This is a genomic window from Fictibacillus solisalsi (genome assembly GCF_900103485.1).
Lineage (GTDB): Bacteria > Bacillota > Bacilli > Bacillales > Fictibacillaceae > Fictibacillus_C > Fictibacillus_C solisalsi.
This window is the reverse complement of the sequence record NZ_FNHW01000004.1, coordinates 57,672-115,342: the sequence shown is the minus strand read 5'-3', so window position 1 is coordinate 115,342 and position 57,671 is coordinate 57,672. Positions and strand designations below refer to the sequence as shown.

Below are 57,671 nucleotides of genomic sequence, written 5' to 3'. Positions count from 1 at the left end.
CTCCTATCCCATCCTGCTTGAAAATGATGTGAATGCATCAACAGTGGCAGAGTTCCGCAGCCTGGAGGCGTCTGATGAAATGCCGGATGATTTGATACATATCTCTTTTGGAGAAGGGATTGGTGCCGGGCTGATTCTGAATAAGAAACTTCATAGAGGGTTTAATTCAAGAGCGGGTGAGCTTGAGTATCTATGCTTTGATGAGGATTTTAAAAAGACGCCTGCCTCAGTGGGCTGGCTCGAGGGCAAGCTTGGTCTTAGTGCGATTGTAAAAAAGTTTGATCTGAGCAATCCGCAAGAAAGTAAAGCATGCCAGGAATATCTGGCCAAAAAGATCGCACTGGTGGTTACCAATATTATCAGTGTTCTGGATGTGGACCGCATTATTATCAGCGGCAAAACGATGGCTTTGTTTTCGGAGGGTCTCCTGCCAAGGATCAGAGAGTATGTCGGCCATTATATGGATTGGGATCCGACGATTTCGTTCAGCGCTGCCGAGCACATGTCCGCTCTGGGAGCGGGAATTTTATTGCTGCAGCGTGAAATGGGAAAGGTTATTTCTGCGGAAAAAGCGGTCGGAGGTGAAAAACATGCTTAAAATTTTTGAAAAAGAAGAACAGGTTGCAGAGGCTATCGCCGATGCAATGGCAGCAGGTCTGAAAGAAGAGGCTCTTCCATTATTTTGTTTGGCTTCTGGAAGCACACCACAGAAAAGCTACCAAAGGTTTGCGGTACAGGCAAAAGACACGGACGATATCAAGAAACTCCGGATCGTGAGTCTTGATGAATGGGTGGGCATTGAAAAACACTCGACGGGAAGCTGTTACCAAATGCTGCAAAGGGATCTATTTTCTCCGGCCGGCATTAAGCCTTCCCAAATCCTTTTTTATGATGGGAAGAGTTCTGCATTGCAGCAGGAATGTGAAAAAATCGATGCGTATATTGAGCAGCATCTCATAACATTCAGCTTAATGGGGGTAGGAATGAACGGACATATCGGTCTAAACGAACCAGGAACACCAGTTCTAGACCATAGCAGTGTCGTCGACCTTTCGAGTGAAACAAAAGCAACCGCACAGAAGTATTTTGACAAGCCGCAAGCCTTGTCAAAGGGAATCACTCTGGGATTAAAGCAGATCATCCATAGCAAAAAAGTCATCGTAGCCATTACCGGCGAGCACAAGGCTGATATTGTGAAAGAGATCTTTAATCATTCAGAAGCCAGGCTGCCGGCCCAGGAATTGCTTCACCATGATCATATTGATTTTTACCTGGATACGAAGGCGGCAAAGCACATTATGCAAAAAGTTGAGGGATAAAAACATGAATGAGAGTGTGATCGGCGTTGATGTCGGCGGTACGAATATACGTGTAGGTCTGGTCGAAAACGGTCTGTCTCTAACCAGGAAAGAAACCGCTCTGACAACTGAATATAAAGAACCTGATAAAATCTTCAAATCGATTTTAGACATGATCAAAAAAATAGATCCGGATCATACAGCCAAAAAGATCGGCATCGGCCTTCCGGTCCCCTGGCCGGATGAGGCAGAAAAGATTGTGGATGCGACCAATATTCCTGGGCTGGAAGAAGTGAGTGTGGATACCCTTCGTTCTTATTTTCCGGGTTATCAGGTTTTCATTGATAACGATGTGAATGTGGTTGCGCTGCTAGAGGCTCATTACGGCGCGGCAAAAGGGCGCAAAAATGCGATTTATATCACGGTCAGTACCGGTGTGGGCAGTGGAATCATCATTGATAACAAAGTTCTCAGGGGCTCTCACGGATATGCCGGTGAAATTGGCAGTATGATTGTTTCCGGACATAAAAAAAACCATCCGAGCCTGTACGACGGCTCACTGGAGTCATTATGCAGCGGTCTGGCTCTCGAAGAAGAAAGCAAAGTCCTATATGGTGAAGGTGCCACTTCTGCCCTGCTTTTTGAGCACTATCAAACGAATGATGAAGAAGCGAAAAAGGTTATCGATTTATGGGTTGAGCACTTTTCAAATGCTATTGCTTCCCTTATGCAAACGATCGATCCGGACATCTTTGTTTTAGGAGGAGCAGTGATCCATCATAATCCGTGGCTGGTCGAAAAGGTCGCGGAATGCACCCGGAAAAAGGTTTTCAAAAACCTGAGAGAAAAGATTAACATCGTCATCAACCAATTCAGCACTGACGCAGGAGTCATTGGGGCCGGCTATCTGGCCATCCATCAATCAGAAGGAGAGATATAAAATGAAAATCGCTTTAATTGGAGCGGGAAGTGTGTCGTTCGCACTTGGCGCGCTAAACGATATTGTTTTATCCGAAAAGCTGAAAAAGATGGACCACCTGGAAGTCGCTTTAATGGATATTGAGCAAGAGAATGTAAACCGAACCTATCACTATGCGTCAGAGATGTTTTCATCGTTCTCCCATCCGGGTGAGTTGTCCAGAACCACCGATCTTGAAGAGGCATTAATTCATGCTGATTTTGTTATCGTTGCCATAGAAGTGAACCGATACTTTTATTGGTCTCAGGATTTTCACATCCCGCGCCGTTATGGAAGCAAGCAGATCTATGGGGAAAATGGCGGTCCCGGCTCCATGTTCCATACCTTAAGAAACCTGGGACCGATGCTGCATATTGCCAAAACGATGGAAAAAATATGCCCGGAAGCTTGGTTTATCAATTACACGAACCCGGAAGCGAAATTGGTGGAGGCCATCTCCAAATTAACGTCCATTAAAGTTGTCGGGCTTTGTCATGGACTTGATATGGGAATTGATCAGCTGGCAAGCTTCCTGGACATCCCGGCAAGCTCTATCGGTGTGGAGGGCGGAGGGCTGAACCACTTCGGCTTTTTTACAAAAATATGGGACAAGGAAACAGGGGAAGACCTTTATCCTTTATTCCATGAAAAAGAAAAGAGGGCGAATCGTATGGCTCATTTTGATCATTATGCGTTATCAAGAACGATGTACCGTACGTATGGATATTATCCTTATCCGGGAACGAACCATTGCGGCGAATATGTTTCGTATGCTGAAGACTTTTACGCAGGTTTGCCTCTTCAATTCCGCTATGATCCGATTCGGGAAAAGCCATGGCAGTACGGTTCTGAAGTACCGGAATTTGTGTATTGTGCCAGTGGGAACTCCCTGGATAAAGGGTTGTTTGACGACACGACCACGCAGGAAGATTGGGCAGAACAGGCTTACACGTTTGATAAAAATAAGGTTAGTAAGAGTAATGAATATGCCATTCCAATTATTGAAGCCATCTTTTTTGATGAAAAAATCCAAATCAATGCGGCGAACATGCCCAATAAAGGAGCCATTAAAGGACTTCCGGAAGACATGGTGGTTGAGACTCAGGCCATCGTGAATGGAAATGGGATCTCGCTCAAGCCGATGGAGATTGAACTGCCGACGGCCATACTCGGAACCATCAATATTCAGGGATGCATTCATAAACTGTTGCTGGAAGCTTATGTGGAACAATCGAAAACCAAACTGCTGCAGGCCATTTTGCTGGATCCTCAGGCGCCTTCTTATTATCAGGCATGTGCCATGATCGATGAAATGTGCGGATTGCAGAAAGAGATGTTGCCAGAATTAGAGTGGAAATAAAAAAGATACCTACCCCTGGGGTATCTTTTTTCAGTACAACGATTTCGTTATTGATATGGCACTGCTCGGAAATGAGATGCTCGCTCCATAATGGTATGAAACTGCTCTTCCTGCCAATGGGCACATTGGAATGTCATATTTCCCCGGAAATAGTCGATTAATGCGCCGTTTCGAAAGGTTTTAATGGATAACTGCCCTTTTCCTTCATAGTAAAACTGGTTGCTTTTTGCATTCAAAGTGTAATTCAGCATACATTTCTCCAATGGATGGGTCCTGTTTAAATTATATTAAACATGAAGTCCGCGGATAAAGATATTCCGTTAAAATATCGGGCATATCGGGGGGCGATACACCAAAACGCTGATCAGGTTTCCATTTTTTGAGGAATGGAGGAAGATATAGACGGGGTAAAGTTGGCTTATAATGATAGTAGCGAAATTCCTCAATGCCTGTTAATGTATGTTAAGATAACAGTGATAATCAAGACCTTGTCTGTCACGGTGACAGTTCAATATAGAATGTGAAAAGAGGGTAACAACATGATGAAGGAATCCATTTATGGATTAACATTCGAACAGCTTTCTGCCTGGCTGCTTGAGCGCGGGATTAAGCCATTTCATGCGGCTCAGGTGTGGGATCAGTTATATCGAAAACGCGTGACTTCATTTACGGAAATGTCGGGTGTAAAAGAAGAATGTGTGAAGCTTTTGTCCGAACGTTTTTCGTTTCAGACGATGCAGCAGCACGTTAAACAGGAATCAGAAGACGGAACAGTCAAGTTCCTGTTTAAATTGCAGGACGGCAATTTGATTGAAACCGTGCTGATGAAGCATAAATACGGATTGTCGGTTTGCGTTACCACCCAGGTTGGCTGCAACATTGGCTGCAGCTTCTGCGCAAGCGGATTGCTGAAGAAAAGCAGAGACCTCTCCAGCGGGGAGATCGTGGAGCAGATTATGAATGTCCAGCTGCACCTTGATGAGCGGAATAAGGACGAAAGAGTAAGCCATATTGTGGTCATGGGGATTGGTGAGCCCTTTGATAACTTTGAAAATATGATCGATTTTATAAACGTGGTAATCCATCCTAAAGGACTTGCGATCGGTTCACGCCGCATTACGGTATCTACCAGCGGATTGGCGGAAAAAATCCGCGAGTTTGCCGATACGGGCCTTAATGTGAACCTTGCATTATCGCTGCATGCTCCCAACAATGAGCTGCGCACACGGATCATGAAGATTAACAAGGCGATTCCGCTCGAACCGTTAATGGAAGCTGTCGATTATTATATTACAACCACCAATCGGAGGATTACGATCGAGTACATTCTGCTGCGGGATGTGAATGACCACCAGAAAGAAGCAGAAGAACTTGCCGATCTGTTCCAGGATAAGAAACAGAAGGTGTATGTGAACTTGATTCCTTACAACCCGGTAGATGAGCATGGCCAATACCAGCGAAGCGAACAGGCCTCGGTTCTGGCGTTTTACGATACGCTGAAAAAGCGTAGCATCAACTGTAAAATCCGCCAGGAACACGGCACGGATATCGATGCAGCGTGCGGCCAGCTGAGAAGCAAGCAGATCAAGAAGGAAAAAGCACAATAAGGGTTTTAAAGGCTGAACGTAGTGTCAGTCTTTTTTGAACATGGCACAATCTACAACAGGTTAACGGTTTAAGGGGAAAGGGTATAATAACATCAAGTATTTACTTATCCTCTGAATACGTTTAAAGGAGAAATCGTATGATTCCCAGAACAATAGAAGAACTAGAAGAAGTTCGCAAAGAGTGTAAAGCATTGGTGAACAAGCGGGCATCTGCTTCGGCTGCTGTTTCAATCGTTCCCATTCCAGGTATGGACGTCGGGGCTGATATCACCATCATGATGGAGCTGCTGCCTACAATTAATGAAAAATTTGGCCTGGCACCAAATCAAATTGAAAAACTGGATGCCACCCTGAAGGGAAAAGTTATTGTGGTCCTTACCTCTATGGGAAGCGAGTTTGCCGGGAAGGTGATCACGAAGAAAATGATCGGCCTCCTGTTAAAGAAGGCAGGGAAGAAGATTGCCGTCAAGCAGGTATCGAAGTTTGTACCTTTGGTGGGACAGGCGGTCGCGGCCGGTATTAGCTTTGGAGCGATGAAATACCTTGGAAACTCTCACGTGGAGGAATGCTATCAAGCCTGCAAAAAGATGATTGAAGAACAGCAGGTACCCGTCGGTTAACAAAAAACACCCCTTATACACCGGACGTATAAATCCAACGTATAGGGGGTGTTTTATTTATTTTTCAACTTGGCCAGACGGAAGACCGGAGATATAACCGACACCGCCAGTTTCCTGAATGCCGATTCCTTTTTTCATGGCTTCTTCAAGCTTCGTCTTATCTACTGCTGTAATCTGTTTTCCTTCCAGATCCTCTCCAGGATGCTGGAAGTTGCTGAGAACATAGCACGAGTTCTTCACGTGGTCCACTGCACGTAAGCCGGTGGCTTCTGCTCCAACAGGTACAGATAAGATTCTTGATAGTTTCTTTGTTTTCACATTGTAGGCCCAAACAAAGTTATTCGTATGGTGTGCGCTGTCTTCACCAATGAACAAGGTGTTCATGTCGTCAGAAAAGCTCAAGTTGTCAGGGTTGGCTACTTTATTTGGATTCGCTGTATTTCCATAGGCATCCGCTTTAGGATAATCGTCACCGACCAACAGGCCATTCATGCTCGAAGGCACATACTTGCTGTCAATGTGTCCTTTTTTATGATCTTTTTCACCAGGATTCAAATCCAGTTCAAAGGTAACACCTGAGTCAATGACCGGAAGCTGGATATCATCCTGAACCCCGTCGATTTCTTCTTTTTTCATACTGTTGTTTTCATAGGAGATGGCAATATAGGCTTTGTTGTCCGCTTTATTTACTGCGATGCCTTCCATCTTGTTGAATTCGGAGGTTGCCCCAAGCAGTGCACCATATCGGCGGGATTCCAGGAATGCAGCTGCTTTTTCCATGCCCGGCTTCACTTTCAGGTACTCCACTTTTTTACTTGCTGCGGTTTTCACGGCTTTAAAGCCGGGTGCAGGCTTGTCTGATGTTTCAAAGATATCGCTGAACTTGGTGCCTTTGTCGATGATTCTCTTTACTTCTTTATCCGTAGAGTACCCCAGCTTAATCCACTGCAGATCTCCTGCTCCCCCGTTGGCCGTTGAAGTCTGCTTGAATTTTGCCGCATAAAGTGTGCCTGCAGAGAAGTCACGCTTTTTATCAGCAACATACATAAACATCATGGTATTGCCGCCGTCATCTCCGAAAAGTGCGGTTTTTTGGTCTGGAAGCACCTGCATGATCTCATGAGAGAACCGGCCTGTACTATAATGCTTTACAACCGATGCCTTACCATTTGGATGTACGGAAATCTCAGGAATCCATCCGTAAAAATAAGGATTGGCTTTGGAGGCATCACCAAAATACTGTTTGGCAAAGTTGGTGACGTCACGGTATGAAGAGGAAGCTGGATCTTCAAATGCTCTTGCATCCGGTTCATATTCTTCAGATCCGAGATGAGTTCCCCATTCTGTTGTTGATCCATTACATGGTGTCCATAGTCCGTTTACATTAGAGAAATCAATCTTTTTTGCATGATTTACGGTAAGCTTGCCGGTCTTCTTATCCCGGTCTACTTGTGTCAATGTCATGGACGCAGGAAGGCCGCTAATCTCATTTCCGGAATTGTCCATTGAATCATACTCATAGTGAGAGATGACATAGTCTTTTCCAGCAATGGTGATGAAGCTGTTGGAATCGGGTGCATCTGAAATGTAATAAGACGGCTTGTCCGGTACGCTGTGGTCAATGATTGGGTTACCTCTTGCGTCTATTGGAGTGCCGGCTGGTATCTTTTCGCCTTTGTTGTCTACAATTTTATCCTTTGATAAGAAGAGCTGGTTGTAGTCTAGAGGCATTTCTTTCACTTTACCATTTTTATAAGTAATTTTTACTTTAGCGTCTGTGTAGGTTTTGACCATGTTTTCGATGGTGCTGGGGGCTTTCATTGATGTAAATTCGATGTTCTTGATTTGATTGTTTTGCTTATGATGGTTGTGCTCAGCGAATACAGGAATGGCGCTTGAAGCCATAATGGCTAATGATAATCCGACTGTGATGCCTTTTTTCATGGTTCATCCTCCCTAACGAGTGTGATTCGTCCTCATTAAACCACTTTACTGTTAAGGAGGTATGAAGAAAAAGGGGATTAGTGTTGGTGTTTCGTAAAGAAATCATGACAATGCTAATACATTTAATTCTGATTGCCCGCTGCAATGGGTGTTTTGTAGCCTATGGCATGAAATTCTGAAATTTTGGGTTCTGACTGCTTGGCTACCAGACCCTCTTTTCCTTTCTCGCACACGGCTTGAACGTTACTGATCCTGATTTGATGGATTCCAGGTCCGATATGAAGAGCGGTAGGCGCTGAATCCTGAATGGTTACGTTTCGGATTTCAACGGCATCTGCACCATGGCTGCTGCCAAATACTTTGACATCCTCCCCTGCGGTTTTAAAATGCTTGATGTCCAGTCCGTTTAATATAATATTCCGCGAACGGTACTGAACAGCAATGACAGGCTCTCCGCGGTAATCATAATCGGGATCACCAATGACGGCGAAGTGATTGATCACCACGTTTCTGTAAGCGGAGATGACCATTGCCCTCGGTGTGGACTCCTTATACAAAGGTGTTCTTATGGGAGCCACCGCTACAATATAACTTGCTTTTATATTATAGGCGGTCATCGATACTGGATCCGTTTCGATGTGATGGCCGATATGCCTGAAGTTATACGAGCGGTTGTCATGAATGGACAGGTGCCCGATAATCTGTGTGTTGCTCGCCGCTGCAGAATTATGGTGGGCTTTGATTTCCACACCGCCAAAGCAGCGGGTTGTTGAATTGTTGACGAGGGTGACGTTTCTGGAACCGTCATCGACCTCGATCCCGTTAGAATTTGAAAATCCTTCTTTGTGCGCCCGCCCGCTCGGATCACACATATGGCAATTTGAAATTAAAATATTATCGCTGTGATGGGTCGTAATTCCATCATCCCCGAAGCCATACCCATTCAACTGGTCGAGCCAAATGTACCGGCTGCTTCTTCTGGCCCTTGTGCCGTCCCCAAAATACGTGTAAACCGCAGATGAAACATCAAAACAATGCAGACCGGGATTGATTCCTTCCACATCCTTCACCCAGCCATATGTGACGTGGGCGAAGGTGAGGCAGCTCGATTGATTGTTTCCGGATGCTGTCCGTTTATTGGGACCTAAACGTTCGACGTTCCAATCCAGACTCATGCCCTGAACAAAAACATGGTGGTTGCCTCTCCAACGGCCAGAATTGGTGAGCAGCTGCCGGCTTCGGGGTGCACGGTCGTGAAGCTTGATTACGGTTGTTCCTTTACCGGATCCAATCAGCATCGTCCATGAAGGAAGCCGGATGCCCTTTGTCACAAACACGCCTTCAGGCACAATAACTTTTACCTTTCCATGGCCGATTGCTTTTTTGAACGCTTCGGTATCATCAGTCACTCCATCGCCCGCCGCGCCAAACTCTTTGACATTTACCTCCCGGGTGATTTCGTTTTGAAGTCTGCTAAACTCCCGGTCAAGCTCTTTTTTCCATGAAGGAAAGATCGAGTCCTGCTTATCGGTCTCCACCTGTGGCATGTCTTCCAAATGTTTGTGCCATGACGTCGACAGAAGGATCCGCGGAAAGCTGTGCAGCAATTTTTTAAACGAGAATAACGAGGAATGCAGCACGGCAGGCAACGGGTTCAGCTCCTGGAAAAGAGCGTCTGTTTCACTGATTAAGTTTTTCATGTCCTGTTTTTGGCTGAAATAGGACGCAATCAGCTCCTTATTTTTCAGTGGATCATGTTTCTTGTCTAATGTCAGCATGCATTCTTCACCTCAGCTCGGAAACGTATTATATTTACTGTACCTCCTATTCCCGTTTTTTCCTCCAAATGAATCACCATTCCTTGTAAAGGCATAAGAAAACCCCTTCAGAAGAAGGGGATGTCAATGCTCTGTTAAGCTGCCCAGCGAAACCTGCTGTTCGCTTTCAGGCTGTCCAAGTGGATAGATGCGGGCGGTTTCTCCTTGTTCGTCTACATGCTGGATATATACTGGCACACCATCCAAGGTCACGTTTGCCATAACAGGAGAAGACGCAATTTCTTGTGCGCGTTGCTTGTTCATTTATAAAAAACCTCCTTTTTCACCCTTACTATGGACGAGGAGGAGGTTTTTTATACGAGATGAATTTATTGCGCCAAGAAGATGAGCTGATATAAAAACAGCACGGCAAACACGTATACAAGTGGATGTACTTCCCGGATTTTTCCTTTGGCAAATTTCATGATCGGGTAAGAGATGAAACCAAGGGCAATTCCGTTGGCGATACTGGATGTCAGCGGCATGCTGACGATGACGAGAAATGCCGGGAAGGCTTCATCGAAGTCATTCCAATCAATTTCCGATATACTTTTAATCATAAAGCTGCCGACAATGATTAAGCTTGGTGCGGTAATGGCAGGAACGGCAGAAACAGCGCTGACGAGCGGTCCGAAAAACGCGGCGATCAAAAACAGGATAACAACGGTTACTCCGGTTAAGCCTGTTTTTCCTCCAGTACCGACTCCGGCCGAAGATTCCACCGTTGCTGCTGTCGGACTGGTTCCGAACATGGCACCAACCGCTGTTCCGATTGAATCTGAAAAGAAGGCACTGCCTGCACGGTCGAGTTTGCCGTTCTTCAGCAATCCTGCCTGGCGTACGATACCGAGAAGGGCTCCGGTTGTATCAAAAAGCATAACAAGAAGGAATGAAAACACAACGCTGTACAATCCGTAATGGATGACATCGGCCACCGATTGAATGGGATTGTAGACAAGCACACCTTCAGGAAGGTGCGGCACAGAAAGAAATCCTTTATCAAAGCTTAACCGGCCGGTGAAAAAGGCGATGATGCCTGTAATGATCATGCCGATAAAAAGGGCACCCTGCACGTTGAGTGTCATTAATGTAATGGTGATAACGATTCCGATCAATGTCAGCGCCACTTTCGGCGAGCTGAAATCTCCAAGGGTTACGAGATTGGTCGGGTGATCGGCGACAATGCCGGACAGGCGCAGTCCGATAAAGGTGATGAACAAGCCGATTCCGGCTGCAATGGCATGTTTTAAATTGGACGGTATCGCATTGATCAGCTTGGCTCGAAATGACGTCAGGGAAAGAATCAGAAAAATAATACCTGTGATAAAAACTGCCGAAAATCCAACGGCATATGAAATGTTATGGCTGCTGATGACCGAGTAGGCAAAATAAGCGTTTAACCCCATGGATGGACCAATGATAATCGGATAGTTTGCGAAAAATGCCATGCACAGCGTTCCTACGACCGTAGCGATAATGGTAGCGGTAAAGCCTTGTTCGAACGGCACGCCCGCATCTTTTAATATCATTGGATTAACAACAATAATATAGGCCAAGGTTAAAAAGGTGGTAATACCCGCCAGGAATTCCGTTCGTATGGTGGTATTCCGCTCCTTAAGTTTAAACATACTGACACTCCTAACTTCAATTTCTCTCTATTCAAAAAGGTGCCACTAACTAATAGACTTCTCCATTACGGGCTCAAGGTAAACCTAAAAAATTACTTTATCACAAAAAAGAGGCAAATGGAGGGAGGAAGTTTTTCCAAGAAAACATTCAGAAACTTCTGAGCGGGGTATTTCTTTAAAATAGAAGGTGTTACTCTAAAATTGTCAAATATTATTAGGTAGAGGAGTGTCGGAATCTATTCAAATCGTTCGAAGTTCTATATAGTAGAACTTCAGCCACTTTTATTTCAGACTCTCTTCTTTAACAGCATACATATTTTAAGCGTATGGCTGAGTAATACCTTGTGCCACCAGGTAGTTTTAGATAAAATATTAGGAGGAATAGATACTATGCAATATCATTTTTTAGTAGGTAATGACAACGGAAACAGCGAGCATGATATTTACATTGATGGGCGTTTATTTCAACAGCCGAATGTTAACTGCGCAGTGGATCAACTGCCTTGGAGCGAAGAGCAGGCTCCTGAAACAATCGTACGCAACCTTCAGGATAACCTGATCGTAACGATTGATTCCCCTGCTGCACGTGCGGGTATGTACTATGTGGGCAAGTTTGCGCTTGAGAGCGGCGAGCTGATTGAAAACATCCAGGTGGGTGTGGACTACAAATACGAGATTGACCTTCCAGTCGTCAACACGCTTGCCCAGATTGCGGCCGTAGCGGTTCAAAAAGGATTTGCGGAAGAAAAGAAGCTGCCTGCATCCATCGATGTATCGGCCGATATGGCGACTGCGCTTCCGATTACCCAGCATTCCGACGAATCTGCAGCAAAATTTGAAAAGCGCTTCATGAATGGACCGCACCACGTAACGGTTCATGTGGGTAAACAGCGTGTGGCAGTAAAAGTAGAATTTGAGTTTGTTAAAGTTATTCCTGAAGCAACTCCAGTAACCTTCTCTCTACAAAAGGATGCAGATGGCAACTGGAGAAAAGGTGATATCTTTGATGCTTTTATTGAAGAAAATGATCTGCCGAAGAACTTTAATGGAAGCTTCTTTAAAAACAAACGAATCCTTCACACTGATATTGGCGACGGTTCTACGGAGTATCCGATTACAGAAGGAAATAAATTTTTGCGCCAGTTCGTGCACGGTACCAACCACGGTGCAGGGTATGCGATTGAGGAGGCACTCAGCGAGTTTAACCGCCTGATCCACCTTCCAGACAGCCCGCGTCAATTTTTCAGTGACGTGATCAAAAACCCGAACCACAAATATCATGCGCGTGCGATGAACACGTTGAAAAGACCGCTTGAAGGACAAGCGCGCCAGATCATCAACAATATCCGCAAGCAATTGACAAAGGCTAGAAACGAAATCGATTTGATCTGCGTATATGGCGGTGGAAGCATTCTTATGCAGCCGATCCTTGCTCCGATGCTGAAGGAACTTTGTGAAGAGCGCGAAATCCAGCTTCTTTACATCCCTGCAAAATATGCAGTGACAATGAATGCGAACGGATTGGATGCGTTTGTACGCGGTAAGATCTACGGTGCGATCAAAGACCGTGCGAAACAGCCGGTTTAAGTTTTCATTTTAAATGGTAAGGGGGTGTAATGATGAAGAAACAAAAAAAGCCAGGCGATAATATTTCATTGAAGACGAAAAAAAATGAAGCCCCCGCCATTATTGACTGGATTAACTCACAAACGAATTTGATGGATTCCATCCGCTACCTCGTTGAAAATGAAATAAAAGCCAACGGTGTTCGAAATCTGCAGCAGCATGTTCCTGCTGACCGGGGCTTTACCTTCGGGGATGAAGGCCAAGGTGTGGTGCAGGAAGATCCGAAGCATTCACCAGAGTATGATGATGTCATCGATGAAGAAGAAATCGACGAGGACGATATCGAGTCCTGGACATAAGAAGAATTGGAATGTTGAAAGCCGGCTTTGGAGATATGCTCCTGAGCCGGCTTTTTTTGTTGTGGGTTTACCGATCCTTGCTCGAAAAACCACAGAACTCGCCCGCAAACCCGACAAACTTGGCTAAAATACTCCTCGAACACATCCTCATCACCCTTCAAATCCACACCCCTCTCCCCCGTTCACTATGAAAATACGCCTCAAGTCTTAGCAGAAATATAGCTGCAGTACATTATAGGAAAATACGGCAGAAGGTAAGCTAGAGTTAAGAAAGGAGGAAACAACAAATGAAAAAATTTGGTTTGTTTTTACTCGGAGGCATTGCGGCGGTTATCCTGCTGGCGAACCTCGGGCCGATGATCGGCCTTGCGATCGGGCTGGTCATTCTATACTTTTCCGTCAAAGGATTTATGAAGGCGGAAACGACATCCAAGAAAGTAATCTGGGCCGTAATCGGCATAATTGCAGCATGCTCCGCTATATCCAATGTTCCGGCATTGCTAGGGCTCGCAGCAGCTTATGTACTATATGTGGTGTATAAGAACTGGAGCGGGAAAAAACAGGACTCGAACGATGACAGTGACCCATTTGTAAACTTTGAAAAACAATGGGCAGAAATGAACAGAAACTAACAAAAGGAGAGAAGAATAAATGAGCACATTATTTACAAGAATCAAAAATTCTATTGCAGCGGACTTTCATGAAATGCTGGATCAAAAGGAACAGAAAAACCCGATTGCCCTGCTTAACCAATATTTACGGCAGTGCGAGCAGGAAACGGACCGGGTCAGAAAGCTGGTGGAACGCCAATATACGCTGACTGAGGAATTTACAAAAGAACATCGGGAAGCAAAGGCACACGCGGAAAAACGAAAGCGGCAGGCGGATTTGGCACTCCAAGCCGGTGAAAGCGAGCTGCATGAATTTGCAGTGGCTGAACAGCAGCAATACGAGGAGCGTGCAGCCCGGCTGAGTGAATCAAGAGAAGAAGCGACACGCGAGCTTCAAAATTTGGAGCAAAAGTTTGAGCAAATGAAGCATAAATTAAAGGATATGTACGTGAAACGCATGGAATTGATGGGCCGGGAAAATATTGCCCGGGCAAACAGGGGCATGAACAAGGTGCTTGATGCCAGTGCAGGCGCTAAACCGGGGCTGCGTTTCGATGAAATGGAACGTTATCTAGAGCGGCTTGAGCATCAGGTCAATTCCGACTACCACCGCAACACGATCGATGAGCGCTTTGCCCAGCTTGAAAAACAATGGGAAAATAAAGAAAAACCTACAATTTCCTAAGGTAAAAATGATATTCTAAAAGGCGTAGAGCTCTGCGCCTTTTAGAAATACGCAGGAGCCGGGGACAGAGCGAGAAGGGGGTGCACCATGTTTAGCGGTAAAAAAACAGATCTAATCAGCTGGCTACTTTTGATCGGCCTATTTCTTCTTATTCTTGAACTTATTTTTCGCGGAGGCGAACTGATTTTCATTTTTGCCGTTATGGCAGGCTGCATCTATGTTGGCGGAAAAAGAAGGACTCGGACATTCGGGAAGCTTCTCTATTGGGGCGGATGGTTTGGAGCAGCTGTTACATTGCTGAATATGATGGCGTTCAAATTTGTGCTGGTTGCTATTCTCATTTATCTGCTTATTCAGGTGTACCAGAACAAAAAGCGGCCGGCATGGATTAAGCCGGAAATCAAAGAGCCGGATTCCAGGCTGTCCGAGTCACTCTTTAAAAAAAAGAATTTGTTTAAAAACATTGTGTACGGACCCCAGCAAACCCCTGACCAGGTGTATGAATGGGAAGACATTAATATTCAATGCGGAATCGGTGACACGGTCATTGACCTAAGCAATACCGTCCTCCCTGAGGGTGAGTCAGTGATCACGATTCGAAATATTGTCGGCAATATCAAAATTTTCGTTCCATATGAAGTGGCGGTCAGCGTCGACCACTCGGTGCTGGCAGGCAACGCGACCATTTTTGATATTCATGAACCAAAAGTGTTTAATCAGCTTTTCTCCTACCATACGGATAACTATTATGAAGCGTCTCAGCGGATTAAGATCATCACAACATTGGCGGTTGGGGATTTAGAGGTGAAGCGGACATGAGTATGTTAATGCGCAGTGTCGTCATGTCCCTTGCCATCGCTTTTGTGGTTATGTTAGTGATCTTCATTACTGTGTTTATGGCGTTTCCCCTGCCTGATGTCTCGTATTTATGGGAACAGCATCTGTTCAGCCTGCCGTTTATAGTGGTTGTTCCTGCCCTGAGCCTTGTTATTGGCGGTTTTTTTGGTTTGTTTCAGGGCATCATTGCACGCAGGCAGCTGAAGCAGGTGGAGGAAGGGCTGCGGGAAATTGAGAACGGAAGACCCATTTATCTTCCGGTAGTTTCCGAGGGTACAGAGGTGGATGCACTCTGGAAGCGAATGAAAAATGTTCAGCGCCATGCTGCCGAGCAGGCAAGAGCATCCCAGAAGCTGGCGAATGAGAAGGCGGAGGACCAGGAAAAAGTCATTCAGGAAATGATTTCCAGAGAGCGGCACCGTTTGGCACGGGAACTGCATGATTCCGTCAGCCAGCAGCTCTTTGCCGCCTCCATGCTGATGTCCGCCATCAATGAATCCAAAGATCCTGGTGCTCCCGAGAACCGTCAGCTCAATTTGGTGGAGCAGATGATTCATCAATCCCAGCTGGAGATGAGAGCCTTATTGCTCCATCTGCGCCCTGCGGCTTTGAAGGGAAAGTCGTTGCAGGAAGGTATTAAAGAGCTGCTCGATGAACTAACCCAAAAAGTACCGATTGACATTCATGAAAAAATTGAAGACATGCGGTTGGATAAAGGTGTGGAAGACCATCTTTTCCGAATTTTGCAGGAGTCGGTTTCCAATACACTAAGGCATGCAAAAGCTACCTCGCTGGAGATTTTGCTGATCGAGCGGGAAGGTCTCATTATTTTACGAGTCTCCGACAATGGCGTTGGGTTTGCACTTGATGAATTTAAAGCAGGCTCGTACGGTTTGCAAAATATGCAGGAACGGGCGCTGGAAATTGGCGGTACATTAAAAGTGGTGAGTCTGCCCGACAAAGGGACCCGGCTGGAAGTTAAAGTACCCGTAATCTCGATGGAGGAGGATCAAAATGATTAAAGTATTGTTTGCAGATGATCATGAAATGGTGAGGATCGGTGTTTCTTCCTATCTTTCTGCCCAGCAGGACCTGACCGTTGTCGGTGAGGCGGAAAATGGAAAAAAGGCCGTTGAGCTGGCTCTCGAGCTGCGTCCGGATGTGATCTTGATGGATCTTGTCATGAATGAAATGGATGGCATCGAAGCAACCAAAAAGATTATCGAACAATGGCCGGAAGCCAAAATCATTATTGTCACCAGTTTTCTGGATGATGAAAAAGTGTATCCCGCCATAGAAGCCGGTGCGGTAAGCTATATGCTGAAAACTTCCAAAGCCAGCGAGATTGCGGATGCTGTTCGGAATACATATTACGGCCAATCCGTTCTGGAACCCGAAGTGACAGGCAAAATGATGAACCGCATGCGGCAAAGAAACCAGCAGCATCCCCATGAGGAGCTGACGAGCCGTGAATTGGAGGTGCTTCTTCTCATGACCGAAGGGAAATCCAACCAGGAAATTGCCGATACCCTCTTCATCGCCCAGAAAACCGTTAAAGTCCACGTAAGCAACATCTTAAGCAAACTCGATGTACAGGACCGCACCCAGGCTGTCATCTATGCTTTTAAGCATAATCTTGTGAAATAAGGATATGCGTAACAGGTGAAACTCATAGCCATTGCGCCGAGGGGCACAGCGCACGCCCCGTGGAAAACGATCATCCTGGAACGGAAATCAACTACCCCACAAGCAACATAGGATTACAAGAATTCACCGCCAGCATAACCTTCATGCCGGCGGTTTTTTTGCGTTCACCGATAAAACCTTGAGAAACAGGGAATAAAATAGTAGACAGAGAAGTGTGAATTTTGTCCGCATGATGTAAACAAAACCGAAATATGATAATATAATTTAAGAACGAGATACTTATCATCACTGGCTAAATTCTGAATAAAAGTGTCTTTACCACGTGTACATTTGTTCAGACTCACATAACAATTTTTTTATCCATGAAAGGAGAGTAATGTATGTCAAGTCATGTACTGGACCAATTTTTACAGGAAAACCTTGGAGATCTAAAAGAAAAAGGGCTTTATAACGTGATTGATCCGCTTCAAAGTGCGAACGGACCGGTCATCAAGGTTGGCGGAAACGAATTGATTAACCTCTCTTCCAACAACTATCTTGGATTGGCGACAGATGAGCGCCTGAAGAACGCTGCCAAAGAGGCCATTGACGAATATGGTGTAGGTGCAGGGGCAGTGCGTACCATCAATGGTACGATGGAGCTTCATTTGAAGCTTGAAGAGAAGCTGGCTGAATTCAAACATACGGAAGCCGCAATCGCTTATCAGTCCGGTTTCAACTGCAACATGGCTGCAATCTCTGCTGTCATGGATAAAAATGACGCAATCCTTTCTGATGAACTAAACCATGCTTCCATTATCGACGGTTGCCGTTTATCAAAAGCAAAGATTATCCGGGTCAACCATTCCGACATGGACGATCTTCGTGCGAAAGCGAAAGAAGCCAAGGAATCCGGCTTATATAACAAAATCATGGTCATTACGGACGGTGTTTTCTCCATGGACGGAGATATTGCCAAGCTGCCTGAAATCGTTGAAATTGCAGAAGAATTTGACCTGATTACGTATGTGGATGATGCCCACGGTTCTGGCGTGCTTGGCAATGGCGCAGGAACGGTGAAGCACTTTGGGCTGTCTGACCGAGTAGATTTCCAAATTGGTACACTTTCAAAGGCAATAGGTGTGGTCGGCGGATATGTAGCCGGCAAGAAGGATTTGATCGACTGGCTCAAAGTCAGAAGCCGTCCATTCCTATTCTCCACCTCCCTTACTCCGGGAGATGTGGCCGCTTGTACAAAAGCCATTGAAATCCTGACTTCCAGCACAGAACTGCAGGAACGCCTTTGGGAAAACAGCAAATACTTAAAACAGGGTCTTGAAAAGCTCGGTTTTGATATTGGAAACAGCGAAACACCTATTACACCGGTCATCGTTGGGGATGAAGTGAAGACGCAGGAGTTCAGTAAAAAACTGAACGAAGAAGGCGTATATGCCAAATCCATTGTTTTTCCTACCGTACCAAGAGGGACTGGCCGAGTAAGAAATATGCCTACTGCGGCCCATACGAAGGAAATGCTCGACCAAGCTCTTGCCATTTACGAAAAAGTCGGCAAGCAGATGGGGATTATCTCCTGATCGCACAGCCGGCTTAGATTTGGAGGAATGATGATGAAGAAGATTCTGATTACAGGGGCGCTTGGCCAAATCGGTTCAGAGCTGGTCATGCATGCCCGTAAAATATATGGAAATGACAATGTTATTGCAACGGATATCCGTAAAACCGACAGCGCGGTCGTCCATTCGGGACCATTTGAAGTGCTTGACGTTACCGATCCGCAAGCAATGGCAAGCATTACGAAAAAACATCAGGCGGATACCATTATCCACCTAGCAGCCCTGCTGTCTGCCACTGCAGAAGCAAAACCTCTGCTCGCATGGAACCTGAATATGGGTGGGCTGGTGAATGCGTTGGAAGTGGCCAAAGAAATGAACTGCCAGTTCTTCACGCCAAGTTCCATTGGCGCTTTTGGCCCGTCTACACCGAAGGACCAGACACCGCAGGATACGATTCAGCGTCCAACCACAATGTACGGTGTCAATAAAGTAGCTGGCGAGCTGCTCTGTGATTATTATTATCACAAGTTTGGACTGGATACACGGGGTCTGCGTTTCCCAGGATTGATTTCATATGTAACACCTCCTGGAGGTGGAACAACTGATTATGCGGTCGAAATTTATTACGAAGCGGTACGCAAAGGAAGCTATACCTCTTTTATTGATGCAGAAACCTACATGGATATGATGTATATGCCGGATGCCTTGAATGCGATCATCAACCTCATGGAAGCAGACCCTTCTAAGCTGATGCACCGCAATTCGTTTAATGTGTCGGCCATGAGCGTCGAACCGGAACAAATCGCAGCATCGATTAAAAAGCAGATGCCTTCCTTTACGATGGATTATGAGGTGGATCCAATCAGACAGGCGATTGCCGAGAGCTGGCCGAACCATATCGATTCATCTGCTGCTGCCAATGAATGGGGCTTTAAAACAGACTATAATTTAGATAAAATGACAGCAGATATGCTGTCAAAGCTTACTGATAAGCTGAACAACAAAGTGGCAAATTAAAATAATAAAGAAAAAGGAAGCCTGAACTGGCTTCCTTTTTTGAACGGAAAGGAGTACATAAATGGCTGATTTTAACTCCATGAAGCTGAACCCCCGGCTTTTAGAATCATTGAAGAACCAGGGGATTTACGAGCCGACGCCGGTTCAGGATCAGGTAATCCCCCTCCTGTTGGAGGGAACGGATGTGATCGCCAAGTCACAGACCGGAACAGGAAAAACCATGGCATTTGCACTGCCGGTTCTGCAGCGGATTGATCCGGAAGTCAAAAATGTACAAGCATTGATTGTGGCACCAACAAGAGAACTGGCCATCCAAGTGGCGGAGGAAGTAAAAAAATTAAGTGAACCAATGGGCATCGACGTTTTATCCGTATATGGAGGACAGGATGTCGTAGCGCAAATCCATAAGCTTGGCGGAAGCGTTCAAATCATCATTGCTACACCCGGCCGCCTTCTGGACCATGTCAGGAGGGAAACCGTGGATTTATCGCAAACCTCCATGCTTGTTCTCGATGAAGCCGACCAGATGCTTCATATCGGATTCCTTGAGGATGTGGAAGAAATTATCCGGCAGACATCGAAAGAGCGCCAAACGATGCTCTTTTCCGCTACGATGCCCCCTGAGATTGTAAAACTCGCAGAAACTTATTTAAAAAAACCGAAAGAGATTTCCATACGAAAAAAGGAAATCACTGTAAAAGAAATCAGACAGCGGGTAATAGAAACTACAGACCGGTCCAGGCAGGATGACTTAAAAAAACTGATTCGGATGCACCGTCCATATTTGGCGATCATTTTTTGCCGCACGAAACGAAGGGTCAGCAAATTATTTGAAGCCTTGCGGGAAGCAGGGTTGGAAGCGGATGAACTGCACGGCGATCTTTCACAGGCCAAGCGGGAAGCGGCAATGCAGCGTTTCAGGCAGGGAGAGACCCGTTTTCTTATTGCAACCGATGTGGCGGCACGGGGACTGGACGTCGAGGGCGTTACTCATGTGATCAACTATGATATCCCCCATGATACTGAAAGCTACATCCACCGGATCGGACGTACAGGGCGTGCCGGAAGCAAGGGACTGGCAATTACCCTGGTCGCCCCAAAAGATAAAAAATATCTGGAACTGATCGAAAAAGGAATCCGGCAGTCGATCCAAAAGCAAGTGCTGGAAAAGCCGGAACGAAAGAAGGATAAGTCATCCGAAGAAAAAAAGGGAAGCCAAAACCCCCGCAGATTATCAAAAAATAAACATCCGCGCAGATAATAATCCATTGGATGGATATAGGATTGAAAATGGACAAAAATAAGAATGTGAATGGCAAAACTTAAGTGTTGAAATTATTTTTTAGAAGTGGTTTAATATGAAACGCAGAGGGAAATAACAAGGTTAGAACTTAAAAGAGTCGCCGCAGACGGCGGCTTTTTCTTTTCTTGCGTATGGAAATAATTCGGAAATGGAAGCGTAAGAAGGAAATCCCAGAAATATGAACATTCTTTGAAAAATATGTGATGAAGTCGTGAAATTTAGTTGAAGAACTTATGACAGTTTATAAAAGGGTATCTATTTTTGGTGGAAATTTGGTATTATGTGAACAAAAGCACAATGTTAGTTATTTTGCAGTGAGAATTCTCACAACGATGTTGAAAGGAAGGAAGGTGGGCCTAGTGTTTAAGCGGTTTAAACCGTTTTTTGCGTTGGGACTTTTGCTGTCCGTTTTCTTTTTGGGCGGATGCAGTAATTATATAGTTCTTGATCCTAAAGGGCCTGTTGCTGCGCAACAGAAGGATCTTATTCTTTACTCTATTGGCTTTATGGCACTTATTTGTGTAGTGGTATATGTCTTATTCACATTCATCGTTATTAAATACCGCGACAGAAAGAACGATGATAACTATGAACCGGATCAGCATGGAAGCAAAAAGCTTGAAACGATCTGGACAGTTATCCCTATTTTGATTATCATCGCCCTGGCCATTCCGACGGTTAAGTCGATTTATGATGTCGAGAAGGTGCCGGTCTCTGCTTCAGGCCAGAAGAAGGAACCTCTTGTTATTACAGCTACAGCAGTAAACTGGAAATGGATCTTCTCCTATCCGGAGCAGGGCATTGAAACGGTCAACTACATTAATATTCCTAAAGACCGTCCGGTTCAGTTTAAATTGACCTCTGCAGATTCAATGTCTTCATTCTGGGTTCCAGAACTTGGAGGACAAAAATATGCCATGGCCGGCATGGAAACGAAATTATACTTACAAGCCGACCATACCGGAACATTCTCCGGCAGAAACTCAAACTTTAATGGTGAAGGATTTGCTCACCAGATTTTTGATGTGCATTCCGTTACTCAAAGCGAGTTCGACAAATGGGCGAAGGATACAAAAAGCAAGGCGCCTAAGTTGACCAAAAAGCAATATGATCAATTAATGGTTCAAGGTGAAGCAAAGAAAATGACATTCTCGTCAACACATTTAAAATGGGTAGATCATGCTAAAGAAGCAGACTATGCAGTGAAGACTCGTGAGCGTTTAGGCGAGGTTCCGCAAAATCCGCATGGATCCAAACAGAAAGATGCGAACAAGCCGGAATCTGACTCTCATGGGGAATCTCATTCCCATTAATAGAGGAGGCACTAAATTATGAAATGGGATGAATTTTTTGTTACGGGGGACCCGCTGATTTATGGTGCGGACGTCTCTATCGTTTTAACAGTTATCGGAATCCTATTCTACTTAACATATTTTAAAAAATGGAAGTGGCTATGGACGGAATGGCTCACTACCGTTGACCATAAGAAGCTGGGAATTATGTACATCGCTTCCGCAGTACTCATGCTGTTCCGCGGCGGAGTCGATGCTTTGCTCATGCGTGTACAGCTTGCTACACCGGATTCCAAGTTTTTGGATTCACAGCACTATAACGAAATCTTTACAACACACGGTACCATCATGATCATCTTCATGGCGATGCCGTTCTTGATTGGACTTATCAACGTCGTTATTCCGCTTCAAATCGGAGCACGTGATGTAGCATTCCCCTATCTGAATGCTGTCAGCTTCTGGACATTCTTTATCGGTGCAATGCTGTTCAACATCTCCTTCGTTATCGGGGGATCACCATCTGCCGGCTGGACAAGCTATATGCCGCTTGCCGGTAATGAATTAAGTCCCGGGCCGGGTCAGAACTACTACTTGCTCGGACTGCAGATTGCCGGGATTGGTACCCTGTTAACGGGTATTAACTTCCTTGTGACGATTCTCAAAATGCGTGCGCCTGGTATGACATTGTTCAGAATGCCTGTATTCACCTGGTCTGCATTGATCACTATGATTATCATCGTGTTTGCGTTCCCTATCCTTACAGTGGCGCTTGCACTTATGACATTTGACCGTTTATTCGGTGCCCATTTCTTTACCCTTCAAGGGGCTGGAATGGATATGCTATGGGCGAACCTTTTCTGGTTATGGGGCCATCCGGAAGTATACATTGTTGTTCTTCCTGCTTTTGGTATGTTCTCGGAAATTATCAGTGCGTTCTCCCGCAAAACGATTTTTGGTTACAAAGCAATGATTTGGGCAATGGTTATTATCGCAGGTTACAGCTTCTTGGTTTGGGTTCACCACTTCTTTACCATGGGTCAAGGAGAGCTTGTTAACTCAGTATTCTCCATCACAACAATGATCATCGGTATTCCAACCGGTATCAAGATCTTCAACTGGCTGTTTACGATGTACAAAGGTAAGATTTCCTTTACGACACCAATGCTTTGGTCACTTGGCTTTATCGTGAACTTTGTCATTGGTGGGGTTACAGGGGTTATGCTTGCGATGGCTGCAGCAGACTACCAGTACCATAACACGTACTTCCTGGTTGCCCACTTCCACTATGTATTGATCGCGGGTACCGTATTCTCATGTTTTGCAGGACTTATTTTCTGGTATCCGAAAATGTTTGGCTACAAGCTGAACGAGCGTATTGGAAAATGGGTATTCTGGGTATTTAACATTGGCTTTAACGTATGTTTCATCCCGCAGTTCATTCTTGGTCTTGATGGAATGCCGCGCCGTGTTTACACATACAGCGCTGCATCAGGCTGGGGTAACATGAACATGCTCTCCACTGTTGGTGGATTCTTGATGGGTATCGCGTTCTTGATTCTTGTTTACAACTTCTACTACAGCTTCCGTTATTCGGAGCGAGAAAATACAGGCGATTCTTGGGGTCTTGGACGTACGCTTGAATGGGCAACCACTTCTGCCGTACCGCCGCATTATAACTTTGCGGTAACTCCAACAGTAGATTCCTTTGATCCGTTGATTAAAATGAAACGTAATAATGTAAATCTTAAACCGAAGATTGAGGACATCAAAAAGATCCACATGCCGGACAATTCAGGAGTTCCATTCTTTATGGCTTCCTTCTTCTTTGTCGCAGGTTTCGGTTTAGTATTTGAATGGTATTGGATGGGTATTGTTGGTTTGATCGGTGTGTTTATTACCTTGATCATCCGCTCATTCGATAAAAACGAAGGATACTATGTAAGTGAAGAAGAAATAAAAGAAACGGAACGGTTAACCGTTTAAAGGAGGCGTGAACAATGGCACATGCAGAAGTACACGATCATAACACGCCTTTAGAATATCAGTCAGAGACCGGGCGCCTGAACATCCTCGGTTTCTGGGTTTTCCTTGGGGCGGAGATCGCGTTGTTTTCAACGCTGTTTGCAACGTACCTGGTTTTAATGTACAGAACAGGTGACGGGCCAACCCCACATGAGCTTTTTGAATTAAAAGGTGTGTTGATTGAAACTTTCCTTCTACTGACAAGTAGTTTCACGTGCGGTATCGCAATTCACGAAATGCGACGCCGCAATCGAAAGGGTTTATTTATTTGGATGATCATCACATTGGCCTTGGGTGCAGGATTCCTTGGCTATGAGATCTACGAGTTTGTAACATATGTGCATGAGGGCGCTGCTATTGGTACGAGCGCATTCTGGTCCGGTTTCTTCGTTATTGTAGGAACACACGGACTGCACGTAACAATGGGTATCGCTTGGATTACCTTAATCTTGATACAGGTGGCAAGACGGGGACTAACACCTCAAACGTCTGCTAAAGTCTTTATTTCAAGTCTTTACTGGCACTTCCTTGACGTGGTGTGGATCTTTATCTTTACCGCCGTGTATTTAACAGGGATGGTGTTGCATAATGGCTAATCCACAAGATTCACTTTCCAGAGAGCATGGAGGAATTCCATGGAAACACGTGATTGGATATATCTTGTCCATTATTCTTACAGCACTCGCTCTTTGGGTGACGTTTGAAACCGGATTTTCCACCCGCACCATATTGATTATCATTTTTATCTTTGCCTTTTTACAAGCAGCGCTTCAGCTTCTCATGTTCATGCATATGACAGAGAGCTCCGAGAAGAAGAGCAAGCTTACAGGCAATACACAGACAGGAAACATCTTGTTTGCGGCTTTCGTTGCGATTGTTATCGTCGCTGGTTCTGTATGGGTAATGGGTGCAGGACACGGGAAGCATGATCATCACAAGATGGACAGCAAAATGGAAGATATGAAAATGGACGGCGACATGAAAATGGAGCATAAATAAGAACACAGAAAAGCACCTTGCAGATTCTGCAAGGTGCTTTTTTTATATGGTTTTATTTAGACTCACGGTACAATCTGCGTCGTTCACGCTCACGGCGGATAAACGGAATCGCATAAAGTTTGAAGGCCGCTACATGGGCGAACACGACGTTTGCAACGAATACAATATTAAATATCAGATGTGCTAGAGGATTTAAATCTCCCATAACGTACAGTCCTACATACAGCCACATGATCGCAATAAATGGAATCTGCCATAAGGCCAGTTTTCTATGATCATGCCATAGGAATAACGGAGTAGCGGTAGCAACGAAAAGATAGACAACATAAACATCCATTATAATCAACTCCTTAAAATTGTGACAGCGTTTCCAATTGTGACGAAGTTAGGTCTGTTTTGTGAACAATTTGTTACAGTTAGTATACCACATTTGCAAAAATTTACTACAGAAAAACAAAAAATTGGGACAAAATTTCTATATTCTCCTAATTCGATGTGAATCGCCTGGGACAATGGAGGGATGATGAGCATACTCTATAATTGAAAACATCAAATTTCAACACGTAAAAGAGCATGGCGCTTTCACGCCATGCTTTTTCTCTTCTTAGTTATCGGATTTGTCCGTCGCCTGTCATACAATACTTGGTGGTGGTCAATGCAGGTAAGCCCATGGGTCCGCGTGCATGGAGCTTTTGGGTCGAAATACCGATTTCGGCCCCAAACCCGAGTGTAGATCCGTCAGTGAAGCGTGTGGACGCGTTATGGTACACAGCTGCTGCATCAACGCGGTTCATGAAATTTGCTGCTTCACGGGCATCTTCTGTAACGATGGCTTCAGAGTGTTTTGTTCCAAAGCGGTCAATATGTTCTATTGCTTCATCTGTGGCGTCTACGGTTTTAATTGCAATGGAAAGGCTGAGAAATTCCTCTGCCCAGTCTTGTTGAGTAGCAGGAACGGCTTCTGAGAAGCAGGAAACAATGTGTTCATCGCCATGGACCGTAATGCCTTGTCTCTTCAATGCCAGTTCGAGTTCCTGCTGATTTGCGGCCAGCCATTTACGGTGAACGATCAGTGTCTCTGCTGCATTGCATACTGCAGGACGGTCGGTTTTGGCGTTAATCAGGATATTAAGAGCTTTGTTGACATCTGCTGTTTCATCGAAATAAATATGACAGTTTCCCACTCCAGTTTCCAAAACGGGTACGGTGGCTTCGTTCACTACGGTATTAATGAGTGAACCGCCTCCCCGCGGGATAAGAACATCGATATGTTCCTTCATTGTAAACAGTTCACCGGAAGCCTTTCTGTCGGTGGTTGCAATAAGCTGGGCGGCGTCCGCGGGAATCTTTGTTTTTGCCAGTGCCTGTTGGATGACGCGGATGATCGCTTTATTGGAATTTAGAGCGCTTGAGCCGCCTTTTAATACGATAGCGTTTCCTGACTTGAGGGCCAGTCCTGTGGCATCCACCGTGACGTTGGGACGAGCTTCATATATCATGCCGATCACGCCCAGTGGAACACGCTTTTGTTCGACTTTCATACCGTTATCAAGGGTCCATTGACTTACAATTTCTCCGATTGGATCGTTTTGTCCCGCAACCTGTCTCAGTCCTTCTGCAAAGTCGGCAATTCGTTTTTCTGAAAGGGAAAGACGGTCCATAAAGGCTTGGGTAAAGTCCTTTTCCCTTCCGTTTTGAAGATCTTTTTCGTTTTCTTTTAAAATGAAGGCAGCCTGCAATTCCAGCTCGTCTGCCAAAATATGCAGTGCTTCGTTCTTTTCCTGCTCAGAAAGGCCTGCCAGTGTTTTGGACGCAATTTGCGCGGCCTTTGCTTGTTCTTTTACTTTTATATGGGTTACTTCTTTTTCTAAAGTACTCATCAAACGCCTCCTTATGATAATAGCGGTACAGCTAATCTGGTGTGGCATACAAGATCAGCATTGTTAATGGCCTCCTGAGGACCAAAATCAATGATATCTGCAATTTCTTCCTTCGTATGTCCTTTAATCTTAATTAAGTCCTTGGAAGAGTAATTACTGACGCCAAGCCCAATCTGAATGCCGTCGATATCTTTGATGCGCACCACTGCACCTTTTTTAAAATAACCTTCCACATATTCAATTCCTGTAGGGTACAAACTTTTATGCTCCGTAATCTCCGCTTTTGCTTCGTCTGACACCACGATTTCACCTTCTGGACCTGAATGAAATGCGATCCATTGTCTTCGAACGTCAAGGTTTTCACTGTCATCCTGCGGTGTGAAATATGTCCCTCTTGCTGTTTCCTGTACCGCATTATAAATAATGTTGGGTTTTGCAGCATCTCCGAGGAACGATGGAATACCAGAGGCCATTGCAATTTTTACAGCATCAATTTTTGAACGCATGCCGCCCGTTCCTACTTCACTTGCGGAATCGCCGGCAGATGCTTCGATTTCTGGTGTGATTTCATAAACCTCTTCCAATAAACGGGCATCCGGATTGTTTCTTGGATCTTCCGTATACAGACCATCGATATCTGATAAGATCAGAAGCTGGTCGGCATTGACCAGGCCTGACACTTTGGCGGAAAGTGTATCGTTATCCCCGAATTTCAGGCGTTCAACCGTAATCGTGTCATTTTCATTAATGATCGGCACGATGCCGCGGTCCAATAAAACATTTATGGTGTTCCTTGCGTTGTTGTATCGTTTTTTATCGGAAAAATCACTTCGCGTAATCAGGATTTGAGAAGCGGTATATCCGTGAGAAATAAATCTTTCCGAATAAGCTTCCATTAATAGTCCCTGTCCGATTGAAGCAGCAGCTTGTTTTTCCGGAAGTGATGTCGGCCGTGAAAGACAACCGAGCTTTCGGTATCCGGCAGCCACTGCACCTGAAGAAACGAGCACTACCTCATGTCCGTCATCTTTTAGCATGACAATTTCGTCCACCAGGCGTTCCAGTTTTCTTCGGCTGATTTCGCCATGGCGGCTGGTTAAGGAACTTGATCCGATTTTTACGACAATGCGTTTATTTTTAATAGTAGAAAGACTCAAAACGTTCACTCCTCGTATCTTCTTTTTCCGGTTCAATAAGCAACGGTTACGAGTATAACGAAGCTTGAAAATCGATACAACCGCTCAGGCCGAGATAGTGTGAATGATGTCCATAAAGGGAGGAATATAGAGGATACCGGATTTAATTACACCATGGGATGTGAGAGGACGTGAAGGAGGATAAGGAGATGGATTATGAAAGGATAACAATCGGGCAAAATGAAAAAATGTGGGTATTTTCGAAAGTTTCAAGCAAGCATAACCATTGCTATGAAAGGGTTTTCATCCTTTTTTTAAAATCCAAGCACCATTCATGAAAATAAAAAAAGAAACTGTCCCGAAAGACAGCTTCTTTTCGTGAATTTATTTTCCTGACGGTATAACCCGTTTGATAAAAAAGGAGAGAATCAGGGCAACAAAAGCAATGCCCGTTGCGACGATAAAGGCATCATTAATTCCATCGATTGCTGCCTGCTTTGCGGCTGTGCCATAGATCACCTGAACCCCCAATGAATTTCCTGCGGTTGAAGGCAGTCCGGCCACCTGGGCAAGTCCCTGTCCCAAAGCACTGATTTTCTCTGAAACGATGGGATTGGAGGTGGTGACGACATTTGCGTAATCAGCCGTATGGAATTCCTGACGGTTGGAAAAGATCGTCACCAGGAAGGCTGTGCCGAGTGAACCTGCAACCTGTCTCATAGTGTTGGATGTTGCTGTACCATGGCTGTTTAAGTGCCGCGGCAACTGGTTCATACCTGCGGTCATTACGGTCATCATCAAAAACGACATACCAAACATTCGCGACACATACATGAACAAAATATGTCCATAGGTGGTGTCGGTCGAAAGATGGCTGAATTCCCATGTGGTGATTACCGTGATGGTCAACCCGATGATGGCCAGCGGGCGCGCACCGATCCGGTCAAACAACGCTCCGGATATCGGAGACATAATCCCCATAATAATGGCTCCCGGCAATAATAGCAATCCGGACTCCAGTGGGGTAAATCCACGGATGTTCTGCAGATAAATCGGCAGAAGGATCATGGCTGCAAACATTGCCATATTGATGATCATGCTGATGACGGTTGTCAGTGCAAACACATCATATTTAAAAACACGCAAATTCAACATTGGTTTATCGGTGGTAAGCTCCCTCCATGTAAAAGCAGCAAGGGAAATTAACCCGATAATAATGGTAGATAATACGATGGCACTGGTCCAGCCTTCGCTTCCGGCTTCACTAAAGCCGTATAAGAGGGAACCAAAACCAATGGTAGAAAAGAGAAATCCTGCGAAATCGAACTTTGGATTCGATTTTTGAATAACGTCTTTCATCCATGCAAAAGCGATAATCAGGTCAATGACACCAAACGGAATAATGATGTCAAAGAGCAGTCTCCAGGAGTAATGCTCCACAATATATCCTGAAAGCGTCGGGCCGAGAGCGGGTGCAAAAAGCATCGCAATTCCCATGGTCCCCATCGCCTGGCCGCGCTTTTCAATAGGAAAGACAGTAAGAAAAACGGTCATCATAAGAGGCATGATAATACCTGCTCCAGCAGCCTGAACCACACGCCCCACCATTAACAAGCCAAACGATGTGGAAATGGAACAAATGACGGCTCCTGCTGTAAACAGAAACATAGCGGCGATGAACAGGGTTCTTGTTCCAAACCTTTCGATTAAATAGGCTGTAATCGGAATACATACCCCGTTCACCAGCATATACCCGGTGGAAACCCACTGAACGGTTGTAGCAGAAACATTCAGGTCATTCATGATGTGGGGAATCGCTACATTAAGCAAGGTTTGGTTCAAAATAGCAATAAAAGCCCCAAGCATCAGTACAGTCAATATTCGTCCCACTGGAATGGGTTCATCCTGCTTTACTTTTTTAATGGTCTGAAGCGAACTTTCTTCCTGCCGCTTTTCGGCAGCAGACGTCACATATTCGAGAGCAGGTTCAGAGACCGCTGTATCTTCCAAAGTAGCATCAATCAGTTCGTTGGATTCATACGGATGGCCCGTAGCCCGCTCCGAAATATGGTCCTGCTCTTCCCATTGTTTTCTCCGGTTTGCACGGACTGCAATAAAGTTCACTGTCAGCAAAAGAACAATGGATATAAGGACATAGCCTATGATATAAATTGACATCGTCTCACCACCTACTTGTGGATCCGTACGGTTACATTCATTCCAGGAACAATATCAAGGCCAGAATAGCTGTCTAACGAAATTTTAACAGGAATAACCTGGGTGACTTTTGTGTAGTTTCCGGTGTTATTTGAGCTTGGCAGCATGGAAAACGTGTTGGCGGTTGCAAGGCCAATCTCTTCCACTTTCCCTGAGAGTGTGTTGTTAGGGAACGAATCGACATATACATCAACGTCTTGGTTTTTTTTCACATCGTCAATATCTGTTTCTTGTACATTGGCTGTTACCCACAGGTTACTCATGTCATAAGCGTGAGCAAGCGGTGTTCCAGCAGCCACAAAAGAATCCTCCACAGCAGATTGCTGAACGATGGTGCCATGCTTTGGTGCATCAATTTTAACTTTGGACATTCCAGTTGATCCTTGGGAAGGAGCAGCAGTAATGGTTCCAATTTCAGACCCTTTATTGAATTCTTTGCCGACTTCACCTTTCCAGTCTGTCAGCTTTCCGTTGGCTGGAGCTGCAATGGTTACCTGTTGGCCAGCTATTTGGGCATTATCTGTTTTGATGTAGTTCGCAGATTGGTTGTAATAGTAGTATGCTGCAATGCCACCACCGATTAAAATGATTAAAATAATAACGTTTAAGACCGCTAGACGGCGCATGTTCATGAATGGTTTTCCTCCTTGGTTGTTAAAATCGTCATGATTTGCTGATGAATTCTCAGCAGGTGGTCTTTATCTTCAGGGTCCATTTTTGTGATCTCCATAATCCTCTTTGTGAAAGAAGAATCATCTCCAGTAGCTTCCTGAAGCTTTTGTTCGCCATCCTCCGTTAGTTTCAGGGTGATGGCTCTTCTGTCAGCGGTTGATATTTCCCGTTCCAGCAAACCACTGGATACCAGCCGGTCAACCACACCGCTCATCGTGCTGTTTGTTAATTTTAAACTGGCTGCAAGCTCCCTCAGGCCAGTGTTTGGTGAACGGTGGATTTTGTACAAGGCTTTTAGCTGCACCACCGTCAATCCTGCCCTGTCAGCGTCTTCCTTCATCAGTGAGTATAAGGCTTTTTGTATTCGTATAAAGGAATCCAGCAGCTCATTGTTGAGCAGATTCATTAAACTATCATCCCCACTTTCTCATTTTGTGAACAGTTTGTTTTGTTAATAGTTCGCATACCAACTATTTATGCACAAAATATATAATAAATGCTTGCTGATTGAATTGTCAATAAAAAACATTGCATACAAATTTTATTTTGCACGACTTTTTTCAGGTTAATCTTTTTTTTGCTTTTTACAAAGTTTTAACAGCCTGTAACGCTCTCTCCACAACCATCCGTTATACTAACCGTGAATTGACTAAAAAAGGAAAAGGGGTATAGCTGTGAAAAGATTTGCGAAGAATCGAATGGGCCGTGTGGCGATGTTTTTTAGTTTAATGGGAATCCTGCTTCCAGCTCCACTTGCCAACGCTCAAGACGAACCATTCACCTCACCACAAACCAAAGAGGTACAAAAACTTGAGAAGGGTCTTACATATACCAAGTCTGTATTTGGAAAGGTGAGCGGCCCCTCTGGCTATATGGTTGATGCTGCGTTTACAGAGGAGCAGGCAGAAGCCGAACAGCTTTCAAAAGAACTGAGGGACAAAGGCTATAAGACGACGGTCAAAACGCTGGCGGACCGCGCACAGGATGATCCTGAACGCGGAACACCCCTGGGCTATCTCGTACGAACGGGCCCATTTCAAAAGGAATCTGATGCAAAAAGCGAACAAAAAAAACTCGTCTCTGCAGGATACAGTAAATCCAAAGTTGTGAATATCCTTGAGGACGGGGATGAATCCACCGGGCCATGGGCGGTGCATACACTCGAGGTAAATACTGGCCAATGGAATGGCAGTCTGAAGCCGGTACTGGCTCAAGGTGTCGTTCCGGGCAAGGAAAAACTAAGCGATATGGCAAAAACCGCCCAAGCTGTGGCCGGAATCAACGGGGGGTATTTTGTCATGGGACCGCAGGATGGAACAGAAGGAGATCTGGCGGGGGTATCTGTCATGAACGGAGACCTTATCAGTGAGGCGGTTAAAGGAAGAACCAGTCTGGTCCTGAACCGGCAAAATAAGGCCAGCATCGCTTCTGTCAAAACGGAGCTGACGATCAAAGGATCTCAGGGCGCCAGGGCAAAGCTTGATGGATTGAACCGTGTCCCCGGACTTATCCGGGGCTGCGGCGGAATTGGTGACACAGAAACCATCCTTCCCCGGCATGACTTTACATGTACCGATCCGGATGAATTTATTCAATACACATCTTCATTCGGAAACAGGACCCCGGAAGGACCAGGGACGGATGTCGTCCTAGATCGTAATGGAAGAGTGCTCGATGTCCAATTTTCACGCGGTACGGGCATACCGTTTGGCGGTTCAGTCATCGCCGGAACTGGAGATTCTGCTGATTGGTTAAAAGAGCATGCGGTGCCTGGGAAGAAGCTTTCAGTTAAAAAGACCGTAACTGCTGATAGCAAAACTCTTCCATCGTCCGCGAAATATGGAGTAATTAACGGCGGACCGCGGCTGATAAAGCATGGAAAAGTCTATATTAACGCCACAAAGGAAGGGTTTCATCAGCCCAATGATCCTGAATTTTACTATCGTTTTGGTGAGCGGAGAAATCCGAGAACCATTGCCGGTATTAAACCGAACGGAAATCTGCTACTGGTAACGGTCGATGGCAAAAAACCTGGATACAGCATCGGGATGACCTTTGAAGAAGAAGCTCGATTAATGAAGGCATTGGGGGCAATAGAAGCAGTGAACCTGGATGGCGGGGGATCCACCACGATGAATGTGAACGGCGAGTTGGTGAATGACCCCTCCGACGCAGCGGGTGAACGTCCAATCGGTGACGGTTTATTATTACTGACTTCAACCAATCAGTAACATCAAAAAGGCTGAGCGCCTGGTCTTCGAATGGGCCATGCGTCAGCCTTTATTTAATGTTGTTTGTTCAAATGCTGTTTCGCCTGTCTGATGAGTTCACTCACCATCCGGCCGCCAATCTGGCCCCCAACGGTTCCGGCCTGCTTGGCCGTCAGCTGTCCGTTGTAATCCTTTTGCATCGGTACATTCATGCCTTTTGCTACTTCATATTTAACCGCATCGGGCTCAGACGGATCTACAGCATAACCAACATCTTTCATTACCTTTGCCTTTAACTGGTCCAATGCGGCCCTAGATTCAGGTACTAAGGGTGTGCGGCTTCTTCTTGCCATGCCTTTTTCCTCCTTACTTGCCGTTCTTACCGTTAGTTTGCCCGTTTACGGGAAGTTCAACCGGAGGGATTGGCTGCATTAGTTGGTTGAAGGATAAAGAAATATAATAGTGGGTTTTTTATGAAAGTTATTGAAGTGGGGGTGAGGGAGGGATGTGTATGTTGAGTACTGCGGGAACATGAAGCTAGGCGTTAGTTGCGGTTCGACACGGTTTAGTTGCGGTGTTAGCTCATTTACTTGCGGTTCGACAAGAAATACTTGCGGTAGAGGCCAAAATACTTGCGGTTCGACATGATTTAGTTGCATATCACATCATTTTCATAAATTGTCGGGCCTAAACGGACACTTTAGCTTTTCTTGTATTGATCCAGCTTCAGTGTCCAGGCCCTCGAGGTCGCTTCATTCTCACTCCTCAACACAAAAATCGTGTTGTTGTGTGAGAGTTCCAGCGCTTGTCGGGCCTAAACGGACACTTTAGCTTTTCTTATATTGATCCAGCTTCAGCCGCTAGAGACTCGATCGTTTCACTCTCTCACCTTCAACACAAAGAGCGTGTTGTTGTTCAAGAGTTCCAACGCTTTTCGTCTCTAAACAGCGGCTTCAGCTTTTCTTATTAAGCATTATTTTTTAAAAATGTGTGATACTTGTTTTATGATAGGAACAATGGGACTTTAGATTTCCAAAGAAATGGAGTGAGGTTTTTGGGTACTCAAGAGAATCAGCAGCTTGCTACGTTTGCGGGAGGTTGCTTTTGGTGCATGGTTTCGCCGTTTGAGGAACAGCCGGGCATCATTTCCGTGGTTTCAGGATATACCGGCGGCCACACCGAGAATCCGACGTACGAGGAAGTCTGCTCCGATACGACCGGACATTATGAGGCCGTGCAGATCACGTATGATCCGGATGTTTTTCCATATGAAAAACTACTGACACTTTTTTGGCAGCAGATTGATCCGACAGATCCCGGCGGCCAGTTTTATGACCGCGGTGATTCTTACCGCACCGCCATTTTTTATCATACAGAACAGCAGAAGGAACGGGCGGAAGCGTCCAAACAGGAGCTTGCCGAAAGCGGCCGTTTCCAGAAACCGATTGTGACGCCGATTCTTCCGGCATCCACGTTTTATCCTGCCGAGACGTACCATCAGGATTACCATAAAAAGAACCCTGCGCATTACCAACGGTACCGCAAAGGTTCAGGGAGGGAAGATTTTATCAAACAGCATTGGAGCAACAAACCAGACAAAAATGAACTGAAGAAAAGGTTAACCCCGATTCAATACGAGGTGACCCAGAACGATGCGACGGAACCTCCGTTTCAGAACCCGTACTGGGACCATAAAGAAGAAGGTATTTATGTGGATATTGTCTCAGGAAAGCCGCTGTTCACCTCTCTTGACAAGTTTGATTCCAATTGCGGCTGGCCGAGCTTCACGAAGCCCATCCAGCAGTCGGAGGTTGAAGAGAAAAAGGACTTCAGCCATTTTATGGTCCGTACCGAAGTCAGAAGCAAATCCGCGGATTCCCATCTCGGACATGTGTTCAATGACGGACCGCAGGATAAAGGCGGTTTGCGGTATTGCATTAACTCTGCAGCATTAAGGTTCGTCCCGAAAAGTGACCTCGAAAAAGAAGGATATGGCGAGTATCTTTCCTTATTTGAAAAAAGTGAATGACGGGGAGAAACAGGCAGGTGAAAAACTGCCTGTTTTTCTTATGTTGAACCAGGGAAGTCTAGGAAGACAGAGAGGTCCTGAACGGAGGAATGACGATGGATGAAAAACAAAATCCTACAGAAAAAAGGAAAACCGAGCACATTGATATCGCGCTGAACAAAGAGGTGCAAAGCAAAAACGTGACGACCGGATTTGAGAGGTATGCGTTTAAGCATAATGCGCTTCCTGAAATCAATTTCCGGGATATCGATCTCTCCACTGCCTTTATGGATAAGAAAAGGCGTACCCCGTTCTTAATCAGTTCCATGACAGGGGGCACAGAACGGGCATACCAGATCAACCGGAGGCTGGCACTGGCTGCCGAGAAAATGGGCTGGGCAATGGGGCTCGGTTCCATGAGAGCCGCTGTGGAAAATGAGGGAGTAGCGTACTCCTTCAACGTGAGAAAATATGCTCCCACTGTACCGATTATCGCCAATTTGGGGGCCGTCCAATTGAATTATGGCTATGGCACCAAGGAGTGCCTTCGGGCAGTGGAGATTGCGGAAGCGGATGCCCTCGTCCTGCATCTCAACAGCATGCAGGAAGCCTTTCAGCCGGAAGGGGATACCAACTTTTCAGAGCTTCTTCCCAAGATTGAAGAGGTGGCCGAACGCCTCTCTGTTCCAGTGGGGGTTAAAGAAGTGGGAATGGGCATTGATGGCGAGACCGCCAAGAAATTAAAAGAGGCAGGCATTCAGTTTATAGATGTGGCGGGAGCAGGGGGAACGTCCTGGATTCAAGTAGAAAAGTATCGTTCAAAGAATCAAATGAGAGAGCAGGCAGCAGAAGCCTTTCAACAATGGGGACTGTCCACCGCCCAAGCCCTTATTGAGGTGCGGAAAGGAACCACATTCAAAAATATCATCGCCAGTGGTGGTTTGAAAAATGGAGTGGATGCAGCAAAAGCTTTAGTTCTGGGGGCTGATGTGGTTGGATTTGGCCGGTCCTTGCTGCCAGCCGCCGCTCTCGAGGACGATGACGCTATCATTTCCAAACTCGAACAGATTGAATTTGAACTGAGGGCGGCAATGTTCGGAATCGGTACCGGGACCATCTCTGATCTTAAAGCAACAAGCCGGCTTCTTAAGGTCGAAGATTAGCCAGCAGTTCCGGAATAAGAATGGGAGAAAGGCTTGTCAGCGGGATCGGGAACTCGGGAAGACCAACATAATAGGGGGTGTACTCATAGCTTTGGTAGTAAATTACAAGGTTTTTGGAGGTTAAAAAAAAGCGGTCGTCGTTCTTGACGCTTTCATACGGCTGAATGAGAGGAAACTGGTATTCCTTAAATTTTTTCTTAATGATGGAGGTCAGCCTCGTTTTGTAAAAACTGTTTGCTTTAAATAAATCGCTCAGCGTATAGATTTTGCCCACGTTCACATCCATGTTGACTGAATCCTGGAGAGTCAGGCCGTGCGCAGCTTCTTTCCAATAAGCGTAATTGGTAAAAACGATACTGAGCCACCTTCCCTGATTAAGCTTCACTTCAAAACTCCCTGTCATCTCCTCCAAATCCTTGCGCTTGACCCCGTTCTCGGCCATCAGCCCAAAGACCTTATTCTTTATCGCGGTGTTCAGCTTGTTCTGTGTTTCCATATTGGCAAGACCCATAATCTGAGGGTACTGAACGTTTACGTTATCGGTGTGGTGTTGTTGGATAAGCAGGTTGGTATATGGATGGCGTTTTGGTTTTTGCACAGTCATCACCTCGAAGCTTTTATACATATTTTGAAATGGGGCCATAAGGTTTGAGCTGGCGGAATTCGGGATAGACGGATTCAAATTGGATATAGACCGGAGCTTCCTTGTATTCAGGATGGCCCTCAAAAAAATAGCGGTCACCGTACCGGAAGGCTTCAAGGACACGGGGCAACTCCCGCAAAAAGATTTCATTTCGTTGCCTGGCCACTGACTCGGTTGTATTCTCATCTGCTACAAGCACATAACCGTACAGCACTTTTTCGCGGTTGAATGTTTTCCATTCCGCGTATACTTCATCCCGGATCGGATATGCAGTATCATGGGCAAATTCAGGGCCAACCACTAAAAAAAGCCGGGCGGTCGTGTCGGAATGGGTCAGCGTGTAGCGTCGGGGGAATTTGGGGTCCGTTGGTACGGCGTTTGGGCGGTATTGAACAAAAAGCTTCTTAGGATCAAGCATCTTCATCAATGTTCCTCTATTCCGTTTTTTGTTCCAATGTATACAGATGGAAGCTAAACGGTGAACTATTCGCTGAAAAAACTTGCTCCAAATAAAAAAGCCCCGGAATGAACCGGAGCGTTACTGATTATGACTGGCTGGGTTCAGCCACTTTCACGAGCTGTTTGCCAAGGTTTTCTCCCTTAAACAAGCCGAGGAATGCATGAATGGTATTTTCAAAGCCCTCGACGACGTTTTCTTCGTATTTCAATTTTCCCTCTTGGAGCCATTGTCCCAGCTGCTTTGCGCCTTCCTCAAATTGGGAGGCATAGTTGCTGACGATGAATCCCTTGATCAGTGCACTGTTGATCAGCAACTGTCCTTGAATGCGTGGACCCACGTCCTGTTTTTCAAGATTATAAAGGGAAATCTGACCGCAAAGCGGAATTCTCGCATATTTGTTCAGCAGGCTGATGACGGCATCCGAAATTTCCCCGCCAACATTGTCAAAATAAACATCCACACCATCCGGGCATGCTTCTTTCAGTGCCTGGCGGATGCTGCCGGCCTCACGGTAGTTGATCACGGCGTCAAAGCCGAGCTCATTTTTCAGGTAATTCACTTTTTCCTCGGATCCGGCAATGCCGACGACCCGGGCGCCCTTAATTTTGGCGATTTGGCCAACGGTACTTCCTACTGCACCGGCTGCACCGGAAACGACCACGGTTTCCCCTTCCTGCGGGTTGCCGATATCAAGCAATCCGAAGTAGGCAGTAAGGCCCGGCATGCCGAGGATGCCAAGATTGGCCGTAATAGGAGCGAGCTCAGGATCGAGCTTGCGCACTTCATGTTCACCTGCAGTGGTGTAAAGAGCCCAAGGCAGATTGCCGATGACCAGGTCTCCCTCCTCAAGTTCGCCGGAGCGGGACTCAACCACTTCAGCCACAATTCCCCCACTGACGGGCTGATTTAATTCAAACGGCGGTACATATGATTTTGTGTCATTCATTCTTCCCCGCATATAAGGGTCTACAGATAGGTACAACGTTTTAAGCAGTACCTGGCCGTTTTGCGGTTCTGGAATCTCGATGTCTTCAAATGTAAAGTTCTCCATGGAAGGCATACCTTTAGGACGGCTAGTTAATAAGATGTGCTGATTTTTTTGTTCTGTCATATCTTCTTCACCAAACCTTTCATCTATTGTTAATGCAATGCCTCTTAGTCATCATAAAGGGAAATTTACAGGAAAGCCAATGAATACGCTTTTTCAAGGTAAAAGAAGGTTTGCACCGTTTTGTCAAAGAACTAGTTAAGGATCGTGTAAAATTAAGTAAGAAGGCGGTGGGAAAATGAAGCTGGAATCCTACAGCAGCGTAAACGAATTTTACAAAGCTGCAGAACCATTTTTGATGAAGCAGGAAGCAGCCAGTGGCTATATGCTATCCAGCTGCATAAAACAACTTGAGAAGAAACCATCCAGCCATAATCCGCCTTTTCTGTGCTGTGTGAAGGAAGATAAGGATATGCGGCTTGCGGCGTTAATGACGCCTCCAGGTCCTCTGCAGCTATATGGTGAGGAAGCAGGGATAGAAGCAGTCGTTCACAAGCTGATTAATGAAGACTGGGGCATTGCACGGCTTTCCGCTCCTGCTGCACTGGCTCATGCGTTTGCAGAAAAGTGGCTGCAGCAAACAGGTAATACGTACCGCGTGATGTCGAGTATGAAGCTCTATGGAACAGATCACATTTCATTTTCCTCGGGTAGCATTGGGGAGCTGCGGCAGGCAACTTCACAAGACAGGGAAATGACGGCAAGATGGCTGTATGAGATGGGTATGGAAAACCGTTCATTGCTTACAAAAAACGAGGCATTAGTAATGGCCAAAGAAATGATTGAGAAAAAAAGCATCTTTTTTTGGAAAAACGAGAAGTCGGAACCCTCAAGTATGGCTGCACTGACCAGACAGACCCCGAACACGATAACGATCAATATGGTTTATACGCCAAAGGAACAAAGGAGAAAAGGGTATGCCAAAGCATGTGTGGCGAATCTCAGCCAATGGTTGCTTGAAACGGACATCACGTATTGCACCCTTTATGCCGATGGATCGAATGTTGCTGCGAACGAATTATACACGAGTATTGGCTACCAGGAGATTGAACAGTACACAGAGCTGAGTTTCAGTCAAAGATAATCAAAGGGGAGAAATGAAGATGGAAACGATCGTTCGAATGAGTAAAAAGGAAGATTTACCTCAGTTAAAGGCGCTTATGCTAGAGTATATTGTGGATTTCTATAGAAGCCCGAAGCCGGATGACCAGAAGCTGGATGACCTGATTGCCGTTCTGCTGCAGAGAGAGCAAGGGCTCCAGTTTGTTGCCGAAAAGGATGGAGTACTTAAGGGGTTTGCCACGCTTTATTTTACATACAGTACCACACGTGCAGACAAGATCACGGTTATGAATGATCTGTATGTGGCGGAGGACAGCCGGGGAACCGATATGGCTTCCGGTTTATTTCAAGCTTGCAAGAAGTATACCGGTGATAATAGGTATGCAGCCATGCTTTGGGAGACGGCAGAGGACAACCACAGGGCACAACGATTTTATGAGAAAATGGGTGGGCACAAAGGCGATTTCCTCACGTATTCCATATAAATCGTTTAGGAATGAGGCTTTTTCATTTGGGATACAATGCTCTTATGCTGATAAAAAGGAGTATTGTCATGGGAGCATTTGCAAAGCCAAGGCTTGTAGTCAGCCGTTGTCTGGAGTTCGATAACTGCCGGTACAACGGGGATGTCATCCATCATCCGACCATCCGGAAGCTGATGAAATACGTTGATTTTTTAACGGTTTGTCCTGAAGTGGAAATCGGGCTTGGTACACCGAGAGAAACCATCCGCATCGTTCTGCAGAATGGAGAGCAGCGTTTGATGCAGCCCAAAACGGAGCGGGACGTAACAGCGGAAATGGGGCAGTTTTCAGATGCATACCTGAAGTCTCTGGAACACATCGATGGCTTTATATTAAAAAGCCGTTCTCCTTCCTGCGGGCTTAAGGAGGTTAAGCTATACTCCTCAACTGAAAAAGGGCCGGCTGTCGGCTCGAGCAGCGGGCTTTTCGGCGGTAAAGTACTTGAGAAGTTCGGCCATTTGGCGGTGGAGGATGAAGGCAGGCTGAATAACTTTCTGATCAGAGAACGGTTTTTTACAAAAATTTTTCTGCTTGCCGCATACAGGGAATTGAAGAAAGAAGGTTCCTTGGACCTGCTTCAGGATTTTCATGGAAACAACCAGTATCTGTTTCTGGCTTACAGCCGCCCGACATTAAAGCTGTTAACCCGCATTTTAAAAAACAATGACCAGCATGCGCAAGATGAACTTTTTTCACTGTATGAGAAAGGGCTGCAGCGTCTTTTTCTGCGGACCGCACGATATGATTCAAGCCTGAATGCTGCAAGGGAAATGGTTAAAACCTTTGAAGCCCAATTGAATGAAAGGGAAAAATCACATTTTCTAGAGCTGACGGATAAGGTGGCAGAAAAAAAGGAGCCTTTTTCCAGTGTACTTGCCTTGCTGAAATCTTGGGCGTACCGTTTTGAAAACGAAGGGCTGCTCCGTCAAAGCTGGTTTCAGCCGTATCCAGAGGATCTGCTTGAAATCTCGGATTCCGGTAAAGGAAGAGACTATTAAAGGGCCAACCGCCTATATTGGCATGGTATAGTTGTAGAAGACTATACAGTGGGGTGGACGAGCATGTTTTTACATAAAGGAGAAGTGTTGTTTCGGCAAGGGGAAAGTGGTCCGCTTTTTGAACTGAAAAGCGGGCTTCTTAAGGTGGTTCGTGTTCAAGAGGACGGAACCGCATCTTTGCTTAATTTAATTCTGCCTGGAGAAGTGATTCCCCATCATTCATTGATCAGCCAGAAGGATTATCACGGAACCGCCATTGCCCTGCTTCCGGCTGAAGTTGAGGTGATTCCGGAAAAGCAGTGGTACAAGGGGCTTTCAGAAAACCCTGAAAAGTACCGGGAGGTGGCGCTTCTGCTGCAAACCAGGCTTCGCATGATGCAGCAGCGCATCGACCAGCTCACGGCGGTTTCAACAAAAGAACGTGTCATCCTGCTGCAAAATTGGTTTCAGCAATACTTTCCGGGTCTGTCGGTAAAGGATGTACTGACTCAGGAGGAAATCGGCCAGTTTGTCGGCTTGCGCAGGGAAACGGTAAACCGGGTGCTCCGGCATCTGTAGGAAATTATGAAAAAAATCACATAATGTTTTTCCTATATTTTCTTATTTCCTGTTCACACTAATGATGTATCACCAATAAAAGGAGGAATGATCATCATGAAACGTGTGATAATGCTGGCTGCAGCCCTCTGTTTTGGCATCGGCATATTTGCCGGGGCCTTGGCTGCACATGCTCAAGGCGCAAACAGCGAACAGACTCACCATAGGCACAGAGATCATATGTGGAAGCAGCTTGCACCCTACAAGGACAAGCTGCATGAAATAAACCAGCTAAAGGCGGAATATTATGGACTGAAGAAAGACGCGTTGCTGAAAAAGGATACTCTTTTACAGCTTCATTCAGGAAATCAGCCGGGAAGCTGGCACAAAAATCCGAAAATGAAGCAATATCATCAAAGCATGAAAAAGCTTCATATGGAGATGAAATCGCTTAAGGATAAGGAAAAGGCAGAAAAGAAAAATCTGAAAGCCGCTTTAAAAGCGAAGGATAAAGCGAAAATCAGTTCTCATTTAGACCAGAAGCTGCTTATTCAAAAACAGATCAATCAAAAGCTGGCTGAGCGAAATAAGTTGCTGGACACGATGATCAAAGAAATGAAAAAATAGTAAGAGACTAAGAGACAGGGCAGTGTCCCTGTCTTTTGCATTGGCTGGAGCGGAGGTAGAAAAAAGATGAAGAACATCTATAATGACAATTTATATGGGGAATTTGAATTGGAAGACGTGTTGTGCCGGCTGATTGAATCGGCTCCCATTCAGCGGCTGAAGGGGGTAATGCAGGGCGGTGCAAGCTTTTTGGTCTGCCCGGAGTGGAATGTTACCCGGTATGAACATTCACTGGGAGTCATGTTCCTGATTCGGCGGCTCGGCGGAAGCCTCGAAGAACAAATTGCGGGCCTGCTTCATGATGTATCACATACAGCCTTTTCGCATGTCGTGGATACCGTGCTGAAACGGTCTGACGAGGATTATCACGAAGAAATCTTTCAAAAGGTTATTGAAGGTTCAGAGCTTCCATCCATATTGCAAGACTATGGCTATGGCACCGATCTGCTGAATGACGACTTTTTTATTTTGGAACAGGATCTTCCGGATCTCTGTGCCGACCGGATTGACTATACACTCAGAGATATGTACCAGCAAGGAAAAATTACTAAGAATCAAGCCATGGCCTTTCTTCGGTCCTTGAACTTCCATGAGGGAAAACTGTATGTACGGTCACTGGAGGATGCACGTTGGTTTGTGGAAACCTACTATAAAGAAGTGATTGATTACTTTCTTCATCCGCTGAACGTTTATAGCTATGAAGCTCTTTCCTCCATTTTGACCAGAGCCCTTGAGTTGAAGATCATTACCATGCCGGACTTTTTACTGGACGACGTTGGTTTACTGAAAAAGGTACAAAAGCATGGGGATGAGGAGATCCAAAGAGCGGTAAAGGAGCTCCAGAATTTTTCAGGTGAACTGGAAGAAACGGAAGATGACTATGAGATCCATAGGATTAGCAAGCTCCGGTTGATCGATCCTCTTGTTATGCAGGATGGACGGCTGGAGCGGGCCTCCGTTCTGTCGGAGGAAATTCGTTTCATGAATCAAGCAGCGCGTGAAAGGGCAACAAAAGGAGTTTATCTCAGAGTGAAGGTTATTTAGTGCAAGATTTGTTGTTTTGAGCGAGCTGGAAGAAGGGGCTGGGGTGGTTACTTGCGGAATTGGGCTGAATACTTGTGGTCGGGCACGATTTAGTTGCGATTACAGGCCATTTAGTTGCGGTTCGACACGAATTACTTGCGGTTCGACAAAGAATACTTGCATATTATGTTATTTTCATAAATTCAAAAAAAGCGAAGTCCCATTTAGGCTTCGCTTTTTTCTGTCTTAAATTTAAAGCTCCTTGCAATATAAATGACGGGAGTCGATGCTGCCGATACAATAAATTTAAGCAAATAGGTCGTAATGAAGATTTCAAACCATACATTCCACTCGTACACACCGGCAAAGGAGATCGTACAAAATACGAGAGAATCGATCAGCTGGCTCAGCAGCGTACTTCCGTTGTTCCGGATCCAGAGTTGTCCGTATCCGGGAAATGCCTTTTTCAGCATGGAATACAGTCGTACATCAATAAATTGGCTGATCAGGTACGCGGCAAGACTGGCAGCGGCCAGACGGGGCATTAACCCGAACAGCGTTTCCATCGGCTCTTGGGCGATATCGCTCTGTGCCGGTTCAAAAAATAAAGCCATCTGCATGATGATCGTCGTCATAATCAGGGTGAAAAATCCAAACCAAACCGCTTTTTTGGCTTCTTTCTGACCGTACTTTTCATTCAGCAAGTCGGTGGAAAGGTATATCGTGGAATACATAGTATTACCGAGTGTCATCACCAAACCGAACATTTCAATGGTTTTCACGACCTGAATGTTAGCCAGAATCGTGGCTGCGCCCACCCAGACATATAATCCCTGCTTACCGAACAATCGGTAACAGATTAAAAATAATATAAAGTTCACGAGAGCAAACAAAATGCCATAGTAAACATTAAACACAATAATAACCTCCTAGTTTTGATACAGCGGGAGTTCTCGAACCGCATAGTATTTAGTTTTGCACAAGGCTTTATTATAGGAGAAACCGAACAAGAAAGCAATGGTGGCGCTGATTTCGACAAATTATTTACCGGGAAATAAAAGCCAAAACAAAAAACACCCTCCCCTCTTGGACAAAAGAAGGAAAGGTGTTTTGTTTATTCATTAGATCGCCTGGAATGCTTTTTCAAGTGCTGCTTCTGCAGTAAGATACTCGTATCCAAGATCTTTAGCCACTGCTTCATACGTAATATGGCCGCCAGCAACGTTTAGACCCAGTTTCAATGACGGATTGGAAAGAACGGCTTCGGTCACGCCTTTGTTTGCGATTTGAAGAGCGTAAGGAACAGTCACATTTGTTAGTGCAATCGTTGAAGTACGAGGCACTGCACCAGGCATGTTCGCCACTGCATAGTGAACCACACCATGCTTCACATATGTTGGGTTATCGTGAGTTGTAATATGGTCAACCGTTTCAAAGATTCCGCCCTGGTCGATCGCCACATCCACAATAACAGATCCTGGTTTCATGGACTTAATCATTTCTTCGGATACAAGCTTAGGCGCTTTTGCTCCCGGAATAAGTACAGCACCGATGACGAGGTCAGACTCAGCTACTGCATCAGCAATGTTCAGCGGGCTGGACATCAAAGTTTGTACGCTCTTTCCAAAAATATCCTCGAGCTGGCGGAGACGGTCAGGGTTCAAGTCAATGATTGTCACATCAGCGCCAAGGCCTGCGGCTACTTTAGCTGCGTTTGTTCCAACGACACCGCCGCCAATGACAGTAACTTTCCCGCGTTTTACTCCTGGTACGCCGCCAAGCAGAATTCCTTTTCCGCCTTTTGGTTTTTCAAGGAATTGCGCACCGATTTGAGCGGACATGCGTCCAGCAACTTCACTCATCGGAGTCAGCAATGGCAGGGTGCGATTTTGTTCCACTGTTTCATAAGCGATGGCTGTCACACCGCTTTCGGTAAGTGCAGCTGCAAGTTCAGGCTCGGCTGCAAGGTGAAGATAGGTGAAAAGAATCAATCCGGAGCGGAAATATTTGTACTCGGATGCAAGTGGTTCTTTTACCTTCATGATCATATCGGATTTCGCCCAGACATCTGCAGCACTGTCGATCATTGTAGCGCCGGCTGAAGCATAATCTTCGTTCGGAAAGCCGCTTCCTTCACCTGCGTTCGTTTCCACCAGTACTTCATGTCCTGCTTTTATTAATGCCACAACACCCGCAGGCGTCAAAGCTACGCGATTCTCGTTGTTTTTAATCTCGGTAGGTACACCAATAATCATTGTAAATCCTCCTTGCGCCCTCTAGAATGATGGCGTTTTCATTTCTGTGTTTTCAGTATAATCCTTTCTTTTTTAAATTTCTTTGTGAGGAAAAGAAAATACAAAGAGAAGCATTTGTGAAATTTCACAAATGCTTCTCAATAAAAAAGACGCTGTATTTGTAAGTCCAGATAAAGCATCGTTTTCTGGTTCGTATTTTTATAATCAATCTGCCCGATCTCGGCAATGCGTTTCAGCCGGTAGGTCAAGGTATTCAAGTGAATGTGAAGCACCGCTGCAGTCTGGTGCGCGTTGGAGCCGGCTGAGAGATAGGTGTCCAGCGTTTGATACAAATCCGTCTTGTGGAGGCGGTCATATTCCTGCAATTTGGCAAGTGAAGGATTGCGATAGCGGCTCGCCCGCTGCTGTTCATGAATCACGTCGAGAAATTGATAGATGCCAAGGCTTTCATATCCAAAAAGGTCCTCTACCCCCTCTGAAAACCGGTCCTTGATTTTGATGACCTGCTGAGCCTCCTTAAAGCTTTTTTCAGTAAGCTGATAGGCATTGTATACTCCACCAAACCCGGCGGTAATCCCCTTCACACCAAACCGCTCGGCCATTTGCTGGGTAAAGGAGCGGATAAATTCCTCCAGGATGCCGCGCAGATCCTCTTTTCGTGACGAGGTCACAAGCAGGATCATTTGATTTTCATCTGTAGCTGTCAGCTGTGCCTTTACGCTTTGGTTAACGGAGGTAATATAGCTTATATTTTTCTCGAAAGCAGCATCGATTTCCTGAGGGAATTGAAAAATGAGGACAGAGACGGGTGAACTTGGCATGATTCCAAGATCTCGCAGACTGTCGAGAATTGTTTCTTCACTATTCATGTGTCCGGTTAGCAGCTTCCAAAAGAACTCTTGAAGGCTCTCCTGTTTTCTTCTCGAACCTGTATAATGCTGCAGCAACTGGTTTTTTGCAGATTGTGCCGCCTTCTTTAATAGCCCCAACTCTTCATCGGCTATATGACGGTCTACTTCAAGCGCCCATATGTAGCCGAGAACTTCCTCGTTTTTGCGTATGGAGACAGCTACCCTGTCGCCCAGCCCCACCTTAGAAATGGAAGAGACGCGAAGAGGTTCATCGCTCGCCTGAAGACGGGGGATTACTCCATCCCTCCAAAGACTGTTAATGACTTTTTCCGGTACACGACGCCCAATAATGGTGGCAATCCGTGCAGGATCTGTGCTGTCTTCATGCGTGCTGTAAGCCAGCAGCCGGTGATTGGCATCCTCAATGGTCACCGGGCAGTGAAGAACCTCACTGATGGTATCTGCCAGGTTCTCAAGACTTCCAAATGTCCCCTTGAACGGATCTTGTGAATGAGAAAAAGAATTCATGCGCAACGCTCCTGTAAAAGTACTGTTGCTTCTATGATAAAACACCTATTGCCATATAAACTAGGGTTTCCGAGAAAAATCCCTAGATTTTTTCGCAATAGTCCCCTAGTCTTTTGTGATTTTCAAAAAGGTATAAGCCTTCTTTATTATTTCCCAATAACCCTTTAAAAAAGGAAAAACAGGCGTTTTGTAGAATTTAGGGAAGGTACAGAAAGGGGAAGATCAGATGAAATTTAGTCAGTTTGAGTATAAACGCCCTGACATGAACCAGCTTCAACAGGACTTTAAGGACAGGTTGGAAAGATTTGAGTCAGCACCGTCTTTTGAGGTCCAGGATCAGATATTGACAGAGCTGGTATCGCTGCGTAACTTTTTTGAAAGCATGCAAAATATCGTACATATCCGTTACACGAGTAATACAGAAGATACCTTTTATAAACAAGAACATGATTTTATGGATGAAAATGGCCCGCTTTATCAGGGGATGGTCAGCGACTTCTTCCGTGCGCTCGTTAAATCGAAATATCGGAAGGAACTGGAAAGCCGGTGGGGCAAGCATTTATTCAACCTTGCAGATACAGAATTAAAGACGTATTCTCCTGAAGTGCTGGAGGACTTGAAACAGGAGAACCGGTTGAAAAGCCAGTATGTGAAGCTGCTTTCTTCTGCTCAAATCGAGTTTCAGGGAAAGAAGAGAACCCTAGCCCAATTGACCCCCTTTACCCAGTCACCCGACAGAGATACAAGAAAGCAGGCGGTAAGTGCACAATTTGGCTTTTTTAATGATCACAGCGTCGAACTGGACAGGCTTTACGATGAGCTTGTGAGGCTTCGTACCTCCATTGCCAAAAAGCTCGGGTTTTCAAGCTTTGTAGAGCTGGCTTATAACCGGCTGAACCGGACCGATTACGACAAAAATGCGGTAAAGGCTTTCCGAGATCAGGTGAAAGAACACATTGTACCATTTTGCACGGATCTGCGTGAAAAGCAGCAATCACGCATTGGTGTGGATTCTCTGAAAATTTATGATGAATCCTTCAGCTTTCCAGAGGGCAATCCGAGGCCCAAGGGGGATGCCGAGTGGATTGTGGCACAGGGGGCAAAGGTATTCAAGGAGCTGTCTCCCGAAACCGATGAGTTCTATACGTTTATGGTGGAAAATGAATTGCTTGACCTGGTCGCGAAGGAAGGAAAGGCACCAGGTGGTTATTGCACGTATATCAGCGAATACCAATCGCCATTCATTTTTACAAATTTCAATGGCTCCCAGGGGGATGTGCGGGTTTTGATGCATGAAGCGGGCCACGCGTTTCAGGTCTACACAAGCAGAGGCTACGAGGTGCCTGAATACCAGTTTCCTACACTCGAAGCCTGTGAGATTCATTCCATGAGCATGGAACTGATCACCTATCCGTGGATGGACCGTTTCTTTGGAGAGGATACCGACCGGTTTTTGTACGACCATCTGGCGGCCGCTGTGAAATTTATTCCATACGGCGTGGCTGTGGATGAATTTCAGCATTTTGTGTATGAGAATCCGCACGTTTCGCCGCAGGAACGGAAACAGGAATGGCGCCGGCTGGAAAAGAAGTATTTGCCGCACCGGGATCATGACGGTATTCCGTTTTTAGAAGAAGGCGGATATTGGCAGATGCAGACGCACATCTACCGGACTCCGTTTTATTACATTGATTACACACTGGCTCAGGTATGTGCCCTTCAGTTCTGGAACCGATCGAGGGAAAATCATAAAGCAGCCTGGCAGGATTACCTGGAGCTTTGTGAACAGGGTGGCAGCCTGCCGTTTACTGAGCTCGTTAATATCGCGGGGCTGGTGTCTCCATTTGAAAATGGTTGTGTTGAATCGGTTATGAGTGAAGTGAGAAAATGGGAAGCACAAATCGACGACAAAACATTTTTGCTAAAAGCATAGTGAAAGAGAACACCCCTTGGTCTTTTCAAGCCGGGGGGTGTTTTATGAAAGCTTAGATTGACATCCATCACAGTGAAATTTGTAGTTTTTTTGACAGATGGTCCAAAACCCCTGTTTCATGGGGGAGTTAGCTTGGGGTTTATTGTCTACAATGGTAGAATAAGAAGCGATAGTAGATGATATAAGGAGGGCCAAGCAATGAGCGACCATTCGAATTCTGAAGTGAAACAGAGAAACTATACGCCTCTTGTGATCGGGCTTTCAATAGCGATTAACGTTCTTGTTGTTATTTTATTTTTCCTGCCGGCCTATAACGGACATGTGGCATTTGATGTTCACTTACTGCCGCGGCTGAATGCCATCTTTAACAGCTTTACCTTTGTGTTTTTGCTTGCAGCATTGTTTTTTATCTTAAGAAAGAACATAACGATGCACAAGCGGTTTATTTACGCAGCGTTTACGACCACCTTTTTATTTTTACTTTCTTATGTGACGTATCACTATTTGTCAGAATCCACAAGCTACGGTGGAGAAGGGCCATTACGGTATATCTACTTCTTTATTCTGATCACTCACATAATCCTTGCAGCAGCCATTGTCCCTCTTGCCTTGTTTACACTCGCCCGCGGATTGAACATGCAAGTGGCCAAGCATAAGAGAATCGCCAGATGGACCATGCCGCTTTGGCTGTATGTCAGCCTAACCGGTGTTATTGTTTATTTGATGATCTCCCCTTATTATTAAGAAGCAGGAAGCGCTCCTGCTTCTTTTTTACATAAAAAGAACCGAATAGCTTTGATGCAAACGGGTAGTAATAAGAATGAATCCGAAACAAGGAGGAATAAGACATGAGCGATCAGCAAAAACTGGAAGATGCCATACTGTATATCAAGGACAGCACGTCTTACAGCGAGGACAACATCCGCCTCGTATTGAAAGAGGAAGGTCATTATTTTGAATTGCAGAATGCGGATGTCGACATGGATGAGCTTGTTGATTATCTGACAAGAAAGACCAACCTTACCGAGCTGGAAGTAAATGATATTTTGGAAAAAGAGCTTGAGTATTTCGAGGAAACCGAAGAGTAGAACCGTAACAGCCCGGAAGGAGAACCTGTCCGGGCTGTTTTTAGGTTATTTCTGAAAGATTGAGCATCCGCCTGCGGAAAGCGAGCACCTGGAAACGGAAGTCAATTGCCTAGAGCAACTTAGAGTAACCGTTCATATCAATACGCTATGCCAACACGGGAACACAGGAATTCCTCAGAAGACAGCTGCTTATAAGCGAATTCGGCAGTATCGCCTGTACTGATCTGCATTCCTTCAAGAGGCAGGTAATCCTTTTCTGTCCGGTAATTTCCGGTTGGAGGCCCGTCTGGCAAATAGGTGGGGCAAATAATCGTCCAATCAAGATACGACTCCTTTATCGCAAGGTACGCCTCATGATGCTCGCGGGCGGCGCGGGTCAATTTCCGTTTGGACTCACTGGATTGGTAGCGAAGCAAACCAGGGTCTGTCCGGCTGTTCAGAATCCCCGCTGTACCCATCGTCAGCAGGCGCTTGATGCTGCGTTCCTGCATCGCCGTGATTAACAATGGAACAGCATCTGTAAGGACGGTTCCCCCATCGGTACCGAGCGCACTGACCACCGCGTCACATCCCTCGATGGCCTGTTCAATGTCTTCTTTCACGGTTGCATCTCCCCTGAATACCTGCCGCACTTTTATATCGGACGGAAGCTTCTCCGGCGTTCTCACCAGAACATTCACCTGATGTCCGTCTTGTGCAGCAAGCCGGGCGATTTCGCAACCGACACGGCCTGTTGCTCCCAGTAATAATAATTTCAATGCATTCTCCTCCCTGTCTTGTTCTCTACCATTTACCATACTTGATGTGAGCTTTGTTTAGCAAAAGATTAGTATGTTATCTGTATATTCTCTATAATGAAACCAAGATAAGAAGAGGAGGATGAAGCATGAGCGAGAAAAAGACAGTTGGTTTTGTGGGAACAGGCGTCATGGGAAAAAGCATGGCCGCCCATCTGCTTAAGGCAGGACATCCTGTACATATTTATACAAGAACAAAGGAAAAAGCGAAAGACCTGATCCAGCAGGGAGCCCAGTGGAAGGAGACGGTTGCGGAAGTTGCACAAACCTCTCAGGTCATCATTACCATGGTAGGTTATCCTTCGGACGTGGAAGAGGTGTATTTCGGGGAAAATGGCCTTCTCGAAAACGCGGCGGAAGGCACTTATATCATTGATATGACGACCTCCAGCCCCTTGCTTGCACAGAAAATCGATGCCCGTGCCAAAGAATTAAATCTTCATTCGCTCGATGCACCGGTATCAGGAGGAGATGTAGGAGCCCGGGAAGCAAGGCTTTCCATCATGGTCGGCGGCGAAAAGGAAGATTTTGAAGCGGTTCTTCCTATTTTTGAGCTGATGGGGCAAAATATTGTTCACCAGGGAAAAGCAGGTGCCGGCCAGCATACCAAGATGTGCAACCAAATCGCGATCGCATCGGGTATGATTGGTGTTTGTGAAGCTGTTATTTACGCCGAAAAAGCCGGTTTGGATCCAAATACCGTATTAAAAAGCATTGAATCCGGTGCAGCCGGAAGCTGGTCGCTATCCAATCTGGCTCCGCGAATTATTAGCGGCAACTTTGCACCTGGATTTTACGTAAAACATTTTATTAAAGACATGAAAATTGCACTTGAATCTGCGGGTGAGATGGGAATTTTAACTCCCGGATTGCAGCTGGCCAAGGATTTGTACGAGGAACTGGCCGAGATGGGTGAAGAGAACAGCGGCACTCACGCGCTGTATAAACGCTTGAAAGCCTGAATCGGGGTAAAAAGCGCAGAAGGAGGTGATCGTATGCAGCGTCTTATCTATGAAAGCGCATGGGACAAGACTATCGCAGAACAAGATCGCAAAATGATCGAGGAGATTTTTAATGAGACGTCAGAGGAGAACGGGCAAAACGTTGCGTTCCCGCTCATACGCTCCGCAATGAACCATAAAGGAGACCTTCTCGTTACATGCCTCATCCATAATTTTGGAAGCGAACCGTTCGTTATCCAGGATACAGTCTTTACGTATAAGGAGGACGGTGAGTTGATCGCGGAACTGGCATTTACCATTCCGCAGGTTCAACTGCCCCCTGAAACCAGCATGCCCTGGACCTTTATATTTCCGAAAGCTTTGATTCATAAGGAACCGGTTCATACCGGCGGCAAGCTGGATTTTAAATAGAAAAGGGGATGCCTGAAAGTCAAAAATTGACCTTCAGGCATCCTCTTTTTGCGTAAAAAAGCTGAGTGGAAGGTGCGCGGTCCTCGAAAATAAACATCTCATTTTCTTCGTGCGATGTCTTGCTGCCGCAGTGTTCCTTGTCCTGCGGGATTAGCGTGACAGGTGAGACTCCCGTAGGCACTTGCCAATAGGTAGGCGTACACGCCGGTAAGGTAGGCGTACACGCCGGTAAGGTAGGCGTACACGCCGGTAAGGCTAACCGCACGCCCCGGTAAAAGCGAGCGGCCTGGAACGAAAATCAACAGCTTCCAGACTTCTTAGACAGCCCGATTTTTAACGATAGTTAATGAACTGTACATCAATCGGCAAATCTGCCTGGCGGATGGCCGAGATGATCTGCTGAAGATCGTCCCTGCTTTTGCCCGATACCCGAACCTGGTCATCCTGCACCTGGCTTTTTACTTTAACTCCAGAATTTTTGATGATCGTGTTGATTTTTTTGGCGTTATCTTTGTCGATGCCCTGTACAAGCTTGGCACGCTGGCGCACCGTTCCGCCTGACGCCTGCTCGATTTTGGAATAATCGAGGTTTTTAATGGGAACGTCCCGCTTGATCAACTTGCTGATCAATACGTCTTTCAGCTGCTCCATCTTGTATTCATCATCGGAAACCAGTGTGAGCTCCTCACTGCTTTTATCCAGGGAAATGTCACTTTTGCTTCCCTTAAAATCATAGCGGTTTTTGATTTCCTTCATGGCGATGTTAATCGCATTGTCCACCTCGGAAAGGTCGACCTTTGAAACAATGTCAAATGAGCTTTCTTTACTCAACGGATCCGCCTCCTTTATGTAATCTATTAATCTTCTATACTTATATTATATTAGCTGACCATAGTTTTGACAAAATCCTGTGAAAATATAACGGGGGTTTTGAGTTCATGATAAATCCTTCAAAAGAGCTCAACCTTTCGAGTGGAGTGTCTTTGTACATTTAAAAGTCCAGGTTTCACCGGACTTTTTTTATTGGCCGCAAGTTGGGGTAAACACTAATAGAGTATGAAGTGAAGAAAGGTGTGAACAGGTTGCCACGCTTGAAAAATAAAGAAGTTATCTTAACCTTGAGATTGCAAACTATCATGTTTGGGTGAAAAAAAGGTATAAAACCCTGTATACCCTTAATGACTTTATGATTGGGCTCTGGTTTTTGGCGGGCAGTATTCTTTTTCTTTTTGAATCGGCCAAGACAGTGGGTGTCTGGCTTTTCATTGTCGGCAGCCTTCAGCTCGTCATGCGGCCTGCTATTGCCCTGGCAAATGATCTTCATGTCAAGCGGGAGAACGAACGTCAGGACAGTTTAAGAAGGGCGAAAAGGTTATCCGAGTGAATCCTCAATAAAACAAAAAGGAGGCGGACTTCATGAAAGAAGTCCGCCTCTTTTACCTATGATTAAACCCAAGTATCAAGATTATTTTCACCTTTTACGAGTACAAGTACTTTTCCCTGATCAAGCTTCTTTTCGTATTCATCAGCTTCCAAAGAGCTTAAGCCGATCTCTTCTAATTTACTGCGAAGCTCGTCCCCGCGCTTTTGGAAGACATTTTTAATGGCAGTTCCCAGCCCTTCTTCAGGGGTACCAATGGTGTTGGCATCTGCTGCATCAGCGATCGCCCTGGTATCATCCTTTTCATGAGCAAGCACATAGATGTCTTCCTGGTCGATCCCTCTTGTTTCAAGTTCCTGAACAGCAGTAATGACTTCCTGATCGGTTGTAAATTCACGTACTAATGGTTTTGCCATGGGTAGAATTCCTCCTTATTAATTCGTTACAGTTGTTCAATACACGTTTTCCGGATTCGATAAACATGGAAAAATGACCCTTGGTGTTTGAGTCGCTTTCGTTTGGGGGAAAATAATGCGTATAAAACAGTAAGAAAGGATGAGCGACAAATGTTATGGACCATTATTGGAATCCTGATCGTACTTTGGATATTAGGCCTGGTGTTCAAAATTGCAGGCGGCATTATTCATATTCTCCTGATCGCAGCTGTTATCGTTCTGATCTATAAACTCATCAAAGGAAGAGCAACCAGACAATAGAACTTTATAGACTTTTTCAAAACAAACGCTGCATTGGGAACAATCTCGGAAAGCGAGCACATGGAACGAAAATCAACCCTTCCAAAAAGTAACAATAGAAAAAAACAGGAACTGCCGGCCTATTCAGCCGGCAGTTTTTTAGTTCCATTTACTTTGTTTAAAAGTGAACGATTTAACAAAACATAGGGGAAATGTACCGATTTATCTGGGTATTTTTTCTTATTTTTTACAAAAATTTAAAACATTTACCTTTATTTTACGAATAAAGTCTTTTATTTTTATTTTCAAAATATATAATGAGATTGGCAGCAAAATACCAAAAGACTTTAGGGGGATCCATATGGGGAAAAAGTCCTTTTCAGCAATGGGGCGCACATTACTTGCATCAACGATGGCATTATCTGTGCTGGCCGCTCCGTTAACGTTTGATTCGGTGCAGGCAGCATCCAAAAACGAAAAGCAAAGCAAAACGGAAGCCGTTCAGCTAAGAATTTTGGGAACGACGGATATTCATACCCACATCGCCAATTACGATTACTACAAAGATACTGAAACCGAAGAATTCGGCTTGGCAAAAACAGCCACTCTGATCAAGAAGGCAAGAAGCGAATCTAAAAACAGTATGCTTTTTGACAACGGAGACCTGATTCAGGGTAACCCTCTTGGCGATTACAAAGCAAAGGTGGACAAGCTGAAACGTGGTGAGTTGCACCCGGTCTACAAAGCGATGAAGCTTTTAGATTATGATGCGGCGACCGTTGGAAACCACGAATTTAACTATGGACTTGACTATCTTCAGGAAGTGCTTAATGATGCTCCGTTTCCATATGTAAATGCCAATGTGTATAAAGATGATCATGACAAAAATCCCAACAACGATAAAAACTATTTTAAACCCTATAAAATCATAAAGAAAAAAGTCACCGACCAGCATGGAAGAAAACAAGTCATTAAGGTGGGGGTTATCGGTGCTGTTGCTCCACAGATTACTTTGTGGGATAAGGCCAACCTTGATGGAAAAGTCATCACAAAGGATATAGTGGACAGTGTCAAATCCAATATTCCTAAAATGAAGAAGGACGGTGCCGACCTCATTGTGGTTCTGGCCCACTCCGGAATCGGCGATGCCGACCGAAAGCAAATGGAAGAGGACGCGGCTTATGATCTGACAAAGGTTAAAGGCATCGATGCGATTATTTCTGGTCATAATCATAAAACATTCCCGGGTGACTTTGCAGACTTACCAGGCGTGGATGAGAAGAACGGAACCATTAATGGCAAGCCTGTTATCATGCCTGGAAACTGGGGCAATCAGCTTGGTGTAATGGATCTCAGTCTAGTTAAGGCTAAAGGAAAATGGATGGTTGCCAGGGCGAAGACACAGCTGAGAGCGGTCTATGACAAGAATACAAAGAAAAGTCTCGCGAAAACCGATGAAAGCATCATAAGAGCGATCATAAAGGATCATCAGGGAACGATTGATTATGTCCGACAGCCTGTCGGACAAACGAGTGCAGACATTAACAGCTACTTTGCACTCGTACAAGATGATCCATCGATTCAAATCGTAACCAACGCGCAAAAGTGGTATGTTGAAAAGCAATTAAAAGGAACAAAGGATGAAGGCCTTCCGGTCCTTTCTGCAGGAGCGCCATTTAAAGCAGGCGGCCGAAACGGAGCCAACTATTACACCAATATCCCAAAAGGAACCATTGCTATTAAAAACGTTTCTGACTTGTATTTGTATCCGAATACGGTAGCGACCGTTAAGGTAAAGGGATCAGACGTAAAAGAATGGCTTGAAATGTCAGCCGGACAGTTCAATACCATTGATCCGTCAAAAAAAGAAGAACAACAGCTCGTTAACAATGATTTCCCAACCTACAATTTTGATGTCATTGACGGCGTAACTTATGATATTGATGTGTCACAGCCAGCGAAATATGATAAAGACGGAAATGTCATTCACGCAGACAGCAGCCGTATTAAAAACCTTCAGTACAACGGCAAACCAATCGACAACAACCAGGAATTTATCGTAGCAACCAATAACTATCGTGCGAGCGGTCTTTTTCCGGGTGTGAAAAACAAATCCGAAGTAAATCTGTATCCGGATGAAAACCGACAAGTGATCATCGATTATATCCGCGATCTTGGCACAATCGATCCTTCAGCCGATCAAAACTGGAAGTTCGCGCCTGTTGCAGGAGAACCAAGTGTAACATTTGAGTCTGCACCGGATGCACAGAACGCTGTTCCTGCTGATGGATCCATTAACTATGAGGGAGCCGCTGCAGAAGGGTTCGCTAAATATTCGTATAAATTGAAAAAACTGCAAAACATCAGTGTACAGCTTTTGGGCATTAATGACTTTCATGGACAGCTCGACACCTACAATGCAAAATTGAATGCCGGAGGAGCAGAGTACTTGGCTGCCTACTTAAAGCAGCGTGAAGCCACGAATCCGAACACCCTTCTTCTTCATGCGGGTGATGCGGTTGGTGCAAGTTCACCGGTATCTGCATTGCTTCAGGATGAGCCTACGATCCGCTTTTTAAACAAGCTTGGCTTTGATGCAGGGACCCTCGGAAACCATGAATTTGATGAAGGTGTAAAAGAAATGCTCCGCCTCATCAAAGGAGGAAGCCACCCGAAAACCGAAGCTAAGTATGGCCCGTTTGAAGGAGCCAACTTCCCGTATGTTGCAGCAAATGTTTTGGATGCGAAGACAAGCCAGCCGATTCTTGACCCGTATGTGATCAAAGAAGTGGGCGGAGCTAAAATCGGAATTATCGGGGTTGTTTTGTCTGATACGCCAAGCATTGTAATTCCAAGCGGGGTAGAAGGTGTGATCTTTACCGATGAAACTGAAGCCATTAATAAATACTCGAAGGAACTCGAGAAACAAGGTGTAAAATCTATTGTTGTGCTTGCTCATAACCCGGCAAACTCTACGGCAGACGGGCAAAATGCAACGGGCGAGCTAGTTGATATGGCTAATAAAGTAGATGATGAAGTGGATGTGATGTTCGGCGGCCATAACCACGCGCTGACCAATGCTGTCGTCGACAACAAGCTTCTTGTCCAGTCCTATTCATCAGGAACGGCATTTTCCGATGTCGATCTGGAAATCGACCCTGTAACCCAGGATATTGTTAAGAAAAAAGCAGAGGTGGTATCGGTAGACCGCAGTAAGATTGCACCAGACCCTGAAATCAAAGCGTTTGTAGACCGTTATGTGGCAGACGTGGCGCCTGTTTTGAATGAAGTGATTGGAAAGGCGCCAAACTATATCAGCAAAGACCTTAACGCCGACGGAGAATCCACAATGGGGAACCTGATCGCGGATTCAATGAAAGCCCAGACAGGAACAGACTTTGCCTTTATGAACCCGGGGGGTGTACGTGCTGATATTGAC

The 57,671-nt window shown here is 45.4% G+C and carries 58 protein-coding genes (2 of these 58 cut by a window edge); 37 read left to right on the top strand and 21 right to left on the bottom strand.

What is annotated here, in order from left to right; all coding sequences use genetic code 11:
• The 4 genes in view from BLT53_RS21200 to BLT53_RS21185 are tightly spaced (at most 4 nt apart) and all read left to right on the top strand, a layout consistent with a single transcriptional unit that may run on beyond the window.
• Positions 1–598, top strand: partial view of an ROK family protein gene (locus tag BLT53_RS21200; protein ID WP_090238408.1) — the 3' portion only. The gene continues 563 nt to the left of window position 1, outside the view; only the last 598 of its 1,161 coding nucleotides appear in the window; the start codon falls outside the window, past its left edge; its stop codon occupies positions 596–598.
• Positions 591–1,319 (top strand): 6-phosphogluconolactonase, encoded by a 729-nt coding sequence (locus BLT53_RS21195; RefSeq protein WP_090238404.1) that lies wholly within the window; start codon positions 591–593, stop codon positions 1,317–1,319. The genes BLT53_RS21200 and BLT53_RS21195 overlap by 8 nt, the downstream gene beginning before the upstream one ends.
• A gap of 4 nt (positions 1,320–1,323) precedes the next feature.
• Complete coding sequence (locus BLT53_RS21190) at positions 1,324–2,238, top strand: ROK family protein (RefSeq protein ID WP_090238401.1); 915 nt, start codon at positions 1,324–1,326, stop codon at positions 2,236–2,238.
• A gap of 1 nt (position 2,239) precedes the next feature.
• Positions 2,240–3,616, top strand: a complete 1,377-nt coding sequence (locus BLT53_RS21185; protein WP_090238398.1) for a family 4 glycosyl hydrolase — start codon at positions 2,240–2,242, stop codon at positions 3,614–3,616.
• A gap of 47 nt (positions 3,617–3,663) precedes the next feature.
• Here BLT53_RS21185 and BLT53_RS21180 read toward each other — a convergent pair whose 3' ends face one another.
• A complete protein-coding gene (locus BLT53_RS21180; protein ID WP_090238394.1) occupies positions 3,664–3,867 on the bottom strand; it encodes a hypothetical protein in 204 nt (67 codons plus the stop codon).
• A 288-nt stretch (positions 3,868–4,155) separates the two neighbouring features.
• Between BLT53_RS21180 and rlmN the strand changes: the two genes are divergently transcribed.
• Both rlmN and BLT53_RS21170 read left to right on the top strand, forming a co-directional pair.
• A complete protein-coding gene (rlmN, locus tag BLT53_RS21175; protein WP_090238390.1) occupies positions 4,156–5,223 on the top strand; it encodes a dual-specificity RNA methyltransferase RlmN in 1,068 nt (355 codons plus the stop codon).
• A gap of 137 nt (positions 5,224–5,360) precedes the next feature.
• Entirely contained in the window at positions 5,361–5,843 is a 483-nt protein-coding gene (locus BLT53_RS21170) for a hypothetical protein (RefSeq protein WP_090238387.1), read from the top strand.
• 57 nt (positions 5,844–5,900) lie between these two features.
• On the opposite strand, the gene BLT53_RS21165 is transcribed toward BLT53_RS21170, so the two are convergent.
• The 4 genes from BLT53_RS21165 to BLT53_RS21150 all read right to left on the bottom strand — a co-directional run bounded on the left by BLT53_RS21165 (position 5,901) and on the right by BLT53_RS21150 (position 11,232).
• Positions 5,901–7,787 carry a PhoX family protein gene (locus BLT53_RS21165; RefSeq protein WP_090238384.1) on the bottom strand — a complete coding sequence of 629 codons (1,887 nt, stop codon included), beginning with the start codon at positions 7,785–7,787 and terminating at the stop codon, positions 5,901–5,903.
• 122 nt (positions 7,788–7,909) lie between these two features.
• Complete coding sequence (locus BLT53_RS21160) at positions 7,910–9,565, bottom strand: glycosyl hydrolase family 28-related protein (protein ID WP_090238381.1); 1,656 nt, start codon at positions 9,563–9,565, stop codon at positions 7,910–7,912.
• A 123-nt stretch (positions 9,566–9,688) separates the two neighbouring features.
• A complete protein-coding gene (locus tag BLT53_RS21155; RefSeq protein WP_090238378.1) occupies positions 9,689–9,868 on the bottom strand; it encodes a small acid-soluble spore protein H in 180 nt (59 codons plus the stop codon).
• Positions 9,869–9,933: 65 nt separating this feature from the next.
• Positions 9,934–11,232, bottom strand: coding sequence for an NCS2 family permease (locus tag BLT53_RS21150; protein ID WP_090238375.1), 1,299 nt, complete (start codon positions 11,230–11,232; stop codon positions 9,934–9,936).
• A 390-nt stretch (positions 11,233–11,622) separates the two neighbouring features.
• On the opposite strand from BLT53_RS21150, the gene BLT53_RS21145 reads away from it, so the two are divergent.
• The 14 genes from BLT53_RS21145 to qoxD all read left to right on the top strand — a co-directional run bounded on the left by BLT53_RS21145 (position 11,623) and on the right by qoxD (position 25,123).
• A complete protein-coding gene (locus BLT53_RS21145) occupies positions 11,623–12,819 on the top strand; it encodes a ParM/StbA family protein (RefSeq protein WP_090238372.1) in 1,197 nt (398 codons plus the stop codon).
• Between the two features lie 32 nt (positions 12,820–12,851).
• Positions 12,852–13,157, top strand: a complete 306-nt coding sequence (locus BLT53_RS21140; RefSeq protein ID WP_090238369.1) for a hypothetical protein — start codon at positions 12,852–12,854, stop codon at positions 13,155–13,157.
• A 287-nt stretch (positions 13,158–13,444) separates the two neighbouring features.
• Entirely contained in the window at positions 13,445–13,789 is a 345-nt protein-coding gene (locus BLT53_RS21135) for a lmo0954 family membrane protein (RefSeq protein WP_090238366.1), read from the top strand.
• A 19-nt stretch (positions 13,790–13,808) separates the two neighbouring features.
• Entirely contained in the window at positions 13,809–14,453 is a 645-nt protein-coding gene (locus tag BLT53_RS21130; protein ID WP_090238363.1) for a PspA/IM30 family protein, read from the top strand.
• A gap of 87 nt (positions 14,454–14,540) precedes the next feature.
• Positions 14,541–15,272 (top strand): cell wall-active antibiotics response protein LiaF, encoded by a 732-nt coding sequence (liaF, locus tag BLT53_RS21125; protein WP_090238360.1) that lies wholly within the window; start codon positions 14,541–14,543, stop codon positions 15,270–15,272.
• Complete coding sequence (locus tag BLT53_RS21120; RefSeq protein WP_090238357.1) at positions 15,269–16,312, top strand: sensor histidine kinase; 1,044 nt, start codon at positions 15,269–15,271, stop codon at positions 16,310–16,312. Before liaF ends, BLT53_RS21120 begins: the two co-directional genes overlap by 4 nt.
• Positions 16,305–16,937, top strand: a complete 633-nt coding sequence (locus BLT53_RS21115; RefSeq protein ID WP_090238354.1) for a response regulator transcription factor — start codon at positions 16,305–16,307, stop codon at positions 16,935–16,937. Before BLT53_RS21120 ends, BLT53_RS21115 begins: the two co-directional genes overlap by 8 nt.
• Positions 16,938–17,317: 380 nt before the next feature.
• Positions 17,318–18,511 (top strand): glycine C-acetyltransferase, encoded by a 1,194-nt coding sequence (locus BLT53_RS21110; RefSeq protein WP_090238351.1) that lies wholly within the window; start codon positions 17,318–17,320, stop codon positions 18,509–18,511.
• Positions 18,512–18,544: 33 nt separating this feature from the next.
• Positions 18,545–19,507: an L-threonine 3-dehydrogenase gene (locus BLT53_RS21105; RefSeq protein ID WP_090238348.1), complete on the top strand. Its 963-nt coding sequence runs from the start codon at positions 18,545–18,547 to the stop codon at positions 19,505–19,507.
• Between the two features lie 61 nt (positions 19,508–19,568).
• Complete coding sequence (locus BLT53_RS21100) at positions 19,569–20,768, top strand: DEAD/DEAH box helicase (RefSeq protein ID WP_090238345.1); 1,200 nt, start codon at positions 19,569–19,571, stop codon at positions 20,766–20,768.
• 401 nt (positions 20,769–21,169) lie between these two features.
• The gene (qoxA, locus tag BLT53_RS21095; RefSeq protein ID WP_090238342.1) at positions 21,170–22,123 is read left to right on the top strand and encodes a cytochrome aa3 quinol oxidase subunit II; all 954 of its coding nucleotides are present in this window, start codon (positions 21,170–21,172) and stop codon (positions 22,121–22,123) included.
• Between the two features lie 18 nt (positions 22,124–22,141).
• Complete coding sequence (gene qoxB / locus BLT53_RS21090; protein WP_090238339.1) at positions 22,142–24,085, top strand: cytochrome aa3 quinol oxidase subunit I; 1,944 nt, start codon at positions 22,142–22,144, stop codon at positions 24,083–24,085.
• Between the two features lie 14 nt (positions 24,086–24,099).
• The gene (gene qoxC, locus BLT53_RS21085; RefSeq protein WP_090238337.1) at positions 24,100–24,720 is read left to right on the top strand and encodes a cytochrome aa3 quinol oxidase subunit III; all 621 of its coding nucleotides are present in this window, start codon (positions 24,100–24,102) and stop codon (positions 24,718–24,720) included.
• Positions 24,713–25,123 (top strand): cytochrome aa3 quinol oxidase subunit IV, encoded by a 411-nt coding sequence (gene qoxD, locus BLT53_RS21080; protein WP_090238334.1) that lies wholly within the window; start codon positions 24,713–24,715, stop codon positions 25,121–25,123. The genes qoxC and qoxD overlap by 8 nt, the downstream gene beginning before the upstream one ends.
• Positions 25,124–25,175: 52 nt before the next feature.
• Here qoxD and BLT53_RS21075 read toward each other — a convergent pair whose 3' ends face one another.
• The 6 genes from BLT53_RS21075 to BLT53_RS21050 all read right to left on the bottom strand — a co-directional run bounded on the left by BLT53_RS21075 (position 25,176) and on the right by BLT53_RS21050 (position 31,434).
• On the bottom strand, positions 25,176–25,460 hold the full coding sequence (locus BLT53_RS21075) for a spore morphogenesis/germination protein YwcE (protein WP_090238331.1): 285 nt from the start codon (positions 25,458–25,460) through the stop codon (positions 25,176–25,178).
• Positions 25,461–25,731: 271 nt separating this feature from the next.
• Entirely contained in the window at positions 25,732–27,003 is a 1,272-nt protein-coding gene (locus BLT53_RS21070) for a glutamate-5-semialdehyde dehydrogenase (protein ID WP_090238328.1), read from the bottom strand.
• Positions 27,004–27,014: 11 nt separating this feature from the next.
• Positions 27,015–28,160, bottom strand: coding sequence for a glutamate 5-kinase (proB, locus tag BLT53_RS21065; RefSeq protein ID WP_090238325.1), 1,146 nt, complete (start codon positions 28,158–28,160; stop codon positions 27,015–27,017).
• Positions 28,161–28,523: 363 nt separating this feature from the next.
• Entirely contained in the window at positions 28,524–30,317 is a 1,794-nt protein-coding gene (locus tag BLT53_RS21060) for a DHA2 family efflux MFS transporter permease subunit (RefSeq protein ID WP_090238322.1), read from the bottom strand.
• A gap of 11 nt (positions 30,318–30,328) precedes the next feature.
• Complete coding sequence (locus BLT53_RS21055) at positions 30,329–30,988, bottom strand: HlyD family secretion protein (RefSeq protein WP_090238319.1); 660 nt, start codon at positions 30,986–30,988, stop codon at positions 30,329–30,331.
• The gene (locus tag BLT53_RS21050) at positions 30,985–31,434 is read right to left on the bottom strand and encodes a MarR family winged helix-turn-helix transcriptional regulator (RefSeq protein WP_090238316.1); all 450 of its coding nucleotides are present in this window, start codon (positions 31,432–31,434) and stop codon (positions 30,985–30,987) included. The genes BLT53_RS21055 and BLT53_RS21050 overlap by 4 nt, the downstream gene beginning before the upstream one ends.
• 268 nt (positions 31,435–31,702) lie before the next feature.
• On the opposite strand from BLT53_RS21050, the gene BLT53_RS21045 reads away from it, so the two are divergent.
• A complete protein-coding gene (locus tag BLT53_RS21045) occupies positions 31,703–33,259 on the top strand; it encodes a phosphodiester glycosidase family protein (RefSeq protein ID WP_090238313.1) in 1,557 nt (518 codons plus the stop codon).
• Positions 33,260–33,312: 53 nt separating this feature from the next.
• Here BLT53_RS21045 and BLT53_RS21040 read toward each other — a convergent pair whose 3' ends face one another.
• A complete protein-coding gene (locus tag BLT53_RS21040; RefSeq protein WP_090238310.1) occupies positions 33,313–33,591 on the bottom strand; it encodes an alpha/beta-type small acid-soluble spore protein in 279 nt (92 codons plus the stop codon).
• A gap of 701 nt (positions 33,592–34,292) precedes the next feature.
• On the opposite strand from BLT53_RS21040, the gene msrB reads away from it, so the two are divergent.
• A complete protein-coding gene (gene msrB / locus BLT53_RS21035; protein WP_280138829.1) occupies positions 34,293–35,267 on the top strand; it encodes a peptide-methionine (R)-S-oxide reductase MsrB in 975 nt (324 codons plus the stop codon).
• A 95-nt stretch (positions 35,268–35,362) separates the two neighbouring features.
• Positions 35,363–36,409 (top strand): type 2 isopentenyl-diphosphate Delta-isomerase, encoded by a 1,047-nt coding sequence (gene fni, locus BLT53_RS21030; protein ID WP_425284727.1) that lies wholly within the window; start codon positions 35,363–35,365, stop codon positions 36,407–36,409.
• Here the strand turns inward: fni and BLT53_RS21025 are convergent.
• The 3 genes from BLT53_RS21025 to BLT53_RS21015 form a co-directional block, all read right to left on the bottom strand.
• A complete protein-coding gene (locus BLT53_RS21025) occupies positions 36,393–37,007 on the bottom strand; it encodes a DUF3298 and DUF4163 domain-containing protein (protein ID WP_170834460.1) in 615 nt (204 codons plus the stop codon). The genes fni and BLT53_RS21025 overlap by 17 nt on opposite strands.
• A gap of 19 nt (positions 37,008–37,026) precedes the next feature.
• Positions 37,027–37,476, bottom strand: a complete 450-nt coding sequence (locus tag BLT53_RS21020) for a staygreen family protein (protein ID WP_090238297.1) — start codon at positions 37,474–37,476, stop codon at positions 37,027–37,029.
• A gap of 121 nt (positions 37,477–37,597) precedes the next feature.
• Positions 37,598–38,623, bottom strand: coding sequence for an NADP-dependent oxidoreductase (locus BLT53_RS21015; RefSeq protein WP_090238294.1), 1,026 nt, complete (start codon positions 38,621–38,623; stop codon positions 37,598–37,600).
• 175 nt (positions 38,624–38,798) lie between these two features.
• Here BLT53_RS21015 and BLT53_RS21010 point away from each other — a divergent pair, with 175 nt between their 5' ends.
• The 6 genes from BLT53_RS21010 (at position 38,799) to BLT53_RS20985 (ending at position 43,352) form a co-directional block, all read left to right on the top strand.
• Entirely contained in the window at positions 38,799–39,644 is an 846-nt protein-coding gene (locus BLT53_RS21010) for a GNAT family N-acetyltransferase (RefSeq protein WP_090238291.1), read from the top strand.
• Between the two features lie 19 nt (positions 39,645–39,663).
• Positions 39,664–40,107 carry a GNAT family N-acetyltransferase gene (locus BLT53_RS21005; protein ID WP_090238288.1) on the top strand — a complete coding sequence of 148 codons (444 nt, stop codon included), beginning with the start codon at positions 39,664–39,666 and terminating at the stop codon, positions 40,105–40,107.
• 68 nt (positions 40,108–40,175) lie between these two features.
• Positions 40,176–41,144: a YbgA family protein gene (locus tag BLT53_RS21000; protein ID WP_090238285.1), complete on the top strand. Its 969-nt coding sequence runs from the start codon at positions 40,176–40,178 to the stop codon at positions 41,142–41,144.
• A 63-nt stretch (positions 41,145–41,207) separates the two neighbouring features.
• A complete protein-coding gene (locus tag BLT53_RS20995; protein WP_090238282.1) occupies positions 41,208–41,702 on the top strand; it encodes a Crp/Fnr family transcriptional regulator in 495 nt (164 codons plus the stop codon).
• Between the two features lie 96 nt (positions 41,703–41,798).
• On the top strand, positions 41,799–42,308 hold the full coding sequence (locus BLT53_RS20990; RefSeq protein ID WP_090238279.1) for a hypothetical protein: 510 nt from the start codon (positions 41,799–41,801) through the stop codon (positions 42,306–42,308).
• Between the two features lie 66 nt (positions 42,309–42,374).
• The gene (locus BLT53_RS20985) at positions 42,375–43,352 is read left to right on the top strand and encodes an HD domain-containing protein (protein ID WP_090238276.1); all 978 of its coding nucleotides are present in this window, start codon (positions 42,375–42,377) and stop codon (positions 43,350–43,352) included.
• Between the two features lie 203 nt (positions 43,353–43,555).
• On the opposite strand, the gene BLT53_RS20980 is transcribed toward BLT53_RS20985, so the two are convergent.
• The 3 genes from BLT53_RS20980 to BLT53_RS20970 form a co-directional block, all read right to left on the bottom strand.
• The gene (locus BLT53_RS20980) at positions 43,556–44,248 is read right to left on the bottom strand and encodes a queuosine precursor transporter (protein ID WP_090238273.1); all 693 of its coding nucleotides are present in this window, start codon (positions 44,246–44,248) and stop codon (positions 43,556–43,558) included.
• 204 nt (positions 44,249–44,452) lie between these two features.
• The gene (gene ald, locus BLT53_RS20975; RefSeq protein ID WP_090238270.1) at positions 44,453–45,586 is read right to left on the bottom strand and encodes an alanine dehydrogenase; all 1,134 of its coding nucleotides are present in this window, start codon (positions 45,584–45,586) and stop codon (positions 44,453–44,455) included.
• 137 nt (positions 45,587–45,723) lie between these two features.
• Positions 45,724–46,965, bottom strand: coding sequence for a PucR family transcriptional regulator (locus BLT53_RS20970; RefSeq protein WP_090238267.1), 1,242 nt, complete (start codon positions 46,963–46,965; stop codon positions 45,724–45,726).
• 226 nt (positions 46,966–47,191) lie between these two features.
• On the opposite strand from BLT53_RS20970, the gene BLT53_RS20965 reads away from it, so the two are divergent.
• The 3 genes from BLT53_RS20965 (at position 47,192) to BLT53_RS20955 (ending at position 49,986) form a co-directional block, all read left to right on the top strand.
• On the top strand, positions 47,192–48,898 hold the full coding sequence (locus BLT53_RS20965; protein ID WP_090238264.1) for a M3 family oligoendopeptidase: 1,707 nt from the start codon (positions 47,192–47,194) through the stop codon (positions 48,896–48,898).
• A gap of 198 nt (positions 48,899–49,096) precedes the next feature.
• The gene (locus BLT53_RS20960) at positions 49,097–49,642 is read left to right on the top strand and encodes a DUF420 domain-containing protein (protein WP_090238260.1); all 546 of its coding nucleotides are present in this window, start codon (positions 49,097–49,099) and stop codon (positions 49,640–49,642) included.
• A gap of 104 nt (positions 49,643–49,746) precedes the next feature.
• Complete coding sequence (locus BLT53_RS20955; RefSeq protein WP_090238257.1) at positions 49,747–49,986, top strand: hypothetical protein; 240 nt, start codon at positions 49,747–49,749, stop codon at positions 49,984–49,986.
• A gap of 137 nt (positions 49,987–50,123) precedes the next feature.
• On the opposite strand, the gene BLT53_RS20950 is transcribed toward BLT53_RS20955, so the two are convergent.
• Positions 50,124–50,744: an NAD(P)-dependent oxidoreductase gene (locus BLT53_RS20950; RefSeq protein ID WP_090238254.1), complete on the bottom strand. Its 621-nt coding sequence runs from the start codon at positions 50,742–50,744 to the stop codon at positions 50,124–50,126.
• A gap of 128 nt (positions 50,745–50,872) precedes the next feature.
• Here BLT53_RS20950 and BLT53_RS20945 point away from each other — a divergent pair, with 128 nt between their 5' ends.
• Positions 50,873–51,745 carry an NAD(P)-dependent oxidoreductase gene (locus tag BLT53_RS20945; RefSeq protein ID WP_090238252.1) on the top strand — a complete coding sequence of 291 codons (873 nt, stop codon included), beginning with the start codon at positions 50,873–50,875 and terminating at the stop codon, positions 51,743–51,745.
• Between the two features lie 33 nt (positions 51,746–51,778).
• Positions 51,779–52,156: an SLAP domain-containing protein gene (locus BLT53_RS20940; protein WP_090238247.1), complete on the top strand. Its 378-nt coding sequence runs from the start codon at positions 51,779–51,781 to the stop codon at positions 52,154–52,156.
• A 333-nt stretch (positions 52,157–52,489) separates the two neighbouring features.
• Here BLT53_RS20940 and BLT53_RS20935 read toward each other — a convergent pair whose 3' ends face one another.
• Positions 52,490–52,987 carry a YajQ family cyclic di-GMP-binding protein gene (locus BLT53_RS20935; RefSeq protein WP_090238245.1) on the bottom strand — a complete coding sequence of 166 codons (498 nt, stop codon included), beginning with the start codon at positions 52,985–52,987 and terminating at the stop codon, positions 52,490–52,492.
• A gap of 313 nt (positions 52,988–53,300) precedes the next feature.
• Here BLT53_RS20935 and BLT53_RS20930 point away from each other — a divergent pair, with 313 nt between their 5' ends.
• Positions 53,301–53,540: a YrhK family protein gene (locus tag BLT53_RS20930; RefSeq protein ID WP_244520528.1), complete on the top strand. Its 240-nt coding sequence runs from the start codon at positions 53,301–53,303 to the stop codon at positions 53,538–53,540.
• Positions 53,541–53,602: 62 nt separating this feature from the next.
• On the opposite strand, the gene BLT53_RS20925 is transcribed toward BLT53_RS20930, so the two are convergent.
• The gene (locus BLT53_RS20925; protein WP_090238242.1) at positions 53,603–53,953 is read right to left on the bottom strand and encodes a YflT domain-containing protein; all 351 of its coding nucleotides are present in this window, start codon (positions 53,951–53,953) and stop codon (positions 53,603–53,605) included.
• A 150-nt stretch (positions 53,954–54,103) separates the two neighbouring features.
• Here BLT53_RS20925 and BLT53_RS24805 point away from each other — a divergent pair, with 150 nt between their 5' ends.
• Together BLT53_RS24805 and BLT53_RS20920 are read left to right on the top strand one after the other, a co-directional pair.
• Positions 54,104–54,253 carry a lmo0937 family membrane protein gene (locus tag BLT53_RS24805; RefSeq protein WP_139168447.1) on the top strand — a complete coding sequence of 50 codons (150 nt, stop codon included), beginning with the start codon at positions 54,104–54,106 and terminating at the stop codon, positions 54,251–54,253.
• A 340-nt stretch (positions 54,254–54,593) separates the two neighbouring features.
• On the top strand, positions 54,594–57,671 hold the 5' portion of the coding sequence (locus BLT53_RS20920) for a bifunctional 2',3'-cyclic-nucleotide 2'-phosphodiesterase/3'-nucleotidase (RefSeq protein WP_090238239.1). Its footprint extends 420 nt past the window's final position; the window shows 3,078 of its 3,498 coding nt (coding positions 1–3,078); it begins with the start codon at positions 54,594–54,596; its stop codon lies off the right edge, out of view.

Coding starts and splice junctions, on each gene's coding strand:
- BLT53_RS21195 (WP_090238404.1), top strand. CDS start 591: ATGCTTAAAATTTTTGAAAAAGAAGAACAGGTTGCAGAGGCTATCGCC.
- BLT53_RS21190 (WP_090238401.1), top strand. CDS start 1,324: ATGAATGAGAGTGTGATCGGCGTTGATGTCGGCGGTACGAATATACGT.
- BLT53_RS21185 (WP_090238398.1), top strand. CDS start 2,240: ATGAAAATCGCTTTAATTGGAGCGGGAAGTGTGTCGTTCGCACTTGGC.
- BLT53_RS21180 (WP_090238394.1), bottom strand. CDS start 3,867: ATGCTGAATTACACTTTGAATGCAAAAAGCAACCAGTTTTACTATGAA.
- rlmN (WP_090238390.1), top strand. CDS start 4,156: ATGATGAAGGAATCCATTTATGGATTAACATTCGAACAGCTTTCTGCC.
- BLT53_RS21170 (WP_090238387.1), top strand. CDS start 5,361: ATGATTCCCAGAACAATAGAAGAACTAGAAGAAGTTCGCAAAGAGTGT.
- BLT53_RS21165 (WP_090238384.1), bottom strand. CDS start 7,787: ATGAAAAAAGGCATCACAGTCGGATTATCATTAGCCATTATGGCTTCA.
- BLT53_RS21160 (WP_090238381.1), bottom strand. CDS start 9,565: ATGCTGACATTAGACAAGAAACATGATCCACTGAAAAATAAGGAGCTG.
- BLT53_RS21155 (WP_090238378.1), bottom strand. CDS start 9,868: ATGAACAAGCAACGCGCACAAGAAATTGCGTCTTCTCCTGTTATGGCA.
- BLT53_RS21150 (WP_090238375.1), bottom strand. CDS start 11,232: ATGTTTAAACTTAAGGAGCGGAATACCACCATACGAACGGAATTCCTG.
- BLT53_RS21145 (WP_090238372.1), top strand. CDS start 11,623: ATGCAATATCATTTTTTAGTAGGTAATGACAACGGAAACAGCGAGCAT.
- BLT53_RS21140 (WP_090238369.1), top strand. CDS start 12,852: ATGAAGAAACAAAAAAAGCCAGGCGATAATATTTCATTGAAGACGAAA.
- BLT53_RS21135 (WP_090238366.1), top strand. CDS start 13,445: ATGAAAAAATTTGGTTTGTTTTTACTCGGAGGCATTGCGGCGGTTATC.
- BLT53_RS21130 (WP_090238363.1), top strand. CDS start 13,809: ATGAGCACATTATTTACAAGAATCAAAAATTCTATTGCAGCGGACTTT.
- liaF (WP_090238360.1), top strand. CDS start 14,541: ATGTTTAGCGGTAAAAAAACAGATCTAATCAGCTGGCTACTTTTGATC.
- BLT53_RS21120 (WP_090238357.1), top strand. CDS start 15,269: ATGAGTATGTTAATGCGCAGTGTCGTCATGTCCCTTGCCATCGCTTTT.
- BLT53_RS21115 (WP_090238354.1), top strand. CDS start 16,305: ATGATTAAAGTATTGTTTGCAGATGATCATGAAATGGTGAGGATCGGT.
- BLT53_RS21110 (WP_090238351.1), top strand. CDS start 17,318: ATGTCAAGTCATGTACTGGACCAATTTTTACAGGAAAACCTTGGAGAT.
- BLT53_RS21105 (WP_090238348.1), top strand. CDS start 18,545: ATGAAGAAGATTCTGATTACAGGGGCGCTTGGCCAAATCGGTTCAGAG.
- BLT53_RS21100 (WP_090238345.1), top strand. CDS start 19,569: ATGGCTGATTTTAACTCCATGAAGCTGAACCCCCGGCTTTTAGAATCA.
- qoxB (WP_090238339.1), top strand. CDS start 22,142: ATGAAATGGGATGAATTTTTTGTTACGGGGGACCCGCTGATTTATGGT.
- qoxC (WP_090238337.1), top strand. CDS start 24,100: ATGGCACATGCAGAAGTACACGATCATAACACGCCTTTAGAATATCAG.
- qoxD (WP_090238334.1), top strand. CDS start 24,713: ATGGCTAATCCACAAGATTCACTTTCCAGAGAGCATGGAGGAATTCCA.
- BLT53_RS21075 (WP_090238331.1), bottom strand. CDS start 25,460: ATGGATGTTTATGTTGTCTATCTTTTCGTTGCTACCGCTACTCCGTTA.
- BLT53_RS21070 (WP_090238328.1), bottom strand. CDS start 27,003: ATGAGTACTTTAGAAAAAGAAGTAACCCATATAAAAGTAAAAGAACAA.
- BLT53_RS21060 (WP_090238322.1), bottom strand. CDS start 30,317: ATGTCAATTTATATCATAGGCTATGTCCTTATATCCATTGTTCTTTTG.
- BLT53_RS21055 (WP_090238319.1), bottom strand. CDS start 30,988: ATGAACATGCGCCGTCTAGCGGTCTTAAACGTTATTATTTTAATCATT.
- BLT53_RS21050 (WP_090238316.1), bottom strand. CDS start 31,434: ATGAATCTGCTCAACAATGAGCTGCTGGATTCCTTTATACGAATACAA.
- BLT53_RS21040 (WP_090238310.1), bottom strand. CDS start 33,591: ATGGCAAGAAGAAGCCGCACACCCTTAGTACCTGAATCTAGGGCCGCA.
- fni (WP_425284727.1), top strand. CDS start 35,363: ATGGATGAAAAACAAAATCCTACAGAAAAAAGGAAAACCGAGCACATT.
- BLT53_RS21020 (WP_090238297.1), bottom strand. CDS start 37,476: ATGAAGATGCTTGATCCTAAGAAGCTTTTTGTTCAATACCGCCCAAAC.
- BLT53_RS21015 (WP_090238294.1), bottom strand. CDS start 38,623: ATGACAGAACAAAAAAATCAGCACATCTTATTAACTAGCCGTCCTAAA.
- BLT53_RS21010 (WP_090238291.1), top strand. CDS start 38,799: ATGAAGCTGGAATCCTACAGCAGCGTAAACGAATTTTACAAAGCTGCA.
- BLT53_RS21005 (WP_090238288.1), top strand. CDS start 39,664: ATGGAAACGATCGTTCGAATGAGTAAAAAGGAAGATTTACCTCAGTTA.
- BLT53_RS21000 (WP_090238285.1), top strand. CDS start 40,176: ATGGGAGCATTTGCAAAGCCAAGGCTTGTAGTCAGCCGTTGTCTGGAG.
- BLT53_RS20995 (WP_090238282.1), top strand. CDS start 41,208: ATGTTTTTACATAAAGGAGAAGTGTTGTTTCGGCAAGGGGAAAGTGGT.
- BLT53_RS20990 (WP_090238279.1), top strand. CDS start 41,799: ATGAAACGTGTGATAATGCTGGCTGCAGCCCTCTGTTTTGGCATCGGC.
- BLT53_RS20985 (WP_090238276.1), top strand. CDS start 42,375: ATGAAGAACATCTATAATGACAATTTATATGGGGAATTTGAATTGGAA.
- ald (WP_090238270.1), bottom strand. CDS start 45,586: ATGATTATTGGTGTACCTACCGAGATTAAAAACAACGAGAATCGCGTA.
- BLT53_RS20970 (WP_090238267.1), bottom strand. CDS start 46,965: ATGAATTCTTTTTCTCATTCACAAGATCCGTTCAAGGGGACATTTGGA.
- BLT53_RS20965 (WP_090238264.1), top strand. CDS start 47,192: ATGAAATTTAGTCAGTTTGAGTATAAACGCCCTGACATGAACCAGCTT.
- BLT53_RS20960 (WP_090238260.1), top strand. CDS start 49,097: ATGAGCGACCATTCGAATTCTGAAGTGAAACAGAGAAACTATACGCCT.
- BLT53_RS20955 (WP_090238257.1), top strand. CDS start 49,747: ATGAGCGATCAGCAAAAACTGGAAGATGCCATACTGTATATCAAGGAC.
- BLT53_RS20945 (WP_090238252.1), top strand. CDS start 50,873: ATGAGCGAGAAAAAGACAGTTGGTTTTGTGGGAACAGGCGTCATGGGA.
- BLT53_RS20940 (WP_090238247.1), top strand. CDS start 51,779: ATGCAGCGTCTTATCTATGAAAGCGCATGGGACAAGACTATCGCAGAA.
- BLT53_RS20925 (WP_090238242.1), bottom strand. CDS start 53,953: ATGGCAAAACCATTAGTACGTGAATTTACAACCGATCAGGAAGTCATT.
- BLT53_RS24805 (WP_139168447.1), top strand. CDS start 54,104: ATGTTATGGACCATTATTGGAATCCTGATCGTACTTTGGATATTAGGC.